Annotated in this window: 51 protein-coding genes, 1 tRNA gene and 4 pseudogenes (1 of these 56 running past the window's edge); 18 read left to right on the forward strand and 38 right to left on the reverse strand. The window is 59.8% G+C overall.

Going from position 1 to position 57,671, the window contains the following annotated elements:
• Positions 1 to 295 precede the first annotated feature (295 nt).
• From LGR54_RS00270 to LGR54_RS00290, 5 genes are all read left to right on the forward strand, one after another.
• On the forward strand, positions 296 to 1,498 hold the full coding sequence (locus LGR54_RS00270; RefSeq protein WP_230359994.1) for an ABC transporter substrate-binding protein: 1,203 nt from the start codon (positions 296 to 298) through the stop codon (positions 1,496 to 1,498).
• A gap of 153 nt (positions 1,499 to 1,651) precedes the next feature.
• Positions 1,652 to 2,425, forward strand: coding sequence for an ABC transporter ATP-binding protein (locus tag LGR54_RS00275; RefSeq protein WP_230359995.1), 774 nt, complete (start codon positions 1,652 to 1,654; stop codon positions 2,423 to 2,425).
• Complete coding sequence (locus tag LGR54_RS00280) at positions 2,425 to 3,177, forward strand: ABC transporter ATP-binding protein (protein ID WP_230359996.1); 753 nt, start codon at positions 2,425 to 2,427, stop codon at positions 3,175 to 3,177. Before LGR54_RS00275 ends, LGR54_RS00280 begins: the two co-directional genes overlap by 1 nt.
• Positions 3,174 to 4,088, forward strand: coding sequence for a branched-chain amino acid ABC transporter permease (locus LGR54_RS00285; protein WP_230359997.1), 915 nt, complete (start codon positions 3,174 to 3,176; stop codon positions 4,086 to 4,088). The genes LGR54_RS00280 and LGR54_RS00285 overlap by 4 nt, the downstream gene beginning before the upstream one ends.
• Before the next feature lie 13 nt (positions 4,089 to 4,101).
• Complete coding sequence (locus LGR54_RS00290) at positions 4,102 to 5,175, forward strand: branched-chain amino acid ABC transporter permease (RefSeq protein WP_230359998.1); 1,074 nt, start codon at positions 4,102 to 4,104, stop codon at positions 5,173 to 5,175.
• 49 nt (positions 5,176 to 5,224) lie between these two features.
• On the opposite strand, the gene LGR54_RS00295 is transcribed toward LGR54_RS00290, so the two are convergent.
• Entirely contained in the window at positions 5,225 to 6,682 is a 1,458-nt protein-coding gene (locus LGR54_RS00295) for a PLP-dependent aminotransferase family protein (protein WP_230359999.1), read from the reverse strand.
• 250 nt (positions 6,683 to 6,932) lie between these two features.
• On the opposite strand from LGR54_RS00295, the gene LGR54_RS00300 reads away from it, so the two are divergent.
• The 7 genes and pseudogenes from LGR54_RS00300 (at position 6,933) to LGR54_RS00330 (ending at position 15,392) form a co-directional block, all read left to right on the forward strand.
• Positions 6,933 to 8,963, forward strand: a complete 2,031-nt coding sequence (locus LGR54_RS00300; RefSeq protein ID WP_230360000.1) for a hydantoinase/oxoprolinase family protein — start codon at positions 6,933 to 6,935, stop codon at positions 8,961 to 8,963.
• A complete protein-coding gene (locus LGR54_RS00305) occupies positions 8,963 to 10,969 on the forward strand; it encodes a hydantoinase B/oxoprolinase family protein (protein WP_230360001.1) in 2,007 nt (668 codons plus the stop codon). Before LGR54_RS00300 ends, LGR54_RS00305 begins: the two co-directional genes overlap by 1 nt.
• Complete coding sequence (locus LGR54_RS00310) at positions 10,966 to 11,976, forward strand: SIS domain-containing protein (RefSeq protein ID WP_230360002.1); 1,011 nt, start codon at positions 10,966 to 10,968, stop codon at positions 11,974 to 11,976. The genes LGR54_RS00305 and LGR54_RS00310 overlap by 4 nt, the downstream gene beginning before the upstream one ends.
• Positions 11,977 to 12,074: 98 nt before the next feature.
• Positions 12,075 to 13,034, forward strand: a complete 960-nt coding sequence (locus tag LGR54_RS00315; RefSeq protein ID WP_230360003.1) for a nitrilase-related carbon-nitrogen hydrolase — start codon at positions 12,075 to 12,077, stop codon at positions 13,032 to 13,034.
• 261 nt (positions 13,035 to 13,295) lie between these two features.
• On the forward strand, positions 13,296 to 13,754 hold the full coding sequence (locus tag LGR54_RS00320; RefSeq protein ID WP_230360004.1) for a GNAT family N-acetyltransferase: 459 nt from the start codon (positions 13,296 to 13,298) through the stop codon (positions 13,752 to 13,754).
• Positions 13,755 to 14,176: 422 nt separating this feature from the next.
• Positions 14,177 to 14,660 (forward strand): annotated as a pseudogene (locus LGR54_RS00325) (IS5 family transposase); the annotation flags it as partial.
• Between the two features lie 39 nt (positions 14,661 to 14,699).
• Complete coding sequence (locus LGR54_RS00330) at positions 14,700 to 15,392, forward strand: GNAT family N-acetyltransferase (RefSeq protein ID WP_230360005.1); 693 nt, start codon at positions 14,700 to 14,702, stop codon at positions 15,390 to 15,392.
• Between the two features lie 2 nt (positions 15,393 to 15,394).
• On the opposite strand, the gene LGR54_RS00335 is transcribed toward LGR54_RS00330, so the two are convergent.
• Positions 15,395 to 16,161 (reverse strand): IS5 family transposase gene (locus tag LGR54_RS00335; RefSeq protein WP_230360758.1). Its coding sequence is split into 2 segments (ribosomal slippage): positions 15,395 to 15,846 and positions 15,846 to 16,161, totalling 768 coding nucleotides; the frame shifts between segments, so codons are not numbered across the junction.
• A gap of 267 nt (positions 16,162 to 16,428) precedes the next feature.
• Positions 16,429 to 17,433 carry an AraC family transcriptional regulator gene (locus tag LGR54_RS00340; protein ID WP_230360006.1) on the reverse strand — a complete coding sequence of 335 codons (1,005 nt, stop codon included), beginning with the start codon at positions 17,431 to 17,433 and terminating at the stop codon, positions 16,429 to 16,431.
• Positions 17,434 to 17,806: 373 nt separating this feature from the next.
• Here LGR54_RS00340 and LGR54_RS00345 point away from each other — a divergent pair, with 373 nt between their 5' ends.
• Both LGR54_RS00345 and LGR54_RS00350 read left to right on the forward strand, forming a co-directional pair.
• Complete coding sequence (locus LGR54_RS00345) at positions 17,807 to 18,142, forward strand: hypothetical protein (protein WP_230360759.1); 336 nt, start codon at positions 17,807 to 17,809, stop codon at positions 18,140 to 18,142.
• A 271-nt stretch (positions 18,143 to 18,413) separates the two neighbouring features.
• Entirely contained in the window at positions 18,414 to 20,003 is a 1,590-nt protein-coding gene (locus tag LGR54_RS00350) for a DUF1254 domain-containing protein (protein ID WP_230360007.1), read from the forward strand.
• 927 nt (positions 20,004 to 20,930) lie between these two features.
• On the opposite strand, the gene LGR54_RS00365 is transcribed toward LGR54_RS00350, so the two are convergent.
• The 16 genes and pseudogenes from LGR54_RS00365 to LGR54_RS00435 form a co-directional block, all read right to left on the reverse strand.
• Positions 20,931 to 21,260 (reverse strand): hypothetical protein, encoded by a 330-nt coding sequence (locus LGR54_RS00365; RefSeq protein WP_230360008.1) that lies wholly within the window; start codon positions 21,258 to 21,260, stop codon positions 20,931 to 20,933.
• A 467-nt stretch (positions 21,261 to 21,727) separates the two neighbouring features.
• A protein-coding gene (locus tag LGR54_RS00370) for an IS3 family transposase (protein ID WP_230360009.1) occupies positions 21,728 to 22,827 on the reverse strand; the annotation gives its coding sequence in 2 pieces (ribosomal slippage) (positions 21,728 to 22,566 and positions 22,566 to 22,827; 1,101 coding nt in all).
• Between the two features lie 473 nt (positions 22,828 to 23,300).
• Entirely contained in the window at positions 23,301 to 24,218 is a 918-nt protein-coding gene (locus LGR54_RS00375; RefSeq protein ID WP_230360010.1) for a GNAT family N-acetyltransferase, read from the reverse strand.
• Positions 24,219 to 24,486: 268 nt separating this feature from the next.
• Positions 24,487 to 26,202: a hypothetical protein gene (locus LGR54_RS00380; protein WP_230360011.1), complete on the reverse strand. Its 1,716-nt coding sequence runs from the start codon at positions 26,200 to 26,202 to the stop codon at positions 24,487 to 24,489.
• A 305-nt stretch (positions 26,203 to 26,507) separates the two neighbouring features.
• A complete protein-coding gene (locus LGR54_RS00385; protein ID WP_230360012.1) occupies positions 26,508 to 27,929 on the reverse strand; it encodes an MATE family efflux transporter in 1,422 nt (473 codons plus the stop codon).
• Between the two features lie 13 nt (positions 27,930 to 27,942).
• Positions 27,943 to 28,506: a DNA methyltransferase gene (locus LGR54_RS25900; protein WP_370638099.1), complete on the reverse strand. Its 564-nt coding sequence runs from the start codon at positions 28,504 to 28,506 to the stop codon at positions 27,943 to 27,945.
• 237 nt (positions 28,507 to 28,743) lie between these two features.
• A tRNA-Arg gene (locus LGR54_RS00390) sits at positions 28,744 to 28,833 on the reverse strand.
• Between the two features lie 73 nt (positions 28,834 to 28,906).
• Positions 28,907 to 29,818 (reverse strand): NAD(P)-dependent oxidoreductase, encoded by a 912-nt coding sequence (locus LGR54_RS00395; protein WP_230360013.1) that lies wholly within the window; start codon positions 29,816 to 29,818, stop codon positions 28,907 to 28,909.
• A gap of 23 nt (positions 29,819 to 29,841) precedes the next feature.
• Positions 29,842 to 31,152, reverse strand: coding sequence for an alanine--tRNA ligase-related protein (locus tag LGR54_RS00400; protein ID WP_230360014.1), 1,311 nt, complete (start codon positions 31,150 to 31,152; stop codon positions 29,842 to 29,844).
• A 42-nt stretch (positions 31,153 to 31,194) separates the two neighbouring features.
• Complete coding sequence (locus LGR54_RS00405; protein ID WP_230360015.1) at positions 31,195 to 32,196, reverse strand: 2-hydroxyacid dehydrogenase; 1,002 nt, start codon at positions 32,194 to 32,196, stop codon at positions 31,195 to 31,197.
• Between the two features lie 23 nt (positions 32,197 to 32,219).
• A complete protein-coding gene (locus tag LGR54_RS00410) occupies positions 32,220 to 33,347 on the reverse strand; it encodes an aminotransferase class I/II-fold pyridoxal phosphate-dependent enzyme (RefSeq protein ID WP_230360016.1) in 1,128 nt (375 codons plus the stop codon).
• A gap of 625 nt (positions 33,348 to 33,972) precedes the next feature.
• Positions 33,973 to 34,823: pseudogene (locus tag LGR54_RS00415) on the reverse strand (IS3 family transposase); the annotation flags it as partial.
• Positions 34,804 to 35,487 (reverse strand): annotated as a pseudogene (gene trbB, locus LGR54_RS00420) (P-type conjugative transfer ATPase TrbB); the annotation flags it as partial. The pseudogenes LGR54_RS00415 and trbB, both read right to left, overlap by 20 nt.
• 169 nt (positions 35,488 to 35,656) lie before the next feature.
• On the reverse strand, positions 35,657 to 36,094 hold the full coding sequence (locus LGR54_RS00425) for a CopG family transcriptional regulator (RefSeq protein WP_230360017.1): 438 nt from the start codon (positions 36,092 to 36,094) through the stop codon (positions 35,657 to 35,659).
• A 10-nt stretch (positions 36,095 to 36,104) separates the two neighbouring features.
• Positions 36,105 to 38,093, reverse strand: coding sequence for a conjugal transfer protein TraG (locus LGR54_RS00430; RefSeq protein ID WP_230360018.1), 1,989 nt, complete (start codon positions 38,091 to 38,093; stop codon positions 36,105 to 36,107).
• 116 nt (positions 38,094 to 38,209) lie between these two features.
• The gene (locus LGR54_RS00435) at positions 38,210 to 38,503 is read right to left on the reverse strand and encodes a DNA -binding domain-containing protein (protein WP_230360019.1); all 294 of its coding nucleotides are present in this window, start codon (positions 38,501 to 38,503) and stop codon (positions 38,210 to 38,212) included.
• Positions 38,504 to 38,711: 208 nt separating this feature from the next.
• Between LGR54_RS00435 and LGR54_RS00440 the strand changes: the two genes are divergently transcribed.
• A complete protein-coding gene (locus LGR54_RS00440; protein ID WP_230360020.1) occupies positions 38,712 to 38,933 on the forward strand; it encodes a helix-turn-helix domain-containing protein in 222 nt (73 codons plus the stop codon).
• Here LGR54_RS00440 and LGR54_RS00445 read toward each other — a convergent pair.
• Genes LGR54_RS00445 through LGR54_RS00465 form a run of 5 tightly spaced genes read right to left on the reverse strand, consistent with a single transcriptional unit; the run spans position 38,916 to position 44,385 of the window.
• Positions 38,916 to 39,878 carry a LysR family transcriptional regulator gene (locus LGR54_RS00445; protein ID WP_370638100.1) on the reverse strand — a complete coding sequence of 321 codons (963 nt, stop codon included), beginning with the start codon at positions 39,876 to 39,878 and terminating at the stop codon, positions 38,916 to 38,918. The two genes, LGR54_RS00440 and LGR54_RS00445, sit on opposite strands and share 18 nt — an antisense overlap.
• Positions 39,875 to 41,266, reverse strand: coding sequence for an efflux transporter outer membrane subunit (locus LGR54_RS00450; protein WP_230360022.1), 1,392 nt, complete (start codon positions 41,264 to 41,266; stop codon positions 39,875 to 39,877). Before LGR54_RS00450 ends, LGR54_RS00445 begins: the two co-directional genes overlap by 4 nt.
• A complete protein-coding gene (locus tag LGR54_RS00455) occupies positions 41,263 to 42,159 on the reverse strand; it encodes an efflux RND transporter periplasmic adaptor subunit (protein WP_230360023.1) in 897 nt (298 codons plus the stop codon). The genes LGR54_RS00450 and LGR54_RS00455 overlap by 4 nt, the downstream gene beginning before the upstream one ends.
• Complete coding sequence (locus LGR54_RS00460; protein ID WP_230360024.1) at positions 42,156 to 42,371, reverse strand: DUF1656 domain-containing protein; 216 nt, start codon at positions 42,369 to 42,371, stop codon at positions 42,156 to 42,158. The genes LGR54_RS00455 and LGR54_RS00460 overlap by 4 nt, the downstream gene beginning before the upstream one ends.
• The gene (locus LGR54_RS00465; RefSeq protein ID WP_230360025.1) at positions 42,361 to 44,385 is read right to left on the reverse strand and encodes an FUSC family protein; all 2,025 of its coding nucleotides are present in this window, start codon (positions 44,383 to 44,385) and stop codon (positions 42,361 to 42,363) included. Before LGR54_RS00465 ends, LGR54_RS00460 begins: the two co-directional genes overlap by 11 nt.
• 168 nt (positions 44,386 to 44,553) lie before the next feature.
• Between LGR54_RS00465 and LGR54_RS00470 the strand changes: the two genes are divergently transcribed.
• A complete protein-coding gene (locus LGR54_RS00470; protein WP_230360026.1) occupies positions 44,554 to 45,375 on the forward strand; it encodes a helix-turn-helix domain-containing protein in 822 nt (273 codons plus the stop codon).
• 82 nt (positions 45,376 to 45,457) lie between these two features.
• On the opposite strand, the gene LGR54_RS00475 is transcribed toward LGR54_RS00470, so the two are convergent.
• Both LGR54_RS00475 and LGR54_RS00480 read right to left on the reverse strand, forming a co-directional pair.
• Positions 45,458 to 46,219, reverse strand: a complete 762-nt coding sequence (locus tag LGR54_RS00475) for an SDR family oxidoreductase (protein WP_230360027.1) — start codon at positions 46,217 to 46,219, stop codon at positions 45,458 to 45,460.
• A gap of 69 nt (positions 46,220 to 46,288) precedes the next feature.
• Complete coding sequence (locus LGR54_RS00480) at positions 46,289 to 47,470, reverse strand: MFS transporter (RefSeq protein ID WP_230360028.1); 1,182 nt, start codon at positions 47,468 to 47,470, stop codon at positions 46,289 to 46,291.
• Between the two features lie 136 nt (positions 47,471 to 47,606).
• On the opposite strand from LGR54_RS00480, the gene LGR54_RS00485 reads away from it, so the two are divergent.
• Positions 47,607 to 48,536 carry a LysR substrate-binding domain-containing protein gene (locus LGR54_RS00485; RefSeq protein WP_230360029.1) on the forward strand — a complete coding sequence of 310 codons (930 nt, stop codon included), beginning with the start codon at positions 47,607 to 47,609 and terminating at the stop codon, positions 48,534 to 48,536.
• Positions 48,537 to 48,542: 6 nt separating this feature from the next.
• Here the strand turns inward: LGR54_RS00485 and LGR54_RS00490 are convergent.
• The 4 genes and pseudogenes from LGR54_RS00490 to LGR54_RS00505 form a co-directional block, all read right to left on the reverse strand.
• Positions 48,543 to 48,788, reverse strand: a pseudogene (locus LGR54_RS00490) (DUF3363 domain-containing protein); the annotation flags it as partial.
• A gap of 42 nt (positions 48,789 to 48,830) precedes the next feature.
• A complete protein-coding gene (locus LGR54_RS00495; protein ID WP_230360030.1) occupies positions 48,831 to 49,670 on the reverse strand; it encodes an MBL fold metallo-hydrolase in 840 nt (279 codons plus the stop codon).
• A 21-nt stretch (positions 49,671 to 49,691) separates the two neighbouring features.
• Positions 49,692 to 50,018, reverse strand: a complete 327-nt coding sequence (locus tag LGR54_RS00500) for a hypothetical protein (protein ID WP_230360031.1) — start codon at positions 50,016 to 50,018, stop codon at positions 49,692 to 49,694.
• A gap of 6 nt (positions 50,019 to 50,024) precedes the next feature.
• A complete protein-coding gene (locus tag LGR54_RS00505) occupies positions 50,025 to 50,570 on the reverse strand; it encodes a sugar ABC transporter (RefSeq protein WP_230360032.1) in 546 nt (181 codons plus the stop codon).
• Between the two features lie 167 nt (positions 50,571 to 50,737).
• On the opposite strand from LGR54_RS00505, the gene LGR54_RS00510 reads away from it, so the two are divergent.
• Positions 50,738 to 51,637 carry a LysR substrate-binding domain-containing protein gene (locus LGR54_RS00510; RefSeq protein WP_230360033.1) on the forward strand — a complete coding sequence of 300 codons (900 nt, stop codon included), beginning with the start codon at positions 50,738 to 50,740 and terminating at the stop codon, positions 51,635 to 51,637.
• A gap of 18 nt (positions 51,638 to 51,655) precedes the next feature.
• Here the strand turns inward: LGR54_RS00510 and LGR54_RS00515 are convergent, their stop codons facing one another.
• From LGR54_RS00515 to LGR54_RS00550, 8 genes are all read right to left on the reverse strand, one after another.
• Positions 51,656 to 53,704 carry a relaxase/mobilization nuclease domain-containing protein gene (locus LGR54_RS00515; protein WP_230360034.1) on the reverse strand — a complete coding sequence of 683 codons (2,049 nt, stop codon included), beginning with the start codon at positions 53,702 to 53,704 and terminating at the stop codon, positions 51,656 to 51,658.
• Positions 53,705 to 53,996: 292 nt separating this feature from the next.
• On the reverse strand, positions 53,997 to 54,926 hold the full coding sequence (locus tag LGR54_RS00520) for a lytic transglycosylase domain-containing protein (RefSeq protein ID WP_230360035.1): 930 nt from the start codon (positions 54,924 to 54,926) through the stop codon (positions 53,997 to 53,999).
• Between the two features lie 4 nt (positions 54,927 to 54,930).
• On the reverse strand, positions 54,931 to 55,266 hold the full coding sequence (locus LGR54_RS00525) for a DUF736 domain-containing protein (RefSeq protein ID WP_230360036.1): 336 nt from the start codon (positions 55,264 to 55,266) through the stop codon (positions 54,931 to 54,933).
• Between the two features lie 44 nt (positions 55,267 to 55,310).
• Positions 55,311 to 55,856 (reverse strand): S26 family signal peptidase, encoded by a 546-nt coding sequence (locus LGR54_RS00530; RefSeq protein WP_230360037.1) that lies wholly within the window; start codon positions 55,854 to 55,856, stop codon positions 55,311 to 55,313.
• Positions 55,853 to 56,374, reverse strand: coding sequence for a DUF2840 domain-containing protein (locus LGR54_RS00535; protein WP_230360038.1), 522 nt, complete (start codon positions 56,372 to 56,374; stop codon positions 55,853 to 55,855). Before LGR54_RS00535 ends, LGR54_RS00530 begins: the two co-directional genes overlap by 4 nt.
• The gene (locus LGR54_RS00540) at positions 56,371 to 56,625 is read right to left on the reverse strand and encodes a hypothetical protein (protein WP_230360039.1); all 255 of its coding nucleotides are present in this window, start codon (positions 56,623 to 56,625) and stop codon (positions 56,371 to 56,373) included. The genes LGR54_RS00535 and LGR54_RS00540 overlap by 4 nt, the downstream gene beginning before the upstream one ends.
• Positions 56,622 to 57,275, reverse strand: a complete 654-nt coding sequence (gene parA, locus LGR54_RS00545) for a ParA family partition ATPase (protein WP_230360040.1) — start codon at positions 57,273 to 57,275, stop codon at positions 56,622 to 56,624. The genes LGR54_RS00540 and parA overlap by 4 nt, the downstream gene beginning before the upstream one ends.
• Positions 57,272 to 57,671, reverse strand: partial view of a replication initiator protein A gene (locus LGR54_RS00550; protein ID WP_230360041.1) — the end only. It continues 680 nt past the right edge of the window; the window shows 400 of its 1,080 coding nt (coding positions 681-1,080); the start codon falls outside the window, past its right edge; the stop codon is at positions 57,272 to 57,274. The genes parA and LGR54_RS00550 overlap by 4 nt, the downstream gene beginning before the upstream one ends.

Raw genomic sequence — 57,671 nt, forward strand, 5'->3', positions numbered from 1 at the left:
CCCGGATGGATCAGACCTCCATGAGCACATTACCTGGCGGGCGGCTCCACATATAAGCCAGTGCCAATTCTCAATGGAAAAACAGAGTGAATTCCTTGGCGGGGGCCATTCGCCGACACGCATTCCAATTTGTTCAATTGGCACCTTGATCTATAGGCCAATTGCAAAGCCTAATATCTGTGCCTGCCTATTTTAACATCAACAATGCACAATTGGTGCTCTCTTCGAATGCCAATGTCCATCATCTGACCAGGCACGCAAGTTTTTGAGGCCTAACGGCCCGAGGGGAACACGGATGATCTCAAGACGTTCGCTTATCGCGCTCACATACGGAGCCTTCGCGCTATCCACGGCGACACAGGTCCATGCTGCCGAAGACATCACCATCGGCATGGCCGTGGCCTACTCGGGCTGGGTGGAGGCCTATGATGGTGAGGCCGCGAAGATGGCCCAGCTTTGGGTCGAGCAGGCCAACGCCAAAGGGGGCCTGCTTGGCAAGCCCATTAAGATCATTATTGGCGACACCAAGTCGGATCGGGTCGAAGGCGCGAAGGTTGGGCAAGAACTTGTCAGCAAGGGTGCCAATCTGCTCCTCGTCTCGGCGGATTACGATTTCGGCGCGCCGGCAGCGCTTCAGGCACAAAAAGCCGGCGTCATTTCGGTCTTTGTCGGCGCATCAGACCCCAAGGCGGGCGTGTTGGGCGTAGGCCCGTTGTCCTTCACGGCAAACAATGCTGGCCAGCTCGAAGGCGCAATCATGGCGGACTGGGGCTTCCAGAAAAAGGGGCTACGCAAGGGCTACACTCTGGTCGACGAGGCCATCGAATACACGAAGTCCGTATGCGCTGGTTATGAATGGAAGTTTCCGCAGGTCGGCGGCACGATTGTCGAGCGGGATACGTTCAAGGGAGCCGATCCAACGATCAGCTCTCAGATTACGCGGCTCACCAACAGCATCCGCAGCGACGGTGTCGACCACGTCATGCTCTGCTCGGTGAACCCCGGCGCGGCGAGCGCTGTCCGGCAGTTGCGCGCGGCCGGCATAAACCTGCCGATCTTCGGCTCGACGGGCATGGACGGCACCTATTGGCTGGCATCGGTGCCCGGCCTGAAGGATTTCTATCTTCCGTCCCAGGCGTTGCCCGAAAATGACCGTCGTCCTGCAGTGAATGCCGTTTCTTCGGCGTTCAAGGAGAAGTACGGCGCCGCTCCGTCGACGCAATATGCCTACCCAATCTACGCTTTCCTCGACATGTGGGCGAAGGCCGTGACGGCTGCCAACACCACCGAGGGCGCCGAGGTCGTAGCCGGGCTGAACACGTTCAAGGATGAGTCGACAGTACTGGGGCCGCGAACCTTCACTCCCAAGCTGCACATCCAAATCGACATGCCGATGTTCATCACGTCCTACGCGGACAACAAGCAGTCGGCGATCGAGGAGTGGAGGATCAGCGGCACCATTCCGAACAACGTTCTATACCGCACGAAGGGCAACTGAGCGTGCCGCGTGGCCCCTCTTGCTTTCCTTCATAAGGTAGCAAGAGGGGCATCCACGACAGTTCATGCAGAAGCGCGAAGGCACAATCACCTCGCGGCACAATGTCGAACGGCCACGATCTGTGCCGCTTCTGATGTCTTCGGAGTTCGCGACATGAATTACACTTTCGATATTGAACAGCCATTGCTCATGCGGGGCGATGGCAATAGCTCGGAACTGACGGCACAGCACCTGACAGTGCGCTTTCAGGGGCTAGCAGCTATTTCGGATGTCAGCCTCACCCTGCATCGCCACGAAGTGTTAGGTCTGATCGGTCCGAATGGCGCCGGAAAGACAACTCTGGTCAACTGCCTGACAGGCTTTCAGCGGCCGACGGAAGGCCATGTGCTCGTCGGCCGAGAGCGGACCAGTGACTGGTCGCCCGTCGATTTCCGTGCCCGCGGCGTGGCACGAACGTTTCAGGCAGGTCGTCTGTTCAAGGATATGTCCATCCTCGAGAATGTAGAGGCAGGCGCTCTGGCACTTGGGCTAGGTCGCAGGCAGGCCGTCGAGCACGCCCGCGAACTCCTGGACTGGGTCGGGCTGAAGGCCGACCCCTACCAGAAGGCGGGAATGCTCGCCTATACCGACCAGAGGCGCCTCTCGATCGCGCGTGCCATGGTCCTGTCGCCAGCCTTCGTATTGCTGGATGAGCCGGCGGCAGGCATGTCCGACGCGGAATGCGAAGACCTGATGGAGTTGATTTCCTCCATCCCCTCCCTGTTCACCTGTGGCGTGCTTCTGATCGAGCACAATATGCGGGTCGTGATGGGTATCTCCCACCAGATTCACGTTCTCGACGGCGGATGCATCCTTGCAAAGGGAACGCCCGGGGAAATCCAGAATAACGAGGCTGTAATGGCAGCTTATCTCGGTATGGAGAGCTGATGTCCGCCCTGCTGGATATACAAGAACTTCACGTTCATTATAGCGACCTGGCCGCTATTCGTGGCGTGTCCCTCCATGTTGATGAGGGAGAGGTTGTTTGCCTTGTAGGGCCGAACGGCGCCGGCAAGTCGACCATGCTCGCGGCGGTGGCCGGTGGGGTGAAGCCGACATCCGGCAGCATCCGGTTCGATGGCGGAAGCCTCAGGAGTGTCCGGCCGGAGCAGATCGCGCGTCTCGGCGTGTCGCTCGTGCCGGAAGGTAGGCAAATTTTCGGGACGCTGACCGTCGAGGAAAATCTAAGGATCGGCGGCTACATATCCAGCGACAGGAAAGCCGCGGCATCGGATTTCGACCGGCTGCTCGTCACGTTCCCGCGCCTGAAGGAGCGCCTTGCCTATCCGGCTGGCCGCCTCTCCGGCGGCGAGCAGCAGATGCTCGCCGTCGCCCGCGCCGTGATGACCCAGCCCCGACTGCTGCTCGTTGACGAGCCCTCGTTGGGTCTTGCGCCGCTGATCATCGAGCAGATCTACAAGACGCTGCTCGAACTGCGCGCCGAGCGAGGACTGACTCTGTTCATCAATGAACAGAGTTCTGCCCGCGTCCTCAAATATGCTGATCGGATTTACATTCTCCGGGGCGGCCAGATCCAGCTTGAAGGCCGCGCGAGCGACCTGCGCGACGGCGATGCGATCAGGAAAGCTTATTTTGGCTTCAGCGCCGGATCACAGCGGGCGGCGGAGAATGTCGCATGATTTCATTCTTTCAAAACGTCATCGACGCTGTCGCGCTCGGCAGCATATATGCACTTGTAGCGCTCGGCATCGGCCTGATCTTTGGCATACTTCGCTTGATCAACTTCGCTCACGGCGACATGATCACTGTCGGTTGCTACGCACTGATTGTTCCGTCCACCGATGCGGCCGCGCAACTGCTGATCGGTTCCTGGACGCCACTGGCTGCGATCGCTGCCATCGCCATCATTGTCCTGCTTGTGGCGCTCTCGACGGACGCATTGGTATTCAAGCATCTGCGCCGCGCGTCGCCGACCACACTGATGATCGCCTCCTTTGCGGTTAGCTACGTCACTCAGAACGCCCTGCTGATGGCATACGGCGCCCGCGCGAAGGGCGTCGATTTCTGGAGCGGCGTGAACGTTCAGATCGCCATCGGCGAGTTGCGGGTACCGTTGCTGCAGCTAATCACCGTCGCCGTCACGTTTGCCCTGATGATGTTGCTGAACCTGTTCCTCCGATACACGCGCTATGGAATTCAAATGCGCGCCGCTGCGGAGGATTTCCGCATGGCGCAGTATATCGGCGTGCGCGGCAATATCGTCATCGGATTGGCTTTCGCCATCAGCGGCATGCTGGCCGCCACCGTTTCCCTGCTTTACGTCACCCAGTCCGGGTCCCTGTCCATAACGATGGGGGTGCCACTGGTTCTCTTCGCCTTCGTCGCCGTAGTGATCGGCGGAATGGGCAACCTGCTGGGTTCGGTTGTGGGCGGCTTCCTGATCGGCATCTTGCTAACCATGCTCCAGGCCTACCTGCCACCGGATCTGCGCGCCTTCCGCGACGCATTCGCCTTCGCCTTCGTCATTCTTGTCCTGCTCGTGCGACCTGCAGGACTCATCCCCGCCCGCAACACCATTGAACGCGTTTAGCGATGGGTACCACATGTACAGTTTTCTCGTCCGCTATCAGACGCCCGTTCTACTGATCCTTGCACTCGGCGCGATCGTAGTATTTGGCACCCTCGCGGCGAACAACGCCGCCGTCTCACTGACGGAGATGCTGATCCAAATGACGGTCGTCGTCGGACTTTATGTCTTCATCGGCAATTCCGGCATCGTGTCTTTCGGGCATATCGGTTTCATGTGTATCGGGGCCTATGCTGCTGCGTGGGCGTCGGCCGATCCGGCTTTCAAAGAGATCATGCTCGAAGGCCTGCCCCTTTTTCTGCGGGAGGGCCAGTTCCCCTTTCCCGTGGCCATGGCGGCGGCCATCGTCTTGCCGGCGGCCGCGGCGGCCCTGTTCGGCCTTGCCATCATGCGCCTGACCGGTATCGCCTCGTCGATCGCGACCTTCGCCTTCCTTATCATCGTAAACAGCGTCTACTCCAACTGGAATTCGGTTACCGCGGGGGTGAGTTCGATCATCGGCATTCCCACGGTGGTGGGGCCGTGGACGGCCTTCGCCGTCGCCTCGGTCGCCATTCTCGTGGCCTATGTCTTCCAGACATCGCGCTATGGCCTGCTTCTGCGCGCCTCGCGCGATGACGAGGTGGCGGCGCGCGCCAGCGCGATCAATGTCATCGGCATGCGACTGCTGGCGTTTGTCCTCAGTGCCGCGCTGGTGGGTGCAGGCGGCGGCCTATATGCGCAGTTCCTTGGCATCCTGACTGTGGATTCCTTCTATCTAAGCCTGTCCTTTATCGCCATTGCGATGCTGGTCGTGGGCGGCATGTCGAGCTTGACGGGGGCGGTCCTGGGTGTCGTCGCCGTCACAGCTATCGTCCAGATATTGCGGGCGGCAGAACGTGGTATCCCTGTTGGCTCGATGACATGGGCCTTGCCGTCGGGTAGCCAGGAACTGGGACTGGGTATTCTGCTGGCCGTCATCCTGATCTACCGACCGACAGGATTGAGCGGCGGACAGGAAGTCAGGCTTCCGGTCCGCCCCTCGTCCGCTGCCGCGAAAGAGCAGGCAGCCATCGACAATCGCATCCTTGCGGCTCGCCAGCGATCCTGAAAGCCACTTCTGATCAAGATGACCTGAAGGGGCGGTTGCCGAGCGCGCGCTACCGCCTGCTCTTTCGATGGGCGGCGTAGGATTCCCACGCCTGCGCCAAACGCCTCACGCCGAGCGTAATCGACTCGCTATCCTGTACGAACTGAAGGCGGACATGATCGTCGCAACCGCCGTCACTGGTCAGGGCCGAGCCCGCGACGATGGTCACCCCGTGCAGCAGGGCGACCTGGGCGAATTCGGTCGCGGTACCCGACGGCAGGCGTGCCCAAAAGGACAGTCCGCCCGCAGGTCGGACCCAAGTCCAATCTGGCAGAAGGCGCGTCATCTGCTCGCACAGCAGATCGAGGCTGCGCCGGATTTCCTCATGCCGGAGCCTTCGAACCTCGTCTGCATGCTCCATTAGGCCCGTCGCCATCAGTTGCACGACGGGCGATATTCCCATGTCCACCACTGCCTTCAGACGCGAGAGGTGCTCGATGATCGGCTGAGGCGCACGGATCCAGCCGATGCGCAGGCCCGGCCAGAACAGTTTGCTGAGCGAGCCAATGGTGAGCAACGGTGCTGTCGAGGATATCTCAGCGAGCGACGTCGGACGGGTCTCACCGACGTGAAGGTCCAGCATGGTCTGGTCTTCGATGGTGGCCACCTGATACTGGTCGATCAGCTCTACGAGCGCCCTGCGTTGCTCAAAAGGCATCACGATGCCGGTCGGCGCGTGGCAGGTGGGAGTCACCATCACAAGGCGCGGACGGACGGTCTTAAGCAGGGTTTCGAGCCCATCGAGCACAAAGCCTGTCGGTTCAACGGGTAGCGTGGCCAAATTGGCACCGATCATGCGGAACGCGCTGATGGCGCCAGGATAGGTCGGGTTCTCCAGCACGACGCGCTCGCTATAGGGCGCATAAAGCTGTCCGATCAGCCAAATGGCCTGCTGCGAGCCCGAGGTGATGAGAATTTCGTCAGGTTGCGTGCGCAGCCCGCTTACGCGCTGGATGTAGTCCGACACCGTGCTACGCAACGCCATCAGGCCCAGGGGCTGATAGCCGCTGCTGGCGGGAAGCGCGTGCAGCGCAGCCATCTGTTCAGCGGCAATGTCGCACAGCAAGGGACCGATGCTTGCTTGCCGCGACACGCTGAAATCGACGGTTCCGGGCGGCGGCGGCGCCAATGGGCGCATCATCGGATTGCGTGCCATCGCCTTGACCACGTCCTGATTGACGTAGGGCGAGGGAATGTTGTGCTGCGGGTGGCGGATCATATGGCCGCTGCCCTGGCGGCTTTCCAGCCAACCCTCCTCGCGCAGAATCCCGAACGACCGGATGACGGTCGTGCGGCTCACCTTCAGCGTGTCGGCAAGCGTGCGCTCGGGCGGCAGCACGATGCCGGGCGCAATATCCCCGTTCGTCAGCGCCGCGCGCAGGGCAGCGGCAAGCCTGGCGTAAAGGGGGCCCTCACCCTCCTGCCAGTTTCCAAGCATCTTCTGGAGCGATCGCGGTTTTTGCAGCATGGCAGGACGTCTCGGTCTGGCGGCATATGTCAACGGGTACGGTCGAGGGGCGTCACGCTCCGGGGAACCCGACCCAAGGGATACAAAGCCCTCGGACCTTCGGCGAGGCCAATTATGGCCAAAACAATCACATGACAAGATCGAAGTCCAATTCATGCGATTGGCGCCTTGAGGTTAAGTCCAATTATGCGCTCTAAATTTGACATTGGTTTTCGAGCGAATAGCCGGCGACCCAAAAAAGCGAGGGAATATGAGCACGACCAATATTCGAGTCGCCGTGGACGTGGGAGGCACGTTCACGGACATATGCATCTTCGACGATCGATCCGGAGCCATGCGCGTCGAAAAGCTTCCGTCCAGTGTCGATCCGATCGACGCCGTTCTGAAGGGCGTCAGCAATGCGGGTGTCGACCTGCACGACGTGGCTCTCTTTTCCCATGGCACCACGGTGGCGACGAATGCGCTGATCACCCGCCGCCTCCCGAGGGCCGCCATGGTCACGACCCGCGGCTTCCGCGACATCATCGAGATCCGCCGGGGAACCAAGGAAGATCTCTGGGACGCCTACAAGGACGTTGCCCCGCCCTATATCAAGCGCCGCGACCGCATCGAGGTCACCGAGCGTGTCGACTATGCGGGCGAGATTCTCACGCAGCTGGACGAGGAAGATGCGCGCCGCGTCGCCGGGGTTCTGCGCCGCAAGGGCATTGAAACCATCGCGGTGTGCTTCATCAATGCTCATGCCAATCCGGCGAATGAGCGCCGCATGCGCGACCTCCTCCTGGAGGAGCTGCCTGGAGCACGCGTGACCTGCTCCAGCGAGGTCCTGCCGGAGATCTTCGAGCATGAGCGCTTTTCCACCACCGTCGCGAATGCCGTGCTGGCCCCGCTGGTCAGCGGTTATGTCAACCGCTTGGGCGAGCGCCTGAAGACGGGCGGATATGACGGCGACCTGCTCATTCTCCATTCCGGCGGCGGCGTAATGACGCCGAAGACCGTCGAGAAGATGGGCGTGCGCCTCGCCGCGTCCGGCATCGCCGCGGGTGCGATCGCCAGCAGGCACATCGCGGCGCTGGCGGGCTTTCCTAATGCCATCGGCCTCGACATGGGCGGCACCAGCACCGACATCTCGCTCGTCGCAGGCGGTGAACTGCGCACGACCAAGGAGTGGTTCGTCGAATACGGCTATCCGATCTGCCTGCCGAGCATCGAAGTGCTGACTATCGGCGCCGGTGGCGGCTCGCTGGCATGGCTGGACGATGCGGGCGGCCTTCGTAACGGCCCGCAATCCGCTGGCGCCAATCCGGGACCGGCCGCTTATGGTCGGGGAGGCACCCAGCCGACCAACACGGATGCCAACCTCGTTCTTGGTCGGCTAGGTAGCGAGTTGATCGCCGGCGGGCTGAAACTCGACCAGGAGGCCGCAACCAATGCCGTCCAGAATGGTGTTGCCGAGCCGCTTGGTCTCTCCCTGACGCAGGCCGCGAACTCGGTGCTGCGTGTGGCCAATGCCAACATGGCCGACGCCGTACGGCTGATATCCATTCGCCGCGGCTATGACCCTCGCGAATTCGTCCTTGTGGTATTCGGTGGCGCCGGACCTCTGCACGGCGTCGATCTTGCTCGCGAGCTCTCGATCCCGACGGTGCTGGTTCCTCCGCATCCCGGTGTCACCTCGGCGCTCGGCTGCCTTCTGGTCGACATCCAGCACGATCTGTCGTCGATGTTCCTTGGGCGAGTCGACGAGGTCGATCCCACCGATGTCGAGGCCGAGTTCAAGAACCTCGAACACGAGGCCTACCAGCGGCTGCTGGCGGAAGGCGTTGCGCCGGAAGACATGCAGCTGCTGCGCCATATCGACATGCGCTATGTCGGCCAATGGCGTTCCATGTCGATCTCCACGAGCGGCCCGCTCACCGATCTGGCCCCGATCGTCGAGCAGTTCCATGCTGAACATGCCCGCGAGCACAATTTCAGCCGGGTCGGCGTCAAGGTCGAGGTCTACCGCCTCACTGTCACCGCTATAGGAAAAGTGCCCAAGCCCGACCTTCCCAAGCATGAGCTGACCCAGTCCACGCCGGTGCCGGTCGCGACACGTCAGGTCTGGTTCCAAGATAGCCCGGACTCCGTCGATACGCCCGTGTTCGATCGTTCGAAGCTCACCGCCGGTACGGTGATCAAGGGACCCGCAATCATCGAGCAACTGGATTCGACGACCCCGGTCCCGCCGGGCGCAGTCGCCGAAGTCGACGCTTGGCACAATTTGAGGATATCGGTCTAATGATCAAGCAATCCATCCGCAGCGGTGAAGACCGCACTGAAACGCTCGATCCGGTCACCTTCGAAGTTCTGAAGAATTCCTTCACGACAATCGTCGACCAGATGGCGGAGCAGATCCTGCGCACCTGCCACTCTTTCGTAATGTATGCCCGCGACTTCTCGTCCGCACTTTGCGATCGCGAAGGCAACACGGTGATGCAGGGCAGCGGCGATATCGCCGTCCATGTAGGCACCCTGCATTTCACCGCCAAGGCCGTGATCAATGCCTTCGGTGACGACATCGCGGAGGGCGATGTCTTCGCCATCAACGATCCCTATCTCGGCGGCACGCATTTCTGCGACGTGCGCATCGTGCGTCCGATCTTCGCCGGTGGCGAGTTGATCGGCTTCTCGCAGTCCAACGGTCACTGGGCCGACATCGGCGGCAGCGTGCCTGGCTCGTTCGACGTGAATGCGAAGGAACATTTCGGCGAGGGCCTGCGCATACCGCCGCTGCGCATCGTTCAGGGCGGGCGGGCGCTCACCGACGTGATGAAGATGATCGTCTCCAACACCCGCGCGCCCGAGGCGGCGGAAGGTGACCTTCATGCTCAGATGGAGGCGACCCGCATCGCCGAGATCGAGATGTTGCGGCTGGTCGCCAAATATGGCCAGGGCACGGTCGTCACCGCCATGGAAGAGGTGCAGAACTACGTCGAGCGCCTCACCCGCCAGCGCGTCGCCGAGATGCCGGATGGCACATGGGAGACGACCGACTACCTCGACTTCGACCCGGCCAAGGGAGAAGGTCTGGTGCCGGTCAAGGTCAAGATGACGATCAAGGGAGACACCATCTCCTACGATCTCTCCGGTTCGGCGGAAGTCGTGGCTACCTTCCTTAACGGCACCTTCGGCTCGTCCTTCTCGGGACTGGTGACCGGTACCAAGATGTTCTTCCCCGATCTTCCGCTCAATTCTGGATTTTATCGGGTTCTTGACGTCAATCTCGGTCCGACAGGCACTGTCGTCAACGCGGTATGGCCGACGGCAGTCACCGGTTTCTGTTCCGGTTCTTACGGAAAAGTCGTCAACGCGGTCTTCGAACTGTGGTCCGAGGTGCAGCCCCAGCGCGCGATGGCCTGCTGCGTTGACATCGAATACCTGCTGGTTGGCGGCCGTGATACCCGGACTCCGAGTAACGACGTCTTCATGTGGTACGACTGGATGGTCGGCGGCTGGGGAGGCCGCAACGGCAAGGACGGCTCCGGCGCTACATCGGCCGTGTTTGGCGTCGGCGAGGCTGTTCAGCCGCTGGAAGGCCAAGAGCGCCTGTGCCCGGTAGTGACCACCGAACATCAGATCGCGACCGATTCCGGTGGTCCGGGACGCTTCCGCGGCGGCTGCGGCGTGCGCAAGGGCGGGACGCTAACCGGCGTGCGCAACACGGTTATGTCCTATTGCTGCGATCGCTCGCGCTCCATCACCTGGGGCATGAAGGGCGGCCTGCCGTCCATTCCCCATGGAGTTTGGCTGACCCCCGAAGGTGGCGAGCCCAAGTACATGGGCGCCATTTTCTCCAACGTGTCTGTTGGGCCGGGCGATCACTTCACCCGCCCATCCGCTGGCGGCGGCGGGCTGGGAGATCCTCTGGAGCGTGATCCAGAGGCCGTGCTTGAAGACGTCATCGACGAATATGTCAGCGTGGAGCGGGCCCGGAAGGACTACGGCGTCGTCATTCGGGAAATCGACCGCGAGCTCGATCTGTTCGAGATCGATGCCGAGGCGACGGCCACCGAGCGACGATCCATCCGTGCCAAGCGCGTCGGCTGGCTCAGCGAAGACCCCGAACAGATCGCGCAACGGTTCCGGGAAGGCAAACTGACCGTGCACGATCTGGTTCGGCAATATGCCGTGATCCTGGACTGGGGCACCGGGGAACTCCTGCCCAAAACAACCAAACAATTTCGTGAAATGATACAGCAGCGCACCGTTAAAGAGTGGCTGCCGGTGACAGCAGGTGCAGCATGACCAAATCATTCAACCTGGACACGCAGATCGCCTCGGCGCCGGAAGCGGTGCGTGCGATCCTTGCGACCGAGGTACCGAGACTCGATCCTGATCGTCCGATCATCTTCACCGGCATCGGGACCTCGCTGCATGCCGCGCGTGTCGCGGCCAGTTGGGTGAATGTGCTCAATGGCGGCAAAAACCGAGCGCAGGCGCTGGATGCCCATGACGTGGGCACCTGGTTGCCGATCCGCGCCGATGATCAGGTGGTGGTGATCAGTCACCGGGGCAACAAGATATTCCCGACCGCCTCGCTAAACCGGGCGCGGAGCGCGGGCGCCAGCACCATAGCGATCGTCGGGCAGGCCGCGCCGGTTCAGCCGGCCGACAATACGGTGCGCACCTGTGCGAACGAGACGGCGGGCACCTTCACGGTGTCCTATCTGAGCTCACTCGCGGTTCTCGCTCGGCTGGCGTCGCAGTTCGACACATCGGCCGACCAGGCCTTCGCCACGGCGGTCGACGCCTTGCCGGAAGCGGTGGCGCAGACAATCGCTCTCGGCAATCCCGCCATCGCCGCCGAGAAGGTCAAGGCCGCCGAGACGCTCCTTATCATCGGCTTCGGCATCGATCTGCCGACGGCGCAAGAAGCAGCCTTGAAGATCAAGGAAGGCGCCTGGCAATGGACGGAAGCCATGCCCCCGGAATTCGCCCTCCACGGCACGCCGGCGAGTTTCCATCCTGGAATGGCCGCCGCGGTGATCGAGCCGGGCGAAGACGATAGCGGCCGTACCCAGCTGCTACTGACCGTGCTGGATCGTCTCGGTATCGAGACAGTCACGGTGAGCGAGCGCCGGGATACGGAACTGGCCTTCGTCACGCCGCATCCGCTGCTCCGGCCGGTCACTGGCATTGTGCCGCTGCAACGTCTGACTGCGGAGTTGGCGCGTTTGCGCGATACGGATCCGGACACCATGCATGGCAACAGGGAGCCTTGGCGCTCCGTTATGACAAGTGTGAAGCTCTAGCTCCGCGCACATGCTGGGAAGTCTCGCCGCGAAAGAGATGAAGCGGTCCCGACCGCGGCGAGACTTGGAATATCGCGCCAAAGAACAGGGAATGGGTGATGCCGAAAGTTCTTGCAGCCGTTGTTCAGACGGGAACGGAGGGGATCGACGCGGAGGCGACGCTCGCCAAGGCCGAGCAGTTGATCGCCGAGTGCGGCGCGCGCGGCGTTAAGGTCGCGGTGTTTCCCGAAGCCTTCATCGGCGGCTATCCGAAGGGCGCCAATTTCCATATCGTCATAGGCTCCCGCCTGCCGGTCGGCCGCGATGAATACGCGGCCTATGTTTCGCGCGCAGTCGTCGTGCCGGGCCCGGAAGTGACACGACTTGGCGACGCCGCCCGCAAGGCCGAATTGTTCCTGGTCATCGGCGTAATCGAGCGCGAAGGCGGCACACTCTACTGTACGGCACTGTTCTTCGGGCCGGATGGCAGCCTTCTAGGCAAGCACCGCAAGACGATGCCCACGGCAGCGGAGCGTCTGTGCTGGGGGTTCGGCGACGGCTCGACGCTGACGACGGTCCCCACACCCTGGGGGCCGCTTGGGGCCGTGATCTGCTGGGAAAACTACATGCCTCTCTTGCGGACGGCGATGTACAGCAAGGGAATCGCGCTGTATTGCGCTCCGACTGCGGATGACCGTGACAGTTGGGCCGCGACCATGCGCCATATCGCACTTGAGGGACGCTGCTTCGTTCTCTCCGCATGCCAATACCTGACGCGCGATAACTTTCCGGTGGACATGCAGAACGCGATTCCTGAAGAGAACGGCGACGTTCTAATGCGCGGCGGCAGCCTGATCGTCAGCCCTTCGGGGCAAATCCTGGCGGGGCCTGTGTTCGATAGCGACGCAATCCTGACCGCCGAACTCGACCTGGAAGATGTGATCCGCGGCAAGTTCGATTTCGACGTGACCGGGCACTATGCGCGCCCGGACCTGTTCAACCTGACCGTTGACGAGCGTATGCGCAGGCCGGTGACGCACGTTCAAGATGACCAGGCGTCACTCACGCCGTCCTCATAGAACACCTTCTCGGATATCTGGTTGGTTGTGTTCGGCGGCACAAACGTCGGTTGCAGGTGGACTATTTCGATAGCGCAGGGAAGCAACGAAGCAAGCTGGCGCTAGACAAGTGAGTGCCCGCCGGAACAGAGACTGCCGTATCAGGCCCGCGAAATAACCAATCCCAGTGCGGCACTTTGGCCGAAGCTCAAGATGTTGGCGCGGTCATCTGAAGATACCACCGCAGCTCATCAGGTCCGGCAATAAAAAGGATGAAAGACTATGACGAAGACAACACATATCACGGTTCGGCGGATATCGCCCGAAGACGCAGCGGCTTGGCGGCTGCTTTATCGTGGCTATGTGGCCTTTTACAAACGGGAGATTACCGACGCCATCTTGGATCAGACCTGGAGCTGGCTGCTAGACCAGACCCACCAGCTGGAGGGTCTCGTCGCCGTCGATGCGGACGGGCATCTGTTGGGCCTTGCCCACTATCGGCCTCAACCTAAACCCTTGATGGGGAGCTATGCGGGATTTCTGGACGATCTTTTCGTCGATCCGGGGATGCGCGGCCACGGCGTTGGACGCCAGCTGATCGAGCACCTTGCCATGATCGGCCGCGAGCGTGGGTGGTCCTCGATCCGCTGGATCACCGCCGCCGATAATGCAACTGCGCGGCGACTCTATGACGACGTGGCCGTGGCGACGCAGTGGGTTACCTATGAGTTGACCCCGTAATCAGCACAGCCTTCGCCGAAGCCTTTCCGGACATCCGCCGGAACGCGAAATGACGCGAACACGCGGGTGGTCCTGATCAATGTGCGTCTGGCAGGTTCGGCTTGCGAAACGGAGGACGAGATCATCCTCCGCGAGATGCTATCCATCGACGAAGCTGGCCGGCCCCGACTTCGGGACGGCTCTCACTTTGTGATGAACGACCGCGAGGCGTCATACCACCTTTATGTACAGCCGAGCGCAGCGCATCCGCCAGCTTAATGACGGCCACTTCCATTCCCAGGGGCGTATAGGTGGCAAACCCCATGGGGAGCCCGGCTTCGCCCCGTGCGAAAGCGTGGAGGGCAGACAGGCCGAAGTGGTCAACGCCGACGTGACCGGCTGGCCTCGATTGCGGCGCTCTCGGACAGGTCACAGATCAGCATGCAGGGCAAGGCTGGATCGCAGAGACAGCGCAGATCGACAGCCGCAACGTCAGGGCGCACCGCTGTTCCGGCGGTGCAAAAGGGGCTCGAGCCCAAGCCATTGGTGCCTCGCGCGGTGGTCGGACGACGAAGATCCATGCGCTAGCCGATGTCCTGCGACGACCGCTGCGCCTCGCGCCGACGCCGGGCAGCACGTCTGATATCAAAGGGGCCGATCTGCTGATCGGCGACGCGACCAACATGAACCGGCTGATCGTTGACCGCGACTACGATGCCAATAGGCACGATCCCTGTCATCCCCGGCAGACGCAATCGCAGGCGTCCGATCCAGTATGACGTGAGATACTACCGCGACCGCTGGCGCGTGGAAGCGATGTTCTGCCGCCTTAAGGACTTCCGCCGCATCGCCACACGATACGACAAGCTCGCCCGCAACTACGCCTCAGCGGTGGCCCTTGCCGCCGTCATTGCATTCTGGTGCTAATGAGCTCCGGGGCCTTCACTCCCTACCGCAGAGGTCTTGATGTCGAATTTTCCTGATCGCTGGCCGTTCCCCGAGCGAAGGTCCATTGAAGGGCGGTACTGCCGCCTGGAGCCGCTCGATCCCGCTATCCATGGCGACGGATTGTTCGATGTCGTCTCGGGATCCGAAGCCGATCGCCTGCATCGCTGGCTGCCAGACCCCGTTCCCGGCTCCCGTCCCGAATTTGACGAATGGCTCGTGTCGAAAGCTGCCTCAACCGACCCGATGTTCTACGCAGTGATTGACAAGGCTACGGGCCGCGTCGAGGGCCGGCAGGGCCTCATGGATATCAGCACCGCATACGGCAGTGCGGAGATCGGACACATCTTGTGGGGCCCACGGATTGCCGGCACGCGGGTCGCCACGGAGGCTTTCTTCCTTATGGCGGATTACGTGTTCGGGCTCGGCTACCGTCGCTACCAGTGGCGCTGTAACGCTAACAACGGGCCCTCGCGGCGCGCGGCCGAGCGTTTCGGCTACACATATGAGGGCGTCTTCCGCAACCACATGGTGGTGAAGGGTGAGAGCCGAGATACAGCTTGGTACTCAATCATTGACGAGGAATGGCCCCGCTATCGCGCGGCATACGAGCGTTGGCTTCAAGCTGACAACTTCGATAGCGAAGGCCGCCAAAGGGCCCGGCTCAATGAACTTCGGCAGGACGCTCTGCCCATCACGTCCGTCAATGATTGAGTTTAGGAGGCGTTGACAAATTGGCGGGTCCACAGGCGGATTGAGACGATGTGGATGAAGCCGAGGTAGCTGTCGGCGGTGTTGTCGTAGCGGGTTGCCAGCCTCCGGGCGTTCTTGAGCTTGTTGAAGCAGCGTTCGACCCTGTTGCGCAGGGCATAGATGGCGGCATCGACGGGCAGTTGGATCAGCCGGTTGCGCTTGGTCGGGATCATGGCGGTGCCGCCGCGCCTCTCCATATCTTCGCGAATGAAGTCAGCATCATAGCCCTTGTCGGCAAGCAGGACTTTGGGCGCTGGCCCATCGGCATCCATGACCGGCATATATCCCTTGAAGTCGGAGGCTTCACCCCCGGTCAGCGCCACCGCTATGGGCAGGCCCAGCGCATTGATGCGGAGATGGATCTTGGTCGTAAAGTCACCTTTTGAGCGGCCAAGACCCTGACGCGAAGTCCCTCTTTTGCGCCGGCTGAACAATGATGAGCCCGGATTATTGTGCTGTCGATCATCTGTAGGCTGGGGTTGCCGTCGCCACTTTCGTTGAAGGCTTTCAGCAGCAACTCCCACAAGCCGGATAACGTCCATCGACGAAACTGGCGGTAAACCGATGACCATTTGCCGAAATGCTCATGCAGGTCACGCCAGGCTACGCCCGTTCGCGCGATCCAGAAAATTCCGTCCAAGACAAGGCGATGATCCCGCGGGCGCCGTCCGCTGCGCGCACCGCGCTCAATCACGAACGGCTCAAGGCACGCCCATTCCTCATCGCTCATCAAACCACGGATCACGGTCGCTTCCTCAAAAGCTACCCTGAATCAGAAACTACGCGATGTGGGAATCCCCGTTGTCAACACAACCTAGTCTCAGGTCTGCCAAGGCCTCCTGTTGGGCGAACGTCGAATGTCCGATTTTGGGCCGCGGCCGTTGCCCGACCAATGACCGAGATGGCGGCGCAAAGCGGACGTTCGCCGCCGCGTGACGGAGGTTCCGCTTAGGGTCAGATTCAGAAGGGGCCGAGCGCAGACGGACGCTGCCGTCTGCTACATCTTGGAGCGGAACTCCCGCGGTGCGCGGCCAGTCACCTTTCGAAAGGCGCGGGCGAAATTGGCGGGAGAGGAATATCCCAGCTCTGCCGAAACACGGGTGACCGAGCCATCCGTGTGCCGCAGCAATTCGGTGGCTCGCTGGATCCTTGCCGCGTTCGCCAGGCCGCGAAAATCGGTGCCAGCCCGATTGAGCTCGCGTTGCAGCGTGCGGACACTGGTGTCCATCGATTGCGCGGCGCTTTCAATGGACACGCTGCCGGTGAGGACCTGGGCGCGGATCTGCTCAGCGACGACATCGAGCAGAGCCCGTGGAGCACCGGCTCCCCGGTCTCCCGCCACATCCTCAATGGTGACGCTCGGCCGCGAAGTACGCCTAGATACAGCGGATAAAAGATGGCGTTCCATGACGACGGTCACCGCCGGTGCGTTGAAAATGACCGGGCACTGGAACACATCTTCGAACAGCGCTGGCTGGCTCGGCTTATCGATATCGAGTTCAACGCGCAGCGGATGCCAGTCGACAGGCAAATAAGCCCTGAAGACACTCAGCAGCACCCCAGCCGCGGCGCTAGCGACAATGTCGTAGCCGGCGCGGCCGGCCAGGGCAAAGCCGTAGCTGAATCGCGCCTCGTCGCCGTCGATCGCGACCGACATCCTGTCATCCGTGCAGTGATAACGCAGCGCCGCTATGGCGTGCTTGAGGGATTGGCCAAGGGTGTCGGCTCCGAGGATATAGCGCCCGAAAGTGCCATAATTGGCAACGTCCATCACCGGAGCCATCAGAATCCCGAGGTTGTGCTCGCCCGCCGCTCTCGCCGCGGCATCCACGAAAGCAAGCACCGCCGCGTGCGGAATGAAGCAATTCCCGTCCTCGATCAGTTCGAGGTCGAACCCTGCCGCGCGATTGGCCTGCAGAAGCGCCCTTTCCCCGATCTCTTGCCGCAGGAAAGCCGGCAGGCCGTGAAGTATGCGGTTCGAGATAACCGGTATGTCAGCCATGCGCGGGATGCTCCGAGGATACCGCCATGATGGCGCAAAATGAGTGGTTCTGAAATCCGATTGCTGCTCTCTGCCTCCACATAAGTGTGTCGGGCCGATGGGGAAATCTATCTGCGGCCGTCGGCATGTCTTTGGCTATAGCCAAGGAAATTTGTCGACCGTGAGCGCGAGGAAATTGCCCATGCCAACCAATGGCCCTCTTGTGACTTCCCGGCCGACTAGGAGGCGCGTGAGTGCCATCGCCGCACCGCCGAGGTCGTGGGCTGCACTTGCCCTCGTTGCGACCTTGTTATGGCCGGGGCGCGCAGGCGGAGGATTCGTCGTGCTAAACATATTCAAGCTAACGATCCTGTCTGCAGTGCTAGCTGTCCCAATGCTCTCGAGCACGCCGGCCCAGGCCTATCGGTCTGGCGGGGCGGCCTGTGGACCGCGAGGCTGCGCGGCAGCGGGCTGCGGCCCGCGCGGATGCGCAGCGGGCGCGGTCAGGCCAGGCTATGGAGCCCCAAGGTACCGTCCGCGTGGGGTAGTGGTCGTAAATCCTTATCGCTACTGGCGCCCGGGAGGCGCCATCGCGGCCGGCGCGGCCATGGGATTTGTTGCCGGTGCTGCAGCCGTTTCGATTGCCGGCACTCCGCCCAAGCCTGGATACTGCTGGTATTATACGACCCCCGCTCGAACTCAGGGCTTCTGGGACGTCTGCCCGCGATAGTGATCTATCGCCGGTCAGAATAGGCGGAGAGATGATGAAGAAGGACGCCGACGGCTCGCTGTACTTTCGGGCGAAGGGAGATGGCAGCCGCCGGCTTCAATGTGGCGCAATAGCTAGCCCCGACCATGCTAATGCGTGGTGCCGGATCACCATTCGGTTCTCAGGCTGTCCGGTCTTTGTGCCAGACCTTCGAGCCGCGACTACCAAGGCTAAAGAACCAAAGAGAGGACGACCTATGAGACCGATCCACAGCAGGCTCTGCGGAGTGACGATGGTCCTCGCGGCATCGACTTTCCTCACCGGCACGATTGGAGCAGGCGCCCAAACGGCGATCCCACCTGCATCGATCCTGACTCCGGACAAAGTCGAGACGCGCATCGGCACACTCGACTTCAAGGACGGCATGCCGAGTAAGGAAACCATCGCCAAGGTCTATGACAATCTGGACTTCACGCACGCCTTCGAGGCGTTCGTGAACACTTTCCAGGGTGTCAGCATAGCGGCCCTTCACAAGGGGTTTCAGAACGCCGGGGTGAAGGACAATGAAGTCCTCATCTTTTCCGATCTGATGGATGCTAAGTCGCTGTTCCTGACGGCCAACGCGGACACGATCTATACCCTGGGAATGCTCGACCTCACCAAGGGACCCGTGGTGCTGGAGGTAGGCCCCGATATGTTGGGCGCTATCGACGACCAGTGGTTCCGCTGGGTTATTGATTTGGGCGCGCCCGGGGCTGATCGCGGCGAAGGAGGAAAGTATCTCATCCTGCCGCCCGGCTACGAGGGTAACGTGCCCGAAGGTGGCTACTTTGTGGCCCGTGCCCGCACCAACTTCGTTATCTGGTTCGCTCGCGCGTTCATGGAGAACAACGACCCGAAGCCGGTCGTCGAAAAGATAAAGAAAACACTGAAGGTCTATCCGTACCAAGCCGGTGGCTACGGCACCCCCGTTGCCGAATTTCTTGCCGGTAAAACCAAACTTGGGCCGATCACCCCGCCGCCGCCGACTGTGTTCCACGAAGGCTCGGGTAAGGTGATGAACACGATTCCGCCCAACGACTATTCCTACTACGAGTGGCTCAACGAGGTCGTGCAGCAGGAGCCTGCAACGGCGCTCGACCCCGAGTTGATGGGCCCGATCGCCGCCATCGGCATCGTGAAAGGCAAACCCTTCGCGCCAGATGCGCGGATGAAGAAAATCCTCACCGAAGCCGTGACGCTCGCCAACGCCACGTCGCGCACCCTGTTCATGGCTCCTCGCGCGGCGGACTGGTACTACTACCCCGGTTCGAATTGGGTGAACCAGCTGTTTGTCAGCGGCTACGAGTTCGAGACGCCGATTCCGGAAATTACGCCTGAGGGCATCAAGCCCTTCCCGGCCACCGGCTACCGCTTGCTGGACTCGCGAACCTCCTTCTTCTACGGCGTCACCGGCATCACGCCTGGCATGGCCATGCGTGTGCCCGGCATTGGCTCGCAATATCTGTGGGCGATATTGGATGCGGACAAGCAGCCTTTTGACGGTGCCAAGACCTACAAGGTGACCCTGCCGAAGGACATTCCGTACGCGAACTTCTGGTCCTTCATTCTCTATGACAACCAGACGCGCTCGATGCTCGATACCCCCCAGCGCTACCCGCGCGCAGGCAGCCAGAGCTATCCTTCACCCGCGGCCGAGGCCGCCGCCGACGGCACGACGACGGTTTGGTTCTCACCGACCCAACCCGCGGGCGTGAAGCGGGGCAACTGGATCCAGACCATGCCCGGCAAAGGTTTTATCCCGTGCCTGCGTCTTTACGGCCCGCTCGAACCATTCTTCACGAAGGCGTGGAGGCCAAGCGAGGTCGAACTGGTGAAGTGACGGGACACCTGTCCACGTCAGCCCAATTTCCAGTCGAGAGCTGAAGGACGCCTGCCGCAACGGTGAAGGAGGAGGTCAGGCTGAGTGCTTGACCTCCCGTTCTTTGCCGTTCGCTTTCTCAGCCAGACGCCGCAGAAATATCCGCGTACCGGCAGCCAGAGCTATCCCTCGCCCGCAGCCGACGGCCCGACCATAGTCCATTTCGCCCCCACCAGCTGAGTGGCGTGGCGCGCGGCAGCTGGTTCAGCCCGCCCCCGGGGAAGGGCTGGTTCACGATCCTGCGGCTCTACAGCCCGTTGCCATCGTTCTTCGACGAGAGCTGCCGGCCGAGCGAAATCGCCCTGATGAAGTGGCCTGCGGACTATAGCAGGCTGGCCTTCTAGCTTTTGCCAATCAGACCAAGAAGCAGCATGCCGAAAGCGGACCTTGGGAGGTTCCGCCCAGGGTCAGCACCGGCCGAGTGACCTTCGGTAGTGGCGTTACCGCTTCACGGTGGTGCCTGTCGAAAAACAGGTGTTAATCGATCATCGCCGCCGCAGCTTGTGACCTCAGCCTCGGCAGCCCGAAAGGGTGCGCGAAAAACATCGTCGCATTGGCAGAATGTATGGAAATGCGCGGGCGACGTTTTCTGGTCAATAGGTCACCCGCCTGCGTCAGTTTAATCTACCAGGTATTTGCCGGCGATGCGGCGACATAACTGACTCTAAGGCCGTCGCTCGAAATGTCCGCTCACCGAAACAATTGTTGTACTGTCGACCCCAGCGAACTGCTCACGCAAAGTGTGGGTCTGGTTCGAAATATTCAATCAGCAGTTCGGCGCACCTTCCGCGTGGGATACCGAGTAGGCGGGCGGACAACATGTGCCGCGGCAGACGGAGGCGGATAATCGAACGCCCGGACATGGCGCTACGCCAGACGTTGCGCCCGTCATGACGCCGAGCGACAGCACGAGGCCCGCCCGCGCGGTCTCCAGCACCTGTGCCAGTTGATCCGGTGTCCGCACCAGTTCGAGATGCCGGCGACCGGCAAAGCGAGCACGGTGTCGAGGTTATCGCCCAGCCTGCCAGAATAGGAAGTCAGTATGAGCTTCGGCAGCGCATGAGCGAAGAAGCCATAGGCCTCCCACTGCGCCGCATGTGTCGCTACGTCGAGATCAAGCACCAGGCAGGGCTCGTTCATCTGGGCCCGTTCGGCACCGGAAGCGGAAAGCTGTCGCAACACCTCGACATAGACCGGCAGCAAGCCGCCGAGTTGCACCGGACGAATCTGGCACGCTAGCGGCGTCGGCGGAGACCTTCGTAGACAAAGTGCCCTCCGCCGGTGCGACAATTGTGGGGAGTTCGTGGCACTTTACGGCGACGTGGGCATGGCCATCCCGGAACCGACCTACCGCGCGTGAAGTCGGCCCGGCAGGTCCCGCTCCACCTGCGTGGCGTCCTCGTCGAACGGGCCGCTCGGCTCGGCTTCCTGGATAGCGAAGCGGCTTGAATAGCATTCGGCGGAGCGATGCTGAGAGCGTTGGCCGTCTTTACGTGCATAGGCTACACCGTGATGCCGGTGGTGTGAAACGTCGGCTCCCCACTTTGGTCCTGATTCCGGCCGCTGCCACCCGCCGCTGAGCCTGCCCCCGATGTTGGACCGGCCTGCTGGCCGCTTCCAGGGGGTAATGAGCCTGCCCCCGATGTTGGACCGGCCTGCTGGCCGCTTCCAGGGGGTAACAACGGTCACCGCGGGCTGCATGCCGGTGGCCGGTTGACGAGTGATATCGGGGGCTTGTTCCCAATCGCACTATGAGGTCGTAGCTCGTTGTAGTCTCTACGCCAAGCCTCCACTTTCTCCCGGGCATCGGGCAGGCTCATGAACCAGTGGGCGTTGAGGCATTCCGTGCGGAACTTGCCGTTGAACGACTCGATAAATGCATTGTCCGTTGGCGTGCCGGGGCGCGAGAAGTCGAGGGTGACGCCACGCTGATAGGCCCACAGGTCGAGGTCTCGGCTGACGAACTCGGTGCCTTGGTCGACCCGGATACTGGCCGGGAAGCCATGGGTAGCACCGACCTGCTCCAGCACTTCGACGACGTCGGCGCCGCGGAAGTTGAAGCGGACGTCCAGTGCCGGTGAGAACCGGCTGAAGGTATCGACGATGGTCAGCACCCGCAGCTTGCGACCGGTGGCGAGCTGGTCATGGACAAAATCCATCGCCCAGGTCTCGTTGGTCCGGGTCGCCGGACGGCGATCGTCACGCAGCTTCGCCTTGACGCGACGCTTGGGCGTCTTGTTTCTGAGCTGAAGGCCCAACTCCTTGTAAAGACGATAGATCCGCTTCGGATTGACATTCCAGCCCTCCCGTTTGAGCAGCACATGAATCCGGCGGTAGCCGTAACGCATGCGCGTCTCGGCGATTTCCTTGATCCGCTGGATGAGGCCGGCCTGCCCGGTCCGTCGGGAGCGGTAGTGATAGGTCGAACGCTCGACTGGCAGAGCACGGCAAGCACGACGGATGCTCACCTGCCAGGTTGCGCGCACATGATCGATCATCGACCGCTGGCGGGCAGGCCTCAGAGTTTTCGCCGGATGACGTCCTGCAGCATCTCCTTGTCCAGCGACAGGTCCGCCACGATCCGCTTCAGTCGGGCATTCTCTTCCTCGAGCTGTCGCAGCCGCTTCATCTCCGAAGGCATCAGCCCCGCGTACTTCTTGCGCCAGTTGTAGAACGTTGCATCGCTGATGCCGGCCTTCCGACAGACCTCGGGAACCGGTGTTCCCTCCTCAGCCTGCCGTAGGATGAAGGCGATCTGCGCCTCCGTGAACGTCGACTTCTTCATGCCAAAAAACTCCGTCCGCAGCCCATGCTGCTAAACTGGAATTTTCCAGCAAAGACCGGTCCAGAAAACCGGAGGCAGGTCACCGCCTGATCATCGCATAGGCGTCCGCCTGCATGGGGCGTTAGGTATTGGGTGCCACACGCGATCGTGCGGAACAGCCGCCCTTCGGATCGGTCGTCGGGGAGCAGCCGCCGAAATAGGCGGCAGGTAGGGACCCAGATTGTGACGGTAGGGCATCTCATGCCGCTTGCCGCCCTTCTCATGCAGCGGCATCATACGTGCGGAAGGGGCGGAAGGGGACGCTAGGAAAATCCCAGCCGAAACCCACAATGAAACGAATTTATCAACTCCGATCGCCCACGCTCTTTAAGGGGCTTAGTCATGACCGTAGCTACCCGCCGCCAAACTTGACAGTACAATAAGTTTGCCTCGCGCTCTAAGACGACGAAGTCCGAAAATTACGCCGCTTCGCTCTATATCGACATCATATAAGATTCGATCTTCGGAACATATAACGGCAAAACCTGCCTATACGCAGACAATACGTCTGAATGTGAACTCTCTACTACGGTCGAAAACTCTGTCCGGCCGGACGCAAGTAAGGCAGAAAGGCATTGATGCCTGACACATCCGCCAATTCCTCGTCGGCGGAAAGCAGGATCGACGACCATAAACTCGATATAGGCGGAAGTCATCGTCATTGCCCTGTCGGTCGCGAGGCAAAACGCAACAGGTTTGCCGCCTATTATCGCGACGATCGATGCTCCATCAATAACGGTTTCGTCGAGAAATTCCTGAACAAAAAAGTCGATGGGCACCCTATCAGTAGCGAACCAACATGGTATGTCAGAGGCGCTGTTGCGCACCAATGCGGCGATATCATTCACTAGGGTGTCCTTAACGTCTCTCAGAGCGATCAGCGATACGTCAGGTGCGTCGTAGACTGGTCGAATACGGTCAATTTGCGTATGACTGAGGGGTAGCGTGATATCTAACTCGCTCATTACCGATTTAAATCCACTATCCGCAAGCGTTTCAATAAGTCGTACATTCGAATTTTCGACCTGATAGGCTAGATACTTAGCGCCAATTTTCATGGCCGCAGATATGCTGTCAGCCACAAAACCCGCTAGATCGCTGCTTTCCGTCTCGCTAGGCGTTCCAATATAGCCAAAGGCGAGATCCGGTCTGTAGATCCACGGGTTGACCGCGACAGAAGCGATCGCCCGCGAGTGACTCCGCATGGAGTAGACGATATGGAAAGATGGCGCCCATTCCTGAATTCTCCGTCGATATCGCTCCATATAGGCCGCAGCGGGAGCAGCGAATCCCGTGACTTCAAGAGCCGCTGCCAATGCGCCGTGGACAGGAGTTCCGTGGGGAAACTCCATGATCGCCTCTATCGACCGTGTCATAATCACCTCGTCGTTGATACACACCGTCAAGCGCACAAAGGAAGTCGTTTGGCGATGGAGTTAGCCCGCTTTAGTCAATTTGAAATAAGGCAGGATCCCCACCGGGCCCGTCTGTCTACCGATAAACTCCTATCAGCCGGGATAGGCACGGGCTGGACATCGTTATTCAGAACTGGTCTCGGCCTCCCATCGGAAACATTATAAATAATTCGCGTAGAAGTTATAACAACAAGATTGTAACGCCCTAATATCGTAACTCGTCAAGTGACACCGCCTCGACGAGAGCTTCGTCGTGCAACTTGAACGTTTCAAGGTAGGGACGCATTGGGATTGACAGTAATTGAGGCGCAGAAATGGCGACAGGGACCAACCGCCTGAGGTGAAAAAATCTTAGCTGCCCATTCGCCCGTTGCCTTACCAACTCCGAAAAACGGCGCGGAGTATTGTTATAGGAAGCAAGAACATTGATAAGCACACCGCCGATATTCGAAAACGACGCGAGGTCTGAAATAGCCGAGAACACGTCCACAAATTTCTTTGAATTCTTGATGCTCTTATCTGATCCCTCAAGCGAGTCGACCAAGAGACGCACGTTTCGATGTTGATCCGTCACGAGACAGATATTTAATCTACACGTCAACTCATTGTTATCCCAGATCTCGATTTTATTCAAAGTACGATCTTGCATTGCAAGTGGTGCACTATCCGCGGCATAGTCACCAAATCCAGTGCAGGAGTACATTCTATCAGATCGACCGTAATCACTCCATGGATCACGTCTCCATAGACAAAACCATAGTTTATTTGCCGAACGGCAGCGTCTCATATCAGCATCGTCCCCATTAACTAAGTTCTTTAGCGCGGATATCCGTTGATAAAAGTGTTTATCGCTTGTTTTCTCAAAAAGAATATCGCATATGCTAGATATTCTATCATCCGTAAAAATAAGTGACCTATCGAATAGAGATGGATGGGAACGAACCAGTCTAATGCGCGACGACCTGTCCAACATACCTCCCATAATGGAAGTAAGTTCATCTCGTGCAAACGTTATATCTGTCCTTCTCCCACAAAACGCCCAGGGGCCACACCATCCCGGTCCGAAAGCTCCCCCGAACATCTCAGCATCATACCGAGAGCTAGATGCTGCTTTGCCCTGCATCGCTTCAACTGAAGACTCGAGCTGTGAAATGATCAACATTTGCGAGTGATAGGATAGGTCGCGCCAATTGTGTAGGAGTGCCGCAACATCGGCATTGGAAAATAGCTGCGGAGACGAGCTCAATCGATTTGCATCATAATTCCGCAGCGCGTCTATGACCGCAGGCCTGGTGAAAGAAGCCGCATGATTAATATCTAGATCCGATTTGATACCATTCATGATATAAAAACAGAGGTAGTCTTCGCCGAATGAAGCCACATCCGTTAATTTATTGAAGACATCATCCAGATTCTCTTTCAACACATTGATCGATAGATATTCCAGCAATGTTGTCGTAACGCGCAAACCAAACCGCGTTTGAATTCGCGCAAGCTTCTGGACCTCTTGACCGATATCCAGAGCCGCGACCCGTGCACTGAGTACGGCAGCGGAAATCATTATGTGGGAGCAGGCAGGGCCCAGACTCTCACGATTATTTGCAACGGCACACATCAATGAACGATAATATTCTACACCGCAGATCGAAATATTCTTTTCGATGTCGGGGACCGATGAAGAGGTGTTCCCGATTACATATGCCAGCCCGCGACCCGTGTAATGTCTTATAGAATCAAGAAACTCGACAATGTCGAGAAGCAATCCAAAACGTTTAAGAAATGGAATCTTACTTAGGATGTAAACCAGTGCGAACGGACTTGACCTGGAAATTGATTCAAATTTGTCGATCAATTTAAACCATTCGTCTTGTTCAACAAGTATAAGATTGTCCATGCTCTTGAGTGCTTCGAACGTCAACACGAAGCTTCCATGACAAGAATCATCCAGCATAGAACGAAATCGACCAGAAATATCCGTCGTGCTATTAGACCCAATGACCGCGTAAACGGCCTCAACGCGCCTTTGCAGAGCGGAAATGAGATGTGACCCGCAGCCTAGGTGGTTGGTTGGTGTACTTTCCGGCCGCGACATATCGTGAATCTCCCTGCATGACGTGATTCAACAGTCGTGATCATCAAACGCACGTTTCTATCGCAGGTCTGCCGGGCCCCGCACGATCGTACAAGGTCTATTAACAACAGTACGGAACACATCCGCCCACGTCATCACGAACTTTCAGGTCGCGGCTCAAGGAAACTCTGTTGTGCACCCTTAACAATTAGCGCCAGTCTCGTCGCGAGGATCGCTACAGCCAACAGATTACCTACAACCACGCCGAACCATAATCCCAAAACGCCATAATTTAATTGGACGGAGATATAGTATCCAGAACCAATGCCCAAAACTATATAACAAACAAACCCGATAACGAGCGGTGCACGAGTTTTCCTCAACCCCTTCAGTGCGGCGATGAGGGGAATCTGTATACTGTCGATAACCAGGTAGGCGGCCGCATAAGCGAAGATCCAACGCGCCCACTCTACGGCGTCGGCATTGGTTAACGTGTCGGGGTCGATGAAAATTCGTGTCAGTAAAAGTGGAAAGAACAGCATCATCACGAGAAATGGTGCCACGAATATCAGATTTGATACGGCCCCTATCATCGCGATGGTCCACACAGAATTTGACCCCTGCAAACCTAGGAAGCGTGCCGCGCGTATGGCCACCGCCTCCCGCATTCCCTCTGGAATGATCAATGCCAGAAGTACAACGCCTATTACAATCTGGTGACCAGCCAAGGCACTTCCACCGTAAGTGCCCACTAATAGATTCAGTGTTAACCATAACGACGTTAGAACGAGACTGTTCAGGACTACAGGAATGCCCACACGAAAGTAATCCGCGACAATTTTTACGTCATAGGTAAACGCCGATAATGCGTGCCTCAGAGATGGATTCATAGGGCGGATATACTGTGACGCGATCTCGGCGGCCAACACACCCCATGCGATCAGAGAACTCGCTACACCTGCGCCGAACATACCCAATGGAGGGATACCATAACCTCCGAACACCAATAGAGTGACCAGGGCGAATTTAGTCAAAGCGGCTATCGAAATCAGCCATACTACCCCCCGTAGATCGGACAGGATAGCGCGAAAATCTCTCAACACGGTGAATAGTACTAACGGTAGAACAGCCCACGCGGCACCCCGGCCGTACTCACCAGCCAGGCTAGAGACATTGGGTGACTGCCCCATGGCGAGCAGTGCGTCTCCTATGTTATAGGACAGCAACATGACCGGCGCCGACAGTACTATCGAGAGTAGTATGGAATGTCCGATGACCTGGTGGGTGATTCTGATATTTTCCCTAGCGATCGCATTGCTCGCAAGTATATTGCCAATACCCAAAATGCACAGGCAAAGAGAATACATCATGTCGCCCGTCACCCGAGTCGCAAGCCCGAGAGCAGCGAGGGGCTCGGCCCCCAGCCGGCCGACGACAATCTTATCAACCAAATACATCACTGTTTCGATCGCAAAAACTGCAGCGAGAGGAAGCGATATCGCATGCAGGGAGCGCGCCTCTCTAATAATCAACAACGGCATCATACGGCCGACGCATTCAGAAACTCTGTTCTTCATGATATGATGCGACTCAGTCTTGCTCGTTCTTGCTATTAACGAATATCAAAATTGTCGTGTGTTGATACCCATATAAATTAAAATTTTCGGAGGACTCACACACCACGAATTCTCCCAAAAATATATACAACTTCGATAGTATTTCAACGTACTGGGATATTAGAGGACGCGTCACAACGCCCCCTAATCTTATGTTAACACATTCTACCAACACGTGAGCATCACGTCTCAGATACCGACGCATACCGCTAAATATGTCCATCAGCGTGACGAGATAGCTGGCGCCTACTGCCGAGATCAAGGACTTTTCCTCGAAAGGCGGGCTGGTCAGCATCAGGTCGCAAAGCGGGAGGTCGTAGAGCGTTGCATTCTGTGCAACATCATTGAATACATTCGCATCGGACTGGTGCAGACGACAAACGTCGTATAAGCGTGGATCTGGCTCGAAACCGACTCCAGAAATTCCAAACTCGCTCGCCACCCTAAACGTCGTACCTACGCCAGCGAATGGATCCAAAATGTATTCTGCGTCTGAGCCGAATCGCTCGATCAGAAGGCGAACCAATTGATCCGGCATCCGACTTACCGTTGAACGAGATGACGTATCGTCGTCAGGTATAGCGGTATTAAGGACACACCATGATCGTGTGGACTTATGATCAAACACGTGTTCTGCCTTCGTGCATTACTATAATGGATCTTTAACATGTATTAGGAGCACTCAATACCAACGCGCCGCATAACAACAACTACGACTCTAGAGCGCTGTCAATGAAATGACAGCGGAATCATAACTGAATGCAGCAGTTGTAATTGGCGGAGGGGGGTGAGATTTGAACTCACGATAGGACCATGTCCATAGCTTAGAAAGCTATCGCCTTGAACCACCCGGCGCCCGCCCCCCAATTTTTGACGACACTTGAGCGTTTACTCCGAAGGCGTCGAAACGCCGACAGAAATCTCAGAAACTCTGACAGCTAATCGCCGGAGTCAGCACTATTAACGTCGAGTGATGCATAATTTTCTATCGACCGTATGGAAACCTCTGCCAACGACGCCCAGTCTTTGTTACCATCCCCCTCCTGGATTCCAGACAGATGCCGGTCACGGAGTACGTCGCCAAACGGCATAGTCAGGCCCACCGATTTACCCGCCTCTATCGCGAGGAGCACGTCCTTCAAACCAAGCTTCAGCGTAAACGCCGGAGGCTCGTATCGTCGCGATGCAATCAATGAGCCGTAAGTTATATGAACTGGTGCAGTAAATACTGTTTGCGTAAGCGTGTCAATTGTCTCATGAGCCGAAATCCCGTGCGACCGCGCCAGCGCAACGGCCTCTCCAAACGCCTCAATCGTAGATGCAGTGATAAAATTACCTGCTATTTTTAGTGCATTAGCCTTGTAAGGCTGTGCGCCTAGATTCCAGGTTCTAACCCCTATCGAGGCGAATACTGCGTCCAGTTTGACAATTGTGTTCTGGTCGCCAGCGGCCAAGATATGGAGTCCAGCGGCCTCGGCTATTTCTGTTCGGCCGAAAACAGGCGCCGCGATATAGATCATTTCGCTACTCGCGTGAAGTGCGGTAAGGGAGCGAGCGAGTGCCACGGATATAGTTGCCATGTTCACATGTACACAACCGGGTCGAGCACAATTGAGGACCATGCTATCGACAAATATCTCGGTGACGGCTGCGTCATCTGCAAGCATTGAAATCACGATATCCGATTGGAATACATCAGCCGGTTGATCGACAAGCGAGAGGCCGGGAATGCTCCGGTCCGCGTTAGACAGGGGCGATCTGTTCCAGCCTACAATCGAGTGGCCGGAATTAATCAAGTTCTTCGAGATCGCTATTCCCATACGGCCGAGGCCAATAAAACCGATTTTCATGCGTCACCTGATACACGTTATAGCTATTTTATGCGCCCCTGGTCTCCCTTCGAGACATGTCGATGTTGAGCGTAAACATTTTTGTAGTCCTCTCCTATCACTTTGCCACCTCGCCCCTCGACGACGGCGATGGCAATATCCCGAGGGAGGCCATGTCGGCCGTTTAGACTGATAAGGTCCGTCTCGCTGACTTCCAAGGATTGCCGTCCGAGTAATTCGTCCAAATCGTCCATGCCGCGTCTGAGTGGAGTTTCAAACGAACGAATCTCCCCTGCGACTGTAATAGACGTCTGGTAAAGCGTCGCTTTGAGATGCGGATAACGCCTGCCCAGCTGGTCAGTCGCTAGATGAAGAAGATCGGAAAGATCGTTATCCCACTCTCCATGTGCTGCAAATACAGCGTAGGCGCGCCTTATTAATCGACGTAGTACATGTGAGGGACCGTCCCGCCCTGGCTTGACGCCCTCAGCCGCAATCGCTGATATTGCACGAATATGATCTACGACCTTCCGCCCCTGAGAGAGATCACGCCCTGTGGAGTGCAATCTGCAATCAGCTCTGACCTGCGCCAATAAAATAGACATCTCATCGGTATCATATACGGAGGGCACCTCTTGAACCACAGACGCCAAACGTTCAAGGCCGGCACCCGCCGCCAAGCCAGGGCCCGCTATGGACTGCATGTGCCCATCCGCGGACTTGTGGTATTCCAAGAATACACCTGCGTTCCATATTTCCATGAAACGCTCGTCGGTGTCGTCCTCCGGGAATCTTTCCGGCAAGGGGCCTCCTAAACGATCGTAGTGGATTTCTGTACATGGACCGCACGGACCATCCGCGCCGGCCGGCCCCCAGAAATTATCTTTGCCGAGAAAGAAAATCTGATCCGAGCGCAGTCCGAGCTCTCTCCAGATATCAATTGAAGTGATGTCAGGTGGTATATTTTTTTCCGTATCTCCTTTAAATACCGTCACAACGAGTCGATTCGCTGGGATTCGGAGAGTTTCTGTTAGGAATAACCATGCATTTGTGATGCTTCCGCGGCGATCAACGTTACCAAACGACCAGTTTCCTAGCATCTCAAAGTACGTGAGATGCTTGACATCGCCGACATCGACCAAGTCGACGGTTCTGATGCACGGTTGAGCATTATACATTCGGCTGTGCGGCGCTTTTGCGTCTCCACAGAAATACTTTTTAAACGGCACCATCCCGCTTATGATAAACATAAGATCTGGATCGTCATTTGCAACAACGGGAACGGGTTTAATAAATTTCCGACCGGAACGTTCATAGCATTCAAGGAATTTGTTATGTAGATCAGTAATAAGCATGTTACCGCCCCGGTACTGAGATGGAAGATAGATTCGTATGTATTATATTTTATAGTATGACGGTTCGCCTCCCCCCTCGAAATGATACATCAGTGACTTTGTTGCGCTATCTGCCATTTCCGACCACGAGTCTGGCGTCAAGCAACCTACGTATGGCGTCGTCAGAAAGCGGTTATCGGGAAGCTCAAGAATCTCTCTGGGTAGATTTATGCCTCTGCCATCTTTTAAAATGGGTGCCACATCCCAGTTGAAGTCGTCGATTGATGCCCCCGCAATTTGACCATTGCGCAATGCATCATAAAGCGCTGGCCCGTCGACGAGCGCAGCATGCGCTGTATTAATCAGAATAGCATCTGACTTCATTCGGTTAAGTTTATCACCATCTATCATAGCCATGGTCGATTGATTTAGTTCGCACATTAGTACGATCACATCACAGTTCGATACCAGAACATCGATGTCAACGTACCGAATGTTTAATTCCTGTTCAATTTCCATGTGTCTTCTTCGGCTATTATAAACTACGACGGCCCCGAATCCACTCGATAATGTTCTCGCTAGACGTTTCCCAGCATTTCCCATACCGATAATTCCGACGGTCGAATTCGACAGCTGTGGGGCGAATTCCTGAATAATGCGACCTGATTTTTGGTTGTTATTTAAGTATGTTATTTGTCTGCGTAGGGATAGGATATGAGCAATAGCAAGTTCCGACATCGCGGAACGCATTGCTTGCATTCCGGGGGTATTCGTTACCTTCACACCCATTTCGATGGCAGCACTAACGTCGATCAGATGTTCGGCGCCGATCGCCAAGCATGCGATCAATTTTAGCCGCGTTGATCGTGCAATAATCTCACGTGTGACGAACTCGTCTCCACCCAGTAGATATCCATCGGCGTTGCGAACCGCGCTTTCTAAGCGCTCTGGATCGGGGGATATCTCATCGAATATTGTCAACTCATAGAGATTAGTTGAGAGTCGGTCGATATATCGCCTATTGATACGGCGACCGCCTGTGACCACAATTTTGATTTCCGCCATAAAACGCTCCGTTATGACGAATTCTATATACGAACGGTGCTTAATATATCGCAAGCCGTTCTAAATACTTTGTCTGATTTCAGTAGTGAAAACCGTACATATCGTTTACCTAGTTCTCTATTTCGCCAATAAAAATACCGCCCTGGCAGGCAGCCAACGCGAGACTTCATTAGTAAATCCACAACATCGACGTCGCACACGCTCGGGTCAGCTATTTCGATCCAGTCGACCGGCAGAATGTTATCGACTGAGCTATCCGGAACCGAAAATATCGACTTGTCGAGTGATGACCTTAGCCGGCTTCGCCGTTGCCTTACGAGCCTCCACAGACCATCCGAAAGCCCCGAGTTCAGCGTGCTCTTAACGAACTCTCCAGCTACCATCGTCGTAAATGGGGAAATATGTAGAATGATCTCTGCATAAATATTTTCTAGCTCATTAGATAAATTCTTCGAATACGTCAGCACACTAACCTTCATATCCAGCGTCGGCCATGTTTTTCCTGTGTCTTCGATCGCTATATAACTTACACCCGCGTCTCGAAGTAACTGAAAAACATCACCCACTGGCGGCGCAAAGAATCGGAAACAGAAATCGAATATTAACACTTTACTATTTTTACGCGCCCAAACAGCCAATCGCTCGTAGAATGCGAAGTTTGGATAACGACCCGTTGGATTATTTGGGCAGACAATTAATATTGCATCGACTTCAAGGCGATCAAAATTTGAAGTAAATTCATCATGATAGAGCAAATCCTCATTAATCGGAGTCGTGTGCACACTCCATCTTTGCATTATTTGAGATAGATTGTCGAATGTTGGCTCAATCAGTCCAAGAGTCAGTGAATTACGCGACAGCCATGCGGCTACCATATCGATTGACTGAGATGCGCTTGTGCAAAGCCGAAAGAACGTATTATCAATTTGAGATCGTTGCTCGGCGAGCGTATAAAATGCGTTTACGAAATCTAGTTCGATAGACGAATGTTTGGAATTCTTTGAGGTACTCCATAAACTTGATAGACGGTCAATTACCTTTTGCTGTTCTTCGTCCGGATCATGGTATGCATGACCATCAGCCAAGCTGAAGGTATGATCTAATGCAAAATCTTCAGCCATCGTTAGGCAATATGTTCGTTTGTCGACCATCAATTCGGTGCCTCTTACTGGAGGAGCTAAATCTATTAGCGTTGATGAAGTCGTGAGAGGACATAGATATTATTTATGGAATGATTTATGCCGTCAACTCTGAGTTTCCGATTGTTAGCGGACGAATCTTTAGTTGTAAAGTGGATTCGGATACGTGGAAGCGAAAATGATTTCGATCAAGAAAAAAGCTGAAGTTATATTGGTAATGATTCGATTGTTGATTCAATTCGATTTGATTGTAGCTAAGAGGGGCGGCTCCCTGTGATGGGCTGACATTGCATCTTTCACGGAGTCGACTAATTATTAGTCCGTCCGCCTGGTCACAGCCTTGTCACGAACCTGCAATTTTCGTTTGTCCGTGAGGAAATGGAATGCGAATATTTTCAAGGTGTGTGTTACGGGAAATCACAGCCCCTATGTGGCGTATGCGAGAGGCAATCGCTTCCTCGGCAGTGAGGGCAGTTTATCGAGAAGACGTTGCACCTGAGCGCTTGGATCATGCATGGATCAGTAGCGGCCGCAGAAGGCGCAGCGCCAGCGCTACACAATGACTGCATGGAAGGCAGCGCCCTAAGAACACCGTCGGCCAGCTTGGCCTGCCCCGATTGAGTGCTCCGGTTTCAATCTAATGCATGGTCGGCTTCACGGCCACGCTTGACGGCGGCATGATAGTAACCGGCGCTGGCGGCTTGTAGCCGAGCGAAGAGTGCGGGCGCCTGGTGTTGTAGTGCTGGCGCCAGCTCTCGATGACAGTCTTCGCCTCGGCGAGGCTGTAGAAGATCTCACCGTCCAGAAGCTCGTCACGGAGCTTCGCGTTGAAGCTCTCGCAATAGCCATTTTCCCACGGCAAGCCCGGCTCGATGAAGGCCGTCTTCGCTCCGACGGCTGCGATCCAGTCCCTAACCGCTTTGGCGACGAACTCGGGGCCATTGTCTGAACGCACATGACCCGGCACGCCGCGCAGGATGAAGAGGTCCGAGAGGACGTCGATGACATCGGTCGACCTGAGCCGCCTATCGATGCGGATCACCAGGCATTCCCGGGTGAACTCGTCGATCACGTCGGCGCAAACGCGGAGCGTTTGTCGCGAGCATGCGGAACTTCCGGCCGTTGTGGGTGCGGTCCTCGACAAAGTCATAGGACCAGACGTGGTTGGGATGCTCTGGCCGCAGCCGCACGCAAGATCCGTCGTTCAGCCAGAGACGCCCCTTCTTCGGCTGCCGCTGAGGCACTTTGAGCCCCTCTCGCCGCCAGATCCGCTCGACGCGCTTGACGTTCACTGCCCAGCCGGCGGCATGCAGCAACGCTGTGATCCGCCGATGGCCGTAGTGCCCATATTGGGTGGCGAGCTCGACGATATCAGCCGTCAACGCCGCTTCGTCGGCTCGCCCCATTGGCTGCTTTCGCTGTGTCGAACGCGGCTTCGCAAGGATGCTGCCCCAGAACCCGGCATGCCAATCGCTCCGAAACCCGGAGCTTCGGGGCGCAGGCGCAAGCTGGAGCGAACGAGATCCGACAGGGACGCCACGCCATCCTTGGTGCGCATGGCAACGAGGTTCGGCGCGGCGCATTGCAGTTCACGCGTGTCCTCGATGATGACGACGCGATCGGAGGTCTTCGCCACTTCGGCCAAGAGGGCATTGGTCAGCGTCGTCTTGCCGGTGGACGTCCCGCCTGCCACGAGGATGTTGGCGCGGGACGCGACGCCTGCACGCAGCGTCTCGGCTTGGCGCGCGGACATGATCCTGGCCTGGACGTAATCGTCGAGCGTGAACACGGCGACTGCGGGCTTACGGATGGCGAAGGCCGGCGCCGCCACCACGGGCGGCAGCAGGCCCTCGAACCTCTCTCCTGTCTCCGGCAGTTCGGCCGAGACACGCGGAGCGCCGGCATGAACCTCGGCGCCGACATGGTGCGCGACCAGGCGCACGATCCGCTCCCCATCGGCGGGTGACAGTCGCTCGCCGGTGTCGGACAGTCCTTCGGAAAGTCGGTCGATCCAGATGCGCCCGTCCGGGTTCAGCATCACCTCGACGACGGCGGCGTCTTCGAGGAACCGGGCGATGGCCGGGCCGAGCGCGGTGCGCAGCATCCGCGCGCCCCGCGCCAAGCCTTCCGATTTGTGATGTGCAACGGCCATCTGATCCCCGTGTCCGCCGGGGAGACATCAGACGGTCCCCGGACGGGGATAATTAAAAGAGCCGGAAATTAGGCTGATTCAACAAGTATCTAACACCCGGCGGCCATAGCGAAGAAACGGCGGTAATCGGCGGGATTGAATACTTCCGCCGGTGGCCACTGGACTTCGGCTATTCTGGATCGGCGGCCCCGTCACGGCGTGAGTCGATGTCGCGCGACAGGTCTTTGAGGAACCGATCGCCTGTCGCAAGCCGCCGGCCCAGGGATTGCAGGAAGCCCTCGAACCGTTCTGCACCCTTGGCTCTCGCCGCCGCCTGCGCGCTGTCAGGCAGTGGCGGTGTGACGGTCAGCCAGAAGCGAATGAACAGCGACAGCGTTTCGCCGATAATGGCGACATCCTCGTCCAGCCCGTCGATCTGGCGACTGATCTTGTCCATGCGCCGGGCGAACACCGCCTCCAGCCGCTCCGACGCGTCGGCCGACAGGAACGACGCCACGGCCGCTTCTATCACGGCGGATTTGGAGATGTTGCGGCGAAGCGCCAGCGCCTCGACCTTCTTTAGAAGCTCCGGCTCGAAATAGACGTTCATGCGGGTCTTGGTCTGCATGGCCGTCACCTCAAAGCTCGATGCCGTCGGCAGGGTCCATCGTTGCCTGCCGGGCGACGGACGTGACCTGCTGACGAAGGCTGCGCGCCTTGGCGGCGTCCACGTCGGGTTCGTCGTCCAACACGTCGAACTCGTGCCCGGCGGGACGTTCCTGCTGCGCGATCTCCTCATGTTCGGGCAATTCCGGTTCGCGGCGGATGCCGGCGTTTGCCGGATCAGTGCGCGCGCCCGCGGCGCTGCCCTGCGCCGCGCTTGCCGATGCAAGGGGGATCGTCAACGCTGACCAGTCGTCGGCCGGCGGCGTCGATCGCTTCGGACTCGCTGGCTTTGGCGGCGGGAGAAGCCGCTCCCTGAACCGGGCATCCTCGTAGTAGCGTGCCTTCTTCGCCCGGACCGGCGGCACGCCCGCGACCAGCAGCAATTCGTCGGTTGGCGGAAGCTGCATCACCTCGCCGGTCGTGAGCAGCGGCCGGGCCGTCTCCTGCCGTGAGACCATGAGATGCCCCAGCCAGGGCGACAGCCGATGGCCGGCATAGTTGGTGGAATCGCGCATTTCGGTCGCGGTGCCAAGCGCATCCGACACGCGCTTGGCGGTCCGCTCGTCATTGGTGGCGAAGGCGACGCGCACATGACAGTTGTCGAGCACGCTGTTGTTTGCGCCATAAGCCTTCTCGATCTGATTGAGGCTCTGCGCGATCAGAAAGCTCTTGATGCCGTAGCCCGCCATGAACGCCAGGGCGCTCTCGAAGAAGTCGAGCCGGCCGAGCGCCGGAAACTCGTCCAGCATCAGCAAGAGCCGATGACGATTGGCGGATGTGTTGAGATCTTCGGTCAGGCGGCGACCGACCTGATTGAGAAGAAGACGGATGAGCGGTTTGGTGCGGTTGATGTCGGACGGCGGCACCACGAGGTAAAGGCTGACGGGCCGCTCTCCCGACACCAGATCGGCAATGCGCCAATCGCAGCGCGCCGTTACTTTCGCCACCACGGGATCGCGATAAAGCCCGAGGAATGACATCGCGGTGGAAAGCACGCCCGAGCGTTCGTTGTCGGACTTGTTCAGCAGCTCGCGCGCCGATGACGCGATAACGGGATGAATGCCGGCCTCGCCGAGATGCGGGGTGTTCATCATGGCGCGCAATGTCGCCTCGACGGGGCGCTTCGGATCGGAGAGGAAGTTGGCGACGCCGGCGAGCGTCTTGTCGGCTTCCGCATAGAGGACGTGAAGGATCGCGCCGACTAGTAGCGAATGGCTGGTCTTTTCCCAGTGATTCCGCTTGTCGAGCGCGCCTTCTGGATCGACCAAAATGTCGGCGATATTCTGCACGTCGCGGACTTCCTTATCGCCGCGCCGTACCTCCAGCAGCGGATTGTAAGCCGATGATGCGGGATTGGTCGGATCGAACAGCAGCGTCCGGCCGTGACGCGAGCGGAAGCCTGCCGTCAGCCCCCAGTTCTCTCCCTTGATGTCGTGAATGATGGTGCTGCCGGGCCAGGTCAGTAGCGTTGGAACGACGAGACCAACGCCCTTGCCGCTCCGCGTCGGCGCGAAGCACAACACATGCTCCGGCCCGTCATGGCGCAGATAGTCGCGATCAAGCCGGCCGAGCACCACGCCGTCCGGGCCGAGCAACCTGGCCGCCCTGATCTCCTCCGGCTCCGCCCATCGCGCCGAACCGTAGGTCGCGACGTTCTTCGCCTGCCGCGCCCGAACAAGAGAAAGTCCGATGGCGACGGCGATGGAGATGAAGCCGCCGGAGGCAGCGATGATCGCCCCCTCGACGAAGATGGAGGGAGCATAGGCGTCGTAGAAATACCACCACCAGAAGAAGGCGGGCGGATAGTGGATCGGCCAGCCCACCACGATGAACCATGGTTCGCCGAGTTGAGCCTGAAAGCCGAGCCGCCAAGCCGTCCATTGCGTCGCCGTCCATGTGGTTAGAAGGACGATGGTGAAAACGACGGCGACCTGGCCCCAAAGGATCTGACCTCCACGCATACAAGCTCCGATCGGCAAGAGAGACGGAGCCGATCAGAGAATAGCCGTTCCGGCGATAGGCAACAGAAAATCCGACAGGTCGGGGTTTCGGATACTATAGCGAAGAAAAAGGATGGTCAGTTCCTAGTTGATCGCGCTTCGGCCGTCGCTTGCTCCAGTATCCTGAGGTAGCCGGTCTTGGTCATCCAGTGCGCGCGCTCAAGATGGCTTTGCCAACAAAGGCGCGCGTGTTCGTCGGATGGGTCACGGTGCAGCACGATTTGCGCCACCTCCTGCCAGTCGGCACCGTCCGCCGCAGCGTCAAGCAGGCGCAGATAGGTGACGAAGTGTCTCTCGTCGTAGATCGTGACCTCCGGCTCGGTGGGGGCCAGATCGTCTACATCGGGATCGAGTTCGGGGCGCACACGCATTCGTCGGTTCTCCTTTCGGCACCGCGACGGCGTTCACGCTTTAACTCAAATCGCTCTGGAATACGAGCGACCGGCCCCGCGCATTTCCTCTAGCGCGGCAAGCAAAGCGTCGGCGGCAGACAATAACTGTCCGGCTTTTATCACGCCATACGGCGAATAGGAACGATCATTCCTGGAATGATCGTTCCGACGCAGGCTCCTGTCAAGCATGGACCTGAAAGAGATCATGGCGATCAATCTGCGTCGGATGCGTCATGACAGAGGCATGACGCAGGAAGAACTGGCTGATCACGCTGGCCTGAGCGCGCGCTATATCGGCGCCATCGAGCGTGCGGACGTATCTGCGAGCGTCACGGTGCTGGGGCAGATTGCCGAAGCGCTTGGCGTGGAACCGGGTGAGCTTTTGAAGTGGTCAGCCGGATCGCGCTGACTTCGCCATGTCAGCCGCGAGATCGAGCAGGTTCCTGAGCGCGGCGTTTCGGTTATGCGGCGACCAGATCGCGCTGAACCTAGCCTGTTCGGTTTCGTCGGCAATCGGGCGGAAAGCGATGCCGGGAAATGGGACGCCGCTAGCGGCTTCCGTCGTCAAGGTGATCCCATCGCCCGAAGCCACTAGATGCATCAGCGTATCACGGCCGACATCGCAACGCTGAACCTTCGGAATCTGGCCGCGCTCGGTGACGCGGCGCACCACATGGTCGAACATCTGCGGTCCTGAAGCTCCTTGCCGGGCGAGGAAAACTTCTGTTGCCAGATCGTCCCATGTGACGCATGTAGCGACCGCGAGAGGATGATCGGCCGCAAGCGCGGCGACGATCGGCTCCCGCCACAAGTCGCGTGAATGACAGTCGGGCGGCGCTGGCGTGTTGACGACGAAGGCCACGTCGAGCTTGCCGTCGCGGACGAGGCTGATCGTCTCGACGGATTTCCTCTCGGTGATGATCTGCTCGATACCGGGATAGGCAGATCTATACCGCTGGCGCAGATCGGTGAGGAAGCCGGAGGCGATCGACGTATGCAGGCCGATGGCGAGTTTCCCTTCGACCCCGACCGCGAGTGCCCCCGCCATCTGGATGGCATGATCGAGATGGTCGATTCCGACCGACACCTCGGCGACGAAGCGGCGTCCGGCTTCGGTCAGCCGGACGCCGCGATGCCGGCGCTCGAACAGGAGGACGCCCAGCGTCTCCTCCAACGCCTTGATCCGTGTGCTAACGCTCGACTGTGTTGTGCCAAGGACATTTGCGGCATGACGAAAGTTCAGAAGTTCGGCAACAGCCAATGTGTGTCGTAAAGACACCAACGGAATTCGAGGTCCAAACCAATCGGGATCTTGGCGCATCAGATGCTTATTCGATGCTTTTCTTCGCCTCATTCCCACCCTCCGCCTAAGGCCAGGAAAAGGTCGATCTGACGATCCACCAGTTCGGCTCGCGCGACTGACAGGCTTGCCTGTGTCTGCGCATAGTCCGTTTGGGCATTCAACACATCCAAAAGTGGTGTTTGGCCCAATCGTCTCGATTTTTCGGCGTAACGACTGGCTTTTTCAGCGGCTTCGGCCGCCGATTGGAGATCATTCAGGCGATCACGGGCACGACCGTAGGCAGAAAGGGCTGTCTCTGTATGTTGGAGGGCGTTGAGTACGGACCCATCAAAATTTGCGAGCGCAGCGTCCGCGTCAGCACCCGCCCGCTCAATGCGAGCGTGTACTGCCTTCCTATTTGGGAAGGACCACGAGATCAACGGGCCTATACTGAACCCAAACGAAGACGGCGCCAACAATCCGCCTAACGGGCCTGCCGTCCCCGCTGTTCCTCCGATGTTGACCTTCGGATAAAGCTCGGCCTCTTCGATTCCGATATTTGCTGTTGCCGCAGCCAGCATTCGCTCGGCCATCCTGATGTCAGGACGGCGTTTGATCAAAGCTGCCCCATCGCCAACCGGGATCGGCCGCATAATCGACGGGGCCTTGTCGCAAGTCTCAATTTCCTTTGGGTATTGGGACGGCGCTCGCCCCATAAGCGCAGCCAGTTCCAACAGAGCCGCCTGCCTTTCGGCGATAATCTGCGGTATCAAAGCACTACTATTGTAGGCGGCCGCACGGGCGCGTTCCACTTCCATTCGGGAGCCGAGTCCGCCTTGGGCCAGTCGCGTCGAAACCGCGAGCGCTTCCTGCCGGGTCTCGGCGACACGACGTGCGGCCATCAATCCTATGTTCGCTGTGCAGACTCGCGCATAGCTGCGCGTCACGGCGGCTGCGACGACGACACGCACCTGATCGCGGGCGGCAAGCGTTGCTTCGGCTTGCGCGCCGGTGGCCTCGATCCCCCGACGGATGCTCCCAGCCAGATCGAGAGAGTAGCTAAGCTCCAATCCGAGCGAATAGCTGAGCGATGCGGGCAAGTCGCTGGTCGGTCCTGCGACACGCGAACCGAGCGCTTGACCGCTCACGCCACTGCTCAAGCTCCTCGCAGCCTCAGCCTCGCGAACGATCGCCGTGGCGCGACGGAGGTTCGCCTCCGCCACCCGTAGATCGGTGTTGGCCTTCAGGGCCTCCTCGACATATGAGTCGAGCCTCGGGTCGCCATAGAGGCGCCACCAGCGAGGCGGCAGTTTTTCCTGGCTTACTGTCGCACCACTTCCGAGAAATGGCGCGGCGGCGTCAGGACGTTCCGCCATGGCGTTGCGCGGCACATGATAGTTCGGCCCCGCGACGCAACTCGCAAGCAAAGGGGCGGACAGGAAGGGGAGCGCGCGCTTCACGGCCGTTCCCCCGTCGCGGGTTCGCCAATCGCGGGGGTGATCTCGACCGTTGCCGTCATACCCGCCGCGAGTTCGACACCGGTCGGTACCCGATCGATGTGGATGCGCACCGGGATGCGCTGGGCAAGACGGACCCAAGAAAATGTGGCTGCGACACTGGGCAGGCCGAGATGACCGGGCGCGTCGTTGCTGTTGTCGATTCCCCGGCCGGTGCTATCGACATGGCCAGATACAGGCTGATCAAAGCCCATCAACATGATCCGTGCAGGGTCACCAACGCGAATCTGTCGTATTTTGGTCTCCTCGAAATAGCCGGTGATCCAGAAGCTGGCGGCGTCTAGGACAGCGACTTTCGTCACACCAGCCGTAGCGTAATCGCCGGGCCGAAGCCTCAGATTGGTGACGTAGCCGTCGACCGGGGCGCGGACAGTCGAGCGGGCAAGATTGAGTTTGGCCAGATCGAGCGCCACCACCGCTGACTGATAGGCGGCGCTGGCAACCGCAGCAGCGCCGCTCGATTGCTGAGCCGCCTCCTGGGAGACGACGTCCTTGAGCTGGCTGTGCCGCCGCGCTGTTGCCTGACGAACGATCAGATCCTGGCGCTTCGCTTCAACCTCAGCCTCAGCCAACGACACTGCCAACCTGAGCCGCTCGGGGTCTATCTCGTAAAGGATATCGCCCCGACGCACATATTGATTATCAACCACGGAAACTGCGCTGACCGTGCCGGAGACTTCCGGCGCGATCTGCACGACATCGACGCCAACTCGCCCGTCGCGGGTCCAAGGCGTTCGCTCGTAATGGCTCCACGCCTTTAGCGCGATAAAGGCGGAGACGGCGACGAGGCAAAGGGTCAGAGCATAGCGCCCAAGCAGGGATAGAACAGGTTTCAAGGGAGGAGTCCGATCGATGGCAGGTACTGCACGAGCAGACCGTAGATGATGACGAACGTGGCGAGCTCGACGAGCGGCCGATAAGCGAACAGGCGATGGAGGCTAGCGGCGGCGAACAACCGGAGCACCGCCATGGTGACGATCAGCGCGATAAACGCGAGCACCACCAGGCCGGGGATGAGGACGCCTCCGAGATTGAGATCAACGATCATAGGTCGTGGTCCTCCCGTCTGCCGGAAAGCCGAGCGCGAACCGCAGGTCGGTGAGCAGGTCGACAATCCGCAGTCGCTTCCTGAGAGCGCTGCCCGCCATCTTCCCGATCAGGGTCTCAATGCGCTGATCGAGATCGAGAAGGTCGGCGGGTGTTAACGGCTTTCTGCCGCCGAAGCGCTTGGCGATCACGGATAGAAGCTCGCTCAGTTCGACGCCGGCGTCGCCCTTGATCTGCGGGATCGTCTTGCGAAGCTGTCCGGCGGCATGCCCGATACGAAGATGGTGCAGCGTATCGTCGAGCACATCCGGATAGGTTTTGCCGGTCAGCCGCAACCTTGGCAGCAACAAAGCTGTCCGATCGATCATCAGACTCGTCCAGCGCGCTTCGTTGGGCGCAACGCCGAGCGCGCGCCGCCCGACATCCCGGCGGCTCAAGCGAAGCACGCGGTTGATCGCCCCGTCGACCGGCACGGTCTGGAACAGAGACATACTCACCGCGCCGAAGCCGACCGCAGCAAACAGCGCGATCACACTGTTGAGTGAGGTGGCGAAATCGCCGGTGTAGTAAGGGCCGAGCGCCGAGAGGATCGGAATGGTTAGCGTGATGCCGAGTGCCATGAAGGTCGTCGGCAGGCGTGCCTGCAGCGAACCGGCAAACAGGAAGGCCGGAGCGAGCACTGCGACAAGAATCCGAAAGTCCGTGACCTGGGGCAGGATGACGAAGCTGTAGACGAGGCTGATCACGACCCCGTAGATCGAGCCGACGATATATTTGACGACAAAGGGCACAGGCGCGTCGAAATTGCCGAACAGGGTACAGCACACGCCGAGAATAGAGACGGCCATTCCCCCCTCAGGCCAAGCTGACCAGATCCAGAAGGCGCACCCGATGAGGATGCCGGCGATGGCGCCAAGCGCTGCGCGACCCGCCATCCAGGGATCGCGGTGATACACATAGCCCTTCGCCCGCTTCGGCCCATGAAGCGACGCCGTGTCGTGCAGGCGCCCGCTCGCCGCGATGATCCGTCCAAGCCTATCGCAGTCCTGCAGCAGACCAATCATCTCGGCCAGATGGCCGGCGAGGTTGGCCGCAAGCCTGTCGCCGGGCGTCGCGGCGTCTGCGCTAAAATGCTTCTGGACGGACCGCGCGTGTCCGATCAGTTCGGCTGCGCCAGCCTCCCGGTCTTCCGGCTCGACGCTCGCAACCCAGGCCCCGACGTCACCTATCAAGGCGACGAGTTCATCAGGCGTATCTGCGTCCCCTATGCCAAGGGCGTGAACCCGGTCTTCGATCTCTGCTGCAAGCGATATCAAGCGGGCGAGCCGATCATGGATGAGTCGCAGTATCTGGCGTGGTGGCGTTGGCACCGGATCATAGGGCAGATGCGTCGCAAGCCCCTCGAGTACGAGCAGGTCCGCTGCGAGTTGGTGACGGTCGAGCTGGCTTTCTCCCGGCGTTCCGCTCAGGGCATCGCCCACCAGCCGACGGGCGTCCCGCAGCGTCGTCGACAGCTTGCCCGTGAACTGGCCCGTCATGGGTTTCGGCAGGACGTAGCGATGGATTAGGACTGCGCACAGAATCCCTATCGAGATTTCCTGGACGCGCAACGATGCCGTCTCGAAAACCGAGCCTGGATCGAGCACGCTCGGGAACCCGATCAGGCTCGCAGTATAGCCGGCAAGAACGAAGGCATAGGCTCGTGGCGTGCGATCGAGCAGCGAGAAAAACAGGCACAGGCCGATCCAGCCCGCGAGCACGATGCTGCACAGCATCGGATCGTTCACGAAATTCGGGACGATCGCGACTGTTGCTATGGCGCCGACGAGCGTTCCGGCAAAGCGATAGACCCCCCGGCTGAATGACGCCCCGGCGGAGGTCTGCGAGACAATGTAGACGGTAATGATCGCCCAGAACGGCTTGGGAAGCCCGATCCGCAGCGAAACATAGTAGGCCAGCATCGCTGCGGCGAAACTTTTCGCCGAAAACAGGATCGCATCCGCATCCGCCTTCATGGTGGGCGTGCGCAGGAAGCTCGTTCTAGCTTTAAACCGGGCTGCAACGGTCTTGCTTGAGGGGGTGATTATGGGCTCCGTAGTGTTCATTCCGCCAGTTGTGATCGATTTGCAAAAGCATTTAAATTCGTTATTGTGACATAAAATATCTAAAAACGGTCATTTATCATGTCTGTGTTGCGATCTGCTGTTTCCGTTTTTGATCCTGACCTCACCCTTCTGCCTGCGGTCGCCCACAAGCTCGACTTCGCGGACCATGAGTCGGAAGTGCCTCTGCACGTCCATCGCAAAGGTCAGTTGATCCTCGCTCTGCATGGAGCCGTCACCTGCACTGCGGGCAACGAAATCTGGATAGTACCCCCCAATTGCGGGGTCTGGATTCCCGGTGGCGTGCCACACAGCGCGCGCGCGACCGCGAACGCCCGGCTCAACTATCTGTTTGTCGAACCGGATGCTGCGAATCTGCCCGAAACCAGTTGCACGCTATCGGTCTCCCCCATGATCCGCGAGATGGTCGATCGGCTTGCCGGCGAGGGCGCGGACTATCTCGCCGACAGCCACGCCGCCCGCATCGCGCGTGTGATCCTCGACGAACTTGCACAGATGCCGCGTGAGCGGTTCAATCTTCCTATCTCCGGCCATCCGAAGATCCGGGCGATAGCGGACGCTCTGGCGATCGAGCCTTCGGACCGCAGTACGTTGAGCGATTGGGCGAACCGGGTTGCGATGAGCGAGCGGTCGCTGGCGCGCCTGTTGATCCATGAGACGGGACTGACGTTCGGGCGCTGGCGGCAGCAACTCCACCTCGTCGTCGCGCTACGCGAATTGGCCAGCGGCGAGACGGTGCAGAATGTCGCTGCCGAACTGGGATACGAATCGGTCAACGCGTTCATCACGATGTTCAAGAAGGCTCTGGGCACCACGCCGGCGCAATATTTTTCGCAACGCAATGCACTGGCTCAGCCATATCAGAAATCAAGCGACGATTGATCTTTCCGCGCTCATCAAGCTACTTCGACTATGGCGGCACGCCTGTCGAATTGCTGGCATGCTCCACCCAAAAGTCCTTCGCCTATTTGCCGCCAGTAACGTCCAGGAATGTGCCGGTGATAAAGGAAGCTTCCTCGCTCGCCAGCCACAGGATTGCGCGCGCGACCTCTTCGGGCTGGCCACCCCTTCCCATCGGGATCGTGTCCCTGACCCGATCCACCCGTCCTGGCTCTCCGCCACTGGCGTGCATCTCGGTATAGATGTGGCCGGGACGAATGCAGCAGACGCGTATGCCCTCCCGCGCCACTTCCTTTGAGAAGCCGATGGTGAATGTTTCGAGGGCACCTTTCGAAGCGGCGTAGTCGACATATTCGTTCGGGCTGCCTAGCCGGGCCGATGCAGACGAGATGTTGATCACGACACCACCCCGCCCGTTGTGGCGGGTGGACATCCGCCTGACCGCCTGCTGGGCGCAGAGCATCGGGCCGATCGCGTTGACCGCGAATATCCGTTGCATGCGCTCGAAGCCGAGATTTTCTAGCCGGGATTGCTGCGCAATGATCCCCGCATTGTTCACCAGCACATCGATTCGGCCAAATTCCCGGTCGATCGTGGAGAAAAGCCGGATGATTTGTTCGGGGTCGGCACTGTCTGCGCGCACGGCCAAAGCCCGGTGCCCGGCTGCTTCCACATCGGCTGTGACCGCATGAGCGGCGGCCTCATTGGAAACAAACGTGATGACGACATCATAGCCTTTGGCCGCGGCAAGCCGCGCAGTCGCAGCACCCACGCCACGGCTTCCTCCGGTTATCAACATCAGGGGGGGCTGCGAAACGGTATTCATTCTCCGGCCTTTCTCAGGGGATTGAATGAGGCCAGCCAGGAGCCGACCGTTTATTGGGTTTCAGATTGGCTATGCGACAGTTGTAACCTCGGCTGTCCGGCTGCGCAGATGGGGGCCAAGTGCCAGGACAAGCGGAATGATCAAAACGGCGGTGGCGGCCGCCGAGAGAACGCCGACCGTTCGGCTGCTGTGATCGGCGATAGCCCCATAAAGGATCGGGGCGAGACCACCGGAGCCGATAACACTCGTATAGAAGATCGCGAAAGCCCGGCCTGTATCGCCGTCCGACAGCTCAGGCACGGTGCCGTAGAGCACGGACGATGTGCCGTTGAGAACAATGCCGAGCAGCGGCAGCAGGATGAGCGTCAAGGGCAGCGGCGTGAACAGCGTCGTGACGATCAGCGAAGCTGTCACGGCCTCGGCCATCATCACGGTCCTGACGACGCCCAGCCGCTCTCCAAGGTCACCGAAAACTGCTTTCCCGAACGCTCCACCGATAAACAGCAGGGCAAGTGCGATGCCGACTGTTGGCAACCCGCCACCCCGTCCCTGAACAAGAAAAGGAAGAAACAGCAGATATCCCATGCGGGTGGCGGTATCGAAGCCGCCGATCGCCGTGAGAACACGAAAGCCGCCGCGTGGGCGGCTGATGGTCGCCTGTCTCACGCATTCTCTGCGGGCGGAAACGGGCGGTACCAGTCGAACCAGAGTAAAGATCAAAGCGGCTCCGAGCATCGCCATCATCCCGAGCACTGGTTGCCACGCCAGGGCTGTCAGCAGCAACGCGACAAGCGCCGGCAATACAGCCTTTCCAAGATCGCCCGCGAAATTATAGATACCCAAAGGACGTCGCGCGGCTTGCCCATAGCTTTCTGTGACTAGCAGGGAGGCGCGCGGGTGCTGAATGCTCGACCCGATGCCGGCCACAACGAGGCCGACGCAGAGCCCCGCCAGCCCAAATGGCAGAGCCATGATCACCAGCCCGGTCGCCGCGATGGTCGTCGAAAGGATCAGAGCGGCGCGGGCCGACCAGACGCGCAGAAGCCGATTGGCAGGGAGCTGAAGACCGCCCATGGTCGCGTAATAGAAGGCACGGATAACGGCAAGCGCCGCATAGGAAAGCCCGAACTGCGCCTGCCATACTGGCATGAAGGCATAGAGGGCATCCGTGTAACCATCATGCAGGGCATGTGTGAGACTGGCGCCGACAAGGCTACGCTTTTGACTATTCCATCGATTGCTGCGGGACATCTCTCACTGGTCTGCTCGGAGGGCTGATTGTCGTGCCGTGTCTGGCCATCTTCTTATTGGACGGTATACGTGTGAGCTTTCATCGACTAGTATGGATTTTCTCACACATAACGTTCGCTTTCCTCACGGGTTTAGCATGCGCCGTCTCCCCCCCTTGAATGCCCTGCGCATATTCGAAGTCGCTGCCCGGATGGGCAGCTATGCCGAGGCAGGAGTTGAACTTGGCCTTACCCATGGCGCGGTGAGCCGACAGATCGCCGCATTGGAAGGCTGGCTCGGTAAGAAGCTGTTCGTGCGGGATGGGCGCCGGATGGTTGCTACGCCAACGGCGAAAATCTTCGCCGCCGAGGTCGGCCTTTCATTCGACCGTCTGGCGGTCGCAGCAGAAGCCTGCGGCCGGCCGAACGCGCGCCGCATCCTGCGCGTGAGCGCCCCGACCAGCCTGGCGATGCGCTGGCTCATCCCTCGACTTGGGAGCTACCACGCCAATCACCCGCACATCGAAGTCGTCGTTACGACGGTGTCCTGTGTTCAGGAAGAATTGCGCGGTGGCGTGGATCTCTCGATCCGGCGTGGTGTGGTTAGGGAAGATATATGGCCCCAGCATCATGTCATTCCGGTTCTAGATGACGTGGATACGCTGATCATGAGCCCTGCCTTGTTTGCCAAGCGCCCGATCCTCAAGCCTGCGGACATTGAGGGGCATACGCTGCTTTCGAGTGAAACCCGTCCCGGCGATTGGTTGAACTGGCTTGAAGCGGCAAACCTCCAGCATCTGGCCGGCCTGCCGCGTCAGACATTCGACCACTTCTTCGTCGCCCGCCAGGCCGTGGAAGATGGGCTTGGCATCGGGATCGGCCCGCTTCCCATGCTGGATATCGACATCGCCAGCGGAAGTCTGATGACGCCTCTGCCTGACATCCGGGTTTCGAGAACGGGATATGTCGCGGTCATCCCCCAACAGGCCGATCCTGTAAGTCTGGTTCGTGGTTTCGTTGAATGGCTGATTGACGAGGCGTCCGGCGAAAACAAGGTCTACGCAGAAGGTCGTCACGCGGCGGAATAGCATTCCCTACAATCCCATTCCCCGCTGCCGTCCCAACTCCCACGACACCGTTCCGCCTTGGACTATCCCCATGACTTCCTTGCAGAGCTGGTGGCCGATGACCGGCCGCCACGGGAGAAACGTGAACTCGGGGGACTTCTCCACGATGGCGAGCTTGCCGCCTGAAAGCTGAAAGGTACCGGTGACGGTCTCGCCATCGGCCGCCATGCGGAACGGCAGCGCCTTACTTGCAGCAAGCTCATCACCGGTTCGGATCGCGGATACACGGACGATCAGACAACGGGTGCAACACGCTCATTCCTCATAAGCGACGCCATAGTTTTCGCCGTCTCGCTTGATGTGCGCAAAGCCGAGTTCGCCCAAGTGCATACCTGCGACTGGCAACCGATCGGAGCTTACGAGGTCCAGCAGCCGCGACCGTGTTTCGGCGGCGATATGTGCGTCCTGGTCGAACGCGATCGACACCTCCGGGCGCGGAACCTGAATTTGCGGGAAATGAACGATGTCGCCCCAAACCAGCAGGCTCTTGTCACCTGAATCGAGCCGATATCCGGTGTGCCCGGCGGTGTGGCCCGGAAGTGGAACCGCCGTCAGGCCGGGAAACACCTCACCAGCGCCAAAGGTGCGCAGCCTGTCGCGGTAACCCTCGAACGCCTGACGCGCCACGAGGAAGTTGCCACGTGCGCGCTCGGGCGCCCGGCTCAGATTGCCGTCGTCTTCCCAGAACGCGACTTCCCGATGGTGGACGACAAGCTCGGCATTCGGAAAGACGGCTTCCCCGGATGCATCCATTAAACCCCCGACATGATCGGGATGGGCATGGGTCAACAGGATTGCGTAGATTTCCGAAGGGTGAATGCCAGCGAGTAGCAGGTTGGTAGTTAATCGACCGCCCCATTGCTTGAAACCACCAGCGCCTGCATCGATCAGGATCGAGCGACCGCCTCCACGGACAAGGTAGCAGTTGATATGGATCGAGGTATGATCCGTTATCCCCGCATTTTCCTGCATACGGGCGGCATCGACCGGGTCGATATTCGCGAGGAAGTCGAAACTGGCGTGGAGATAGCCATCGCTGACTGCGGTGATTGTTAAGTCACCGATCTGTTGGCTGGGTAATGCGAAACTAGACATTGGTTTTCTCCTGGCATCCGCTCAGTTCCACGCGTGAATGCTCGACGCTTCATAGCCAAAGCAGCGGATGCGCGCGGTGAGGCCGGTATTGCGCTTGATGGCGTCGTCCAGCTCTTCCATGAACCGATCCATGACTGGCGGCGTCCGAAAAAGCTCAAGACGGTATTGGATTTCTGCAAAGGCGGGGTGTCCCCGGCCGTGCCGGACAGCGACATAGATGACATGCACATTCACCAGTGCAGCCCGGAGAATACCGGTGCAGAGTTCGGTGCATTGCTCGACGAGCTCTGCGAGGGCTTCGTCCGGCGGCATCCTGTCTGCCGGGATGTAGATCGTGACATTCGGCATTGGGGCCTACTGAGCCTTCCCGACAGCGGCGTCTCCGTCACGCGTCAACTGCGCCGTCATCGGTGCATAGACATGAACCCCTCCCGGCAGATGCTTGATGTCAGGCGTCTTGCCGCGCTCCACCTTGGCGAGCCAGCGCTGTTCCGGGAACTTCTCCATTGCGACCGCCTGCATCGCATAGGGGGTGAGGCCCAACCGGATCATAGGCTCGGGGCCTGTTGCGCTAAACGCCAGGTATTCGCCCTCACCAATGGCCGGCGCGCGCTCGACGCCGCCATAGAGGTTCCGGTGCCAGTCAGTGATGTGCTGCTGCCAGCGTGCAAAATTGCCGCCGCCCTTCTGGCGGTATTCCTCGCCCGTCAGAATATCAAGGCCGTCGATCGAGTGGACGGCGAGATAGACGGGGCAGCCACCGCTCAATGCCTTGAAACGCTGCGAGGTGTGGAAGCCGCTTACCGAAATCAGGGCTGGCAGCTTGTCCAGGCTGTAAAAGTCATTCCATTCCGCTTCGCTGCCGGAGTCGGCAAAGCTGCATTCGACCGTGTAGATCATTATTTCACCTTCGACCGGAAGTTTGTCCTTCCGGTCTTGTCTTTCGTTGATATTTTCTCATGATAAACTGCCAATCCATGCCTATATATCGACAATGGATCATGCTTCAGTGATCTAATATCAAGGTGGCGGCAGATCGAATGCCGAACCGCCCTGTCAGGATCGTCATGCGCCGCAAGATTCCCAGTAATTCCGCACTCATGGCGTTCGAGGCGTCGGCGCGTCATGGGAGCTTCGCCCGCGCGGCCGACGAACTGGCCCTGACCGAAGGCGCGATCAGCCGGCAGATAGGCCGGCTGGAAGCGTTCCTCGGCGTCACGCTGTTCGAGCGAGTCGGCAATCGCGTCCGGCTTTTACCGAATGGAGAGCGTTATGCGGTTCAGGTCCGCGAGACGCTCGACCGGCTGGAGCGTGACAGTCAATATCTGATGGGGCAGCCCAGCGACGGCGCGAGCCTCGACATCGCAATCCTGCCGACGTTCGCGACGCGTTGGCTCATCCCGCGTCTGAAGCCGTTCCAGGAGCGGCATCCGAATATCACCCTGCATCTTGCGGAACGGATGGAGCCATTCGTTCTCACAGGCAGCGGCTTCGACGCCGCCATCCATTTTGAGCATCCTGCTTGGACGGGGATGCGGACACACCGCTTGCTGCATGAGGTGCTAGTTCCGGTCTGCCATCCGGCGCTGATCAGGGGCCGAGACCCTGCGGCAGCCCTCGATGCACTGCCGCGGCTCCATCGCCGCCAGAACCCGGACGCCTGGCAACGCTATGCGGAAGAAACCGGGATCGTGCTGACCAATCCTGCGGTTGGTGCCCGTTACGATCTTCACTCCATGCAAATCGAAGCCGCGCTGGCCGGTCTCGGCGTTGCGCTGGTGCCGCGCCTCTATATCGAAACCGAGTTGGCGGAGGGGCGACTGGTCGCGCCTTGGCCCGACGGCATGTCGATATCCAAGACCTTTTCTCTCGTCCTGCCGGAGCCGATCCGGTTGAGTGAGGGGCCAATACAGGTGTTCGCGAACTGGCTTCTCAAGGAAGCTCGGTCGTCAAACCCAGTGTTATGATGCCGGCCGTTACCTCCGTTACAATCCGAGCCCCCTCTGCCGCCCGAACTGCCACGACACCGATCCGCCCTGCACGATGCCTGCGACCTCTCGCCCGAGCTGACGGTCGATGACAGGCCGCCATGGGACAAGCGTGAACTCCTGGGACTTTTCGACGATGGCGAACTTGCCGCTCGATAGCTGCACCGTCCCGGTGAAGGTGCCCGCGACGGTTTCGCCATCGGCGGCAGCTCGGAAAGGCTTCGCTCTCTCCTCCGCCAGAGCCACGCCGATGCGGGCCACTTCGCGCTCCTGAAGTGTGGCGATCAGATTGCGCCGATATGCGATGCGACCGTCCGTCTGACGGATGGCATCGCCTCGGTCGATCAGAGTCTCGCGTCGCCGCTCCATCGCCTCGCGCACCTGCTCGCCGAAACCGGCAGGCGACAGGTCCAACGCGCCTGCACCGACCAACCGCCGATCGAGCCAGGTCGCGCCGTCCGATCCGATCTGGCGCTCGAGGTCGAAGGTCGAAAGGATACGGATATTGGCACGGGCATTCCGGCCCGCGTCATAGGCGGCGGCGCGCGCCACGAAATCCTCCGGGATGCGCCATTGATCGGCGTCGATCCGCTCCGCGATCCCGGCCCGCCGCAACGCTTCCAGGCGACGGACATGGGCATCGACGAAGCCCTCATAGTTCCCGCCCGGCACACCATCGAACCGGGCCTGCTCCAGATGCCGGCTCGGCCGATAGATGCCGTCCTCGGCCATCCCGGCGATGGCCCGATCGGATGGACGGACGGCGCTGTCGGGTGCCCCGATCTCGATGACGCTGCCGATCCGAGCGTCTTCGACGCGGGCCGGGTCGATGCCGGCGACATGGTGCGTGCGCCCGTCGATCCCATCGACCACCAGCGTCAGGCTCTCCCCCAGCTCGTCGGAGAGGTGCTTGTCGATGACGCGGCCGACGATTGGCCTCGCGGGTGCGGCGTCATGAATCTCGAAGCTCATCGGATCGCGCTCGGCGCCCTCGGCCCGGAGCGCCTTCTGCATGGTGCGGATGATATCGCCGCGTTCGCCCATCTCGCGCAGGGTCGGCTCCAACCGTTCGCTCAACTCCCAGACGCCGGGCGCATGTTCTGTGGCGAGGCCCATGTCGCCGAGCTTGCCGAGACGGCGCAGCCGTATGGTCCGATCGGATTGGCCGCGCAGATCGTCCGGTTCATGGCGCAGGTCAATGAAGCGGTCCTGGCTTTCCGCGATCATCGCCCGGTCGATGCGGGTGAACCGGTCCTGGTCGATCTCCGCCGTGAGCTTGCGGCGCTGCTCGATCTCGGTGATGGGACCAAGTTCCAGCGTCGCCAGTTCGCCCGCCCGTTCGCGGATGCCGCCCGCGAGATAATCGCCGTTGATGACGAGATCCTCGCCCACGGCGTCGCGGCCATTGACGATGACATGGACATGCGGATGGCCAGTGTTGTGGTGGTTGACGGCGACCCAATCGAGCTTGGTGCCGAGGTCGACCTCGACCTGCGCCATCAGTTCGCGGGTGTAGCCAGTGAGGTCCGCAAGATCGGCGGCGTCTTCAGGCGACACGATGAAGCGGAACTGGTGGCGATCGTCCTTGCCGCGATCGACGAAAGCATCGCCATCGGCGCGATCCTCACCCGCTGAATAGAGCCGGCCGCGCTCGCCATTGCGGGCGGTGCCGTCCCGCTGAATATAGCGCAGATGCGCGGCGGCCTTACCGCTGCGACCGGCCGCGCGAACCGACCGCGATTTGACGATGACACGGCGGCTGCCGGGCTGGCGATGGCTCCAGCCGTTCGACAGATTGCGGGCACGCACGAAGGCCGCGCCGCGCCCGCGCTGGACGCCCCTGCCGGAAGCGATGATGCTCTTGCCCTTGGCCGCACGACCGGAGCTGCCGCCTTTGGCCGACCGGCTTCGGCCGGAAGCGGCCTGCTGCTGGCGCGTGATCTTGCGAATCTTGCTGAGGAAGCTCTTGGCCTGGCCCGCCTTCGGCGCGTCGGATCGCACACGGCCGGGCCTTGGCCGGAAACGGTTGTCGTCGTCGCGGCTCATGGCCGCCGATCCACTCGAAATCGCCGCTTTCGGCGCAGGGTGCCGCGAGAAGTCCGGGAAATGCTGTCTTTGCCGCGCCTCGCGGCACCATGAAGGCCCGGCGACGGTGCCGCCCCAAACAGTGTGCAGACAAGGGCTTGGCCCCCGGATCGGACCCATAGGGTGCCGTCCGCTTTAATCTTGCCCTCCCGCCTGCCTTCCCGTTCTGCCCCTCCAGTCCAGGAATGAGACTGCCGCCAGCCGCATTCCCTGCACACAACAATCCGCCGTGCCATGCCGCCGACCATGATGCTCATGGCCGTGGTCCCGTGTTCGCCCGCGCGACGAACAGGCCATCGGACTGCGGCGCGATGTCGGAAATATCGCGCACCGCGACCGCCGCTGGCACGTCATTCGATGGACGATCGGCCGGCACCGGATCGGCAACGGACGCGCGATCCGGCTGCGCGATGAACAAGGGCGCGCGGGTCCATGCCAGCGGATCGGCCGCCGCGACTATGACGGGCGTGACGATCGCGTTGCCGTCGATGATCGGCGCGATAGCGGCGACATAGGCGCGGGTCTCGGCCGGCAATGGCCGACCGGAAAGCGACGCCTCATAGCGTCCGGGACCGGCATTATAAGCAGCGAGCATGGCGGTGACGCTGCCGTAGCGGTCGTGCAGTTCGCGCAGATAGGCGGTGCCGGCAAGGATGTTGTCGCGCGGATCGTAAACGTCGCCGCCGAGCCGATGCCGGACGCGCAACTCCGCCCATGTGGCGGGCATGATCTGCATCAGCCCCATCGCGCCGGCCGAAGAGATGGCGCGTGGATCGCCCGCGCTTTCGGCGCGCATGACCGCTCTGATCCATGCCGCCGGGACGCCGAATCGCTGCGAGGCTTCCACGATATGGGGAGCATAGGGATCAGCGGGTGCGGCCCGCTCCGCCGGTTGGGGCTGCGCCACTGCTGCGACGGGCAAGATGGAAGCGAACAGCACCGCTACCATCAGGACCGCGTATCGGACGTGCGCGCCTTCTCCGCTGCGAGGCCAGCCTGCCAGCGTGCTCGCTGCGGTCAAGGGTGCGCGCGAAGCGCCGGCCAATGGCGGCCCTTGACCTTCGCTGCGCGCGCCGGCCGACCTGCGTTCGAGTGGGACGAAGGGATGAGACGGCTTTCCCGCGAACAAAGGGATGATGGATCGGAACGGGATCGCTTGCGCGAGCAGGCTGACGGGCGGCATGATGTCAATCCCTCCCGTCGCGCTTTTGCGGGCGGCTCCAGTGCAGGGACCAAGCGCTGCCGGCATCGTCGTCGCGGAACAGATTGGCGCGGATCGGTTGCGGTAGAGCAGGATCGTCGATCAGCAATGCGACGTATTCGCCCGCACGCTCGCCAGTGCGTTTCCAGCCCGCGCCGATCTCCGGGCCTTCGTCATTGCCGTGATGAATGCGGTAGTCCGGGGCGTTCTCGGTGTCGGACGGTTCGGCCGGAACGACGGTGACTTCGCGATAGATGGTGAAGGTATGAATGCGGCCGACAAAGCCGGAGTCCTCGCGCGTGAATGTGCCGATCTGCGGCATGGAAACCTCCTTGGGATTGCGATGGCGGGGAAAGAGCGCGGCGGTCAGCGTGTCGCCGCACGCCAGACGAAGCGGCCGTCGCCGTCCTCGTCGGTGTAGATCGGCGTCGCCTTGCCGATGACGGTGCGCGCCGGAATCGGGCCGAAGTAACGGCCGTCCAGGCTGTCGCGAACGTCGGGATTCATCAGGAAGATGTCGCCGTCCGCGATGCGCCGGCAGCCCTGCCAGATGGGCAGTTCGCGGCCGTGCCGGTCTCGGTCGAGTGCGTCGCCGAGCGGCACGGCGTCGACGGTCACGGCGTTGCCGGTACGGCAAACCCGTTGACCGGAAAGCCCCATGACGCGCTTCATCAGCGGCACGTCGCGGCCGATATACCCGCGCTCCACCATGAAATCGGCAAGCGGCTTGTCCGGCATGACGGCGACCAGATCGCCAACAGCCAGGTCGCTTGGGCGTTCGAGGTCGTAGAGACCGATCGGCACGCTGGCCGAGGCGTTCCAGACAAGGCGCAGCGGCGTCGGAATAAACGCGGCGATGGCGACGCCCATCGTCGCAAAATACGTCACCATGACGTACCCGAAGCGGGTCATTGCCCGATCTCCCGCCGCTTGAGCCACGCCTGATGGCGATCCACCGTGTAGGGGCGCGGCGTATGGCCGGCGCCGATCCGGTTGCCGACATGCCGCCAGTGGTCGGGCGCGACCTCGCAAGCGTCGATGCCGACGGCCTCCACAGCGTCGATATGGCGGAGCACCTGTTCGACCTTCGGCCAGCCTTCGATCTTCAGAAGGATGTCACCGCCGGGGCGCACGAAAGGAAGCGTCTGATAGGCTTCACCTGACTCGACGGCGCGCACGATGTCGATGCGCGAGATGATGGTTCCGAAGTCGTTCGCCGCCCAGCGCACGAAGGCAAAGACGCTGCCGGGGCGATAGGAGAAGAGGCGGCGGCGGCGGTCGAGAACCTGTTCGTGCGCCTCTCGGCCGAACCTGATCCAGTTCTCGATCCGCTTCTCGATATGCGTCAGCTCGACATGGGTAAGGCTGTCGGATGGCAACGCGGACGGCATGGGGCCGCCGCGCGCGCGGGGCACCGCTGCGCTCGTCATGATGGGTCTCCTTCGGTGGCTGGGGGAAATTCGCGCGCGAGCAGATCGCGAAGCATGTCGGCGACGGTGACGCCGCGCCGGAACGCGGCGATCTTGATCCGGCCGCGCAGATCCTGCGTCACGTCGATGGTCAGCCGCGCGTTGAAGCCACCGGCATCGCTGTCACGCGGGGGAGCGTCGGACGCCTTGATCCAATGCTCGGGATCGACCGGCCGTGATGCGAACCTGCGGCGGGACGTTCGCTCGCTCATGGCGACGCCCTCCCGATGCCGAGGGCGTCGATCGCTACTGCCAGCGCCGCGATCTCGCGCGCGGCGGGCGTGTCATCATCCAGTTCGGACACCAACCGTCCCGACTGTGCGGCGGCGGCAAAGGCGATGCGCTGACCTATGGTGGCAGCAAGGACCGGCGGATCATGCTCGGCCAGTGTCTCGGCCGTCTCGCGGGCCAGCACGGTGCGCGCGCCGCAGCGATTGAGCACGAAGCGGGCGACCAATTCGGACCGGTAGATGCACGCCTCAGTGATGAGCGCCAGCATTTCGGCCGAAGCCCAGCCATCGAATGGCGACGGCTGCACCGGGATCAACACCAGGTCGGCGGCGAGTAGCGCCGAGCGCATCAGGGCAGCGACACGCGGCGGCCCGTCGATCACGACGTGATCGGCGTCACGGGCCAGCTCCGGCGCTTCCCGGTGCAGGGTGTCGCGAGCCAGGCCGACGACGCCGAATGTGCGGGCCAGACCCTCGCGGGCGCGCTGTTGCGACCAGTCCAGCGCCGAGCCTTGCGGGTCCGCGTCGATCAGCGTGACGCGCTTGCCCTGCCGCGCCCATTCTCCGGCGAGGTTCAGCGCCAGCGTCGTCTTCCCGACGCCGCCCTTCTGATTGAGGAGCGCGACGATCATGGCGCACCTCGCCGGGTGGCACCGGCACTGTGCCTCGCAGGCGCGCGCGTCAAAGAAGAAGAGTTAGATTCTTTGTTAGACTCTAAGTTAGCAGTCGGATTCCGCGTTTCAGGCCAGAGACTTAACTGTGGTTCGTGCGCCCGAAATCCCGATAGTCCTGCGCCCGAAGTCCCGATACCGTTTGCGCCCGAAGTCACGAGTGTTTCCACAGCGCTGTCCACAGGCACTGTGGACAGACCGTAGGGGCGGATTTGCATCATCTCGCGCCGCCCTTCGCGCCAGATGTCGAGGCGATAACCGGGCAGCGGCTGACGGGCGGCGATGCGGCGCAGGTCGAGCGCGAAATCGGAGATGCGCGCGAGGCTGCCCGACTTCTCGTGCAGATGGACGACTTCG

The organism is Ancylobacter sp. Lp-2 (genome assembly GCF_020523795.1).
Lineage (GTDB): Bacteria > Pseudomonadota > Alphaproteobacteria > Rhizobiales > Xanthobacteraceae > Ancylobacter.

Coding starts and splice junctions, on each gene's coding strand:
- LGR54_RS00270 (WP_230359994.1), top strand. CDS start 296: ATGATCTCAAGACGTTCGCTTATCGCGCTCACATACGGAGCCTTCGCG.
- LGR54_RS00275 (WP_230359995.1), top strand. CDS start 1,652: ATGAATTACACTTTCGATATTGAACAGCCATTGCTCATGCGGGGCGAT.
- LGR54_RS00280 (WP_230359996.1), top strand. CDS start 2,425: ATGTCCGCCCTGCTGGATATACAAGAACTTCACGTTCATTATAGCGAC.
- LGR54_RS00285 (WP_230359997.1), top strand. CDS start 3,174: ATGATTTCATTCTTTCAAAACGTCATCGACGCTGTCGCGCTCGGCAGC.
- LGR54_RS00290 (WP_230359998.1), top strand. CDS start 4,102: ATGTACAGTTTTCTCGTCCGCTATCAGACGCCCGTTCTACTGATCCTT.
- LGR54_RS00295 (WP_230359999.1), bottom strand. CDS start 6,682: ATGCTGCAAAAACCGCGATCGCTCCAGAAGATGCTTGGAAACTGGCAG.
- LGR54_RS00300 (WP_230360000.1), top strand. CDS start 6,933: ATGAGCACGACCAATATTCGAGTCGCCGTGGACGTGGGAGGCACGTTC.
- LGR54_RS00305 (WP_230360001.1), top strand. CDS start 8,963: ATGATCAAGCAATCCATCCGCAGCGGTGAAGACCGCACTGAAACGCTC.
- LGR54_RS00310 (WP_230360002.1), top strand. CDS start 10,966: ATGACCAAATCATTCAACCTGGACACGCAGATCGCCTCGGCGCCGGAA.
- LGR54_RS00315 (WP_230360003.1), top strand. CDS start 12,075: ATGCCGAAAGTTCTTGCAGCCGTTGTTCAGACGGGAACGGAGGGGATC.
- LGR54_RS00320 (WP_230360004.1), top strand. CDS start 13,296: ATGACGAAGACAACACATATCACGGTTCGGCGGATATCGCCCGAAGAC.
- LGR54_RS00330 (WP_230360005.1), top strand. CDS start 14,700: ATGTCGAATTTTCCTGATCGCTGGCCGTTCCCCGAGCGAAGGTCCATT.
- LGR54_RS00340 (WP_230360006.1), bottom strand. CDS start 17,433: ATGGCTGACATACCGGTTATCTCGAACCGCATACTTCACGGCCTGCCG.
- LGR54_RS00345 (WP_230360759.1), top strand. CDS start 17,807: ATGCTCTCGAGCACGCCGGCCCAGGCCTATCGGTCTGGCGGGGCGGCC.
- LGR54_RS00350 (WP_230360007.1), top strand. CDS start 18,414: ATGGTCCTCGCGGCATCGACTTTCCTCACCGGCACGATTGGAGCAGGC.
- LGR54_RS00375 (WP_230360010.1), bottom strand. CDS start 24,218: ATGGAGTTTCCCCACGGAACTCCTGTCCACGGCGCATTGGCAGCGGCT.
- LGR54_RS00385 (WP_230360012.1), bottom strand. CDS start 27,929: ATGAAGAACAGAGTTTCTGAATGCGTCGGCCGTATGATGCCGTTGTTG.
- LGR54_RS25900 (WP_370638099.1), bottom strand. CDS start 28,506: ATGCCGGATCAATTGGTTCGCCTTCTGATCGAGCGATTCGGCTCAGAC.
- LGR54_RS00395 (WP_230360013.1), bottom strand. CDS start 29,818: ATGAAAATCGGTTTTATTGGCCTCGGCCGTATGGGAATAGCGATCTCG.
- LGR54_RS00400 (WP_230360014.1), bottom strand. CDS start 31,152: ATGCTTATTACTGATCTACATAACAAATTCCTTGAATGCTATGAACGT.
- LGR54_RS00405 (WP_230360015.1), bottom strand. CDS start 32,196: ATGGCGGAAATCAAAATTGTGGTCACAGGCGGTCGCCGTATCAATAGG.
- LGR54_RS00410 (WP_230360016.1), bottom strand. CDS start 33,347: ATGGTCGACAAACGAACATATTGCCTAACGATGGCTGAAGATTTTGCA.
- LGR54_RS00425 (WP_230360017.1), bottom strand. CDS start 36,094: ATGCAGACCAAGACCCGCATGAACGTCTATTTCGAGCCGGAGCTTCTA.
- LGR54_RS00430 (WP_230360018.1), bottom strand. CDS start 38,093: ATGCGTGGAGGTCAGATCCTTTGGGGCCAGGTCGCCGTCGTTTTCACC.
- LGR54_RS00435 (WP_230360019.1), bottom strand. CDS start 38,503: ATGCGTGTGCGCCCCGAACTCGATCCCGATGTAGACGATCTGGCCCCC.
- LGR54_RS00440 (WP_230360020.1), top strand. CDS start 38,712: ATGGACCTGAAAGAGATCATGGCGATCAATCTGCGTCGGATGCGTCAT.
- LGR54_RS00445 (WP_370638100.1), bottom strand. CDS start 39,878: ATGAGGCGAAGAAAAGCATCGAATAAGCATCTGATGCGCCAAGATCCC.
- LGR54_RS00460 (WP_230360024.1), bottom strand. CDS start 42,371: ATGATCGTTGATCTCAATCTCGGAGGCGTCCTCATCCCCGGCCTGGTG.
- LGR54_RS00465 (WP_230360025.1), bottom strand. CDS start 44,385: ATGAAGGCGGATGCGGATGCGATCCTGTTTTCGGCGAAAAGTTTCGCC.
- LGR54_RS00470 (WP_230360026.1), top strand. CDS start 44,554: ATGTCTGTGTTGCGATCTGCTGTTTCCGTTTTTGATCCTGACCTCACC.
- LGR54_RS00475 (WP_230360027.1), bottom strand. CDS start 46,219: ATGAATACCGTTTCGCAGCCCCCCCTGATGTTGATAACCGGAGGAAGC.
- LGR54_RS00480 (WP_230360028.1), bottom strand. CDS start 47,470: ATGTCCCGCAGCAATCGATGGAATAGTCAAAAGCGTAGCCTTGTCGGC.
- LGR54_RS00485 (WP_230360029.1), top strand. CDS start 47,607: ATGCGCCGTCTCCCCCCCTTGAATGCCCTGCGCATATTCGAAGTCGCT.
- LGR54_RS00495 (WP_230360030.1), bottom strand. CDS start 49,670: ATGTCTAGTTTCGCATTACCCAGCCAACAGATCGGTGACTTAACAATC.
- LGR54_RS00500 (WP_230360031.1), bottom strand. CDS start 50,018: ATGCCGAATGTCACGATCTACATCCCGGCAGACAGGATGCCGCCGGAC.
- LGR54_RS00505 (WP_230360032.1), bottom strand. CDS start 50,570: ATGATCTACACGGTCGAATGCAGCTTTGCCGACTCCGGCAGCGAAGCG.
- LGR54_RS00510 (WP_230360033.1), top strand. CDS start 50,738: ATGCGCCGCAAGATTCCCAGTAATTCCGCACTCATGGCGTTCGAGGCG.
- LGR54_RS00515 (WP_230360034.1), bottom strand. CDS start 53,704: ATGAGCCGCGACGACGACAACCGTTTCCGGCCAAGGCCCGGCCGTGTG.
- LGR54_RS00520 (WP_230360035.1), bottom strand. CDS start 54,926: ATGCCGCCCGTCAGCCTGCTCGCGCAAGCGATCCCGTTCCGATCCATC.
- LGR54_RS00525 (WP_230360036.1), bottom strand. CDS start 55,266: ATGCCGCAGATCGGCACATTCACGCGCGAGGACTCCGGCTTTGTCGGC.
- LGR54_RS00530 (WP_230360037.1), bottom strand. CDS start 55,856: ATGACCCGCTTCGGGTACGTCATGGTGACGTATTTTGCGACGATGGGC.
- LGR54_RS00535 (WP_230360038.1), bottom strand. CDS start 56,374: ATGACGAGCGCAGCGGTGCCCCGCGCGCGCGGCGGCCCCATGCCGTCC.
- LGR54_RS00540 (WP_230360039.1), bottom strand. CDS start 56,625: ATGAGCGAGCGAACGTCCCGCCGCAGGTTCGCATCACGGCCGGTCGAT.
- parA (WP_230360040.1), bottom strand. CDS start 57,275: ATGATCGTCGCGCTCCTCAATCAGAAGGGCGGCGTCGGGAAGACGACG.